36 protein-coding genes and 2 pseudogenes (2 of these 38 cut by a window edge) are annotated in these 57,671 nt (G+C 70.7%); 20 read left to right on the top strand and 18 right to left on the bottom strand.

Annotation, left to right across the window (positions count from 1 at the left end):
* On the top strand, positions 1 to 342 hold the 3' portion of the coding sequence (locus tag C8D87_RS25395; RefSeq protein WP_233440052.1) for a DNA alkylation repair protein. It extends 330 nt beyond the left edge of the window; the window shows 342 of its 672 coding nt (coding positions 331-672); its start codon lies off the left edge, out of view; its stop codon occupies positions 340 to 342.
* Here the strand turns inward: C8D87_RS25395 and C8D87_RS25400 are convergent.
* On the bottom strand, positions 308 to 628 hold the full coding sequence (locus tag C8D87_RS25400) for a hypothetical protein (RefSeq protein WP_109639917.1): 321 nt from the start codon (positions 626 to 628) through the stop codon (positions 308 to 310). The genes C8D87_RS25395 and C8D87_RS25400 overlap by 35 nt on opposite strands.
* Positions 629 to 819: 191 nt before the next feature.
* Here C8D87_RS25400 and C8D87_RS25405 point away from each other — a divergent pair, with 191 nt between their 5' ends.
* Positions 820 to 2,073 carry a PucR family transcriptional regulator gene (locus C8D87_RS25405; RefSeq protein WP_112228631.1) on the top strand — a complete coding sequence of 418 codons (1,254 nt, stop codon included), beginning with the start codon at positions 820 to 822 and terminating at the stop codon, positions 2,071 to 2,073.
* Position 2,074: 1 nt separating this feature from the next.
* Here the strand turns inward: C8D87_RS25405 and C8D87_RS25410 are convergent, their stop codons facing one another.
* Both C8D87_RS25410 and C8D87_RS47085 read right to left on the bottom strand, forming a co-directional pair.
* Complete coding sequence (locus C8D87_RS25410; RefSeq protein WP_109639915.1) at positions 2,075 to 2,731, bottom strand: polysaccharide lyase family 7 protein; 657 nt, start codon at positions 2,729 to 2,731, stop codon at positions 2,075 to 2,077.
* A gap of 151 nt (positions 2,732 to 2,882) precedes the next feature.
* Positions 2,883 to 3,755 carry a peptidase inhibitor family I36 protein gene (locus C8D87_RS47085; protein ID WP_233440051.1) on the bottom strand — a complete coding sequence of 291 codons (873 nt, stop codon included), beginning with the start codon at positions 3,753 to 3,755 and terminating at the stop codon, positions 2,883 to 2,885.
* 368 nt (positions 3,756 to 4,123) lie between these two features.
* Between C8D87_RS47085 and rph the strand changes: the two genes are divergently transcribed.
* On the top strand, positions 4,124 to 6,649 hold the full coding sequence (gene rph, locus C8D87_RS25420) for a rifamycin-inactivating phosphotransferase (RefSeq protein ID WP_112228632.1): 2,526 nt from the start codon (positions 4,124 to 4,126) through the stop codon (positions 6,647 to 6,649).
* Between the two features lie 61 nt (positions 6,650 to 6,710).
* On the opposite strand, the pseudogene C8D87_RS25425 reads toward rph, so the two are convergent.
* Both C8D87_RS25425 and C8D87_RS25430 read right to left on the bottom strand, forming a co-directional pair.
* Positions 6,711 to 7,313 (bottom strand): annotated as a pseudogene (locus C8D87_RS25425) (phosphatase PAP2 family protein); the annotation flags it as partial.
* A gap of 3 nt (positions 7,314 to 7,316) precedes the next feature.
* Positions 7,317 to 8,498, bottom strand: coding sequence for a hypothetical protein (locus C8D87_RS25430; RefSeq protein ID WP_112228633.1), 1,182 nt, complete (start codon positions 8,496 to 8,498; stop codon positions 7,317 to 7,319).
* Between the two features lie 138 nt (positions 8,499 to 8,636).
* Between C8D87_RS25430 and C8D87_RS25435 the strand changes: the two are divergent.
* Positions 8,637 to 8,912: pseudogene (locus C8D87_RS25435) on the top strand (TetR/AcrR family transcriptional regulator); the annotation flags it as partial.
* 201 nt (positions 8,913 to 9,113) lie between these two features.
* On the opposite strand, the gene C8D87_RS25440 reads toward C8D87_RS25435, so the two are convergent.
* Genes C8D87_RS25440 through C8D87_RS25450 form a run of 3 tightly spaced genes read right to left on the bottom strand, consistent with a single transcriptional unit; the run spans position 9,114 to position 12,785 of the window.
* Positions 9,114 to 11,525 (bottom strand): hypothetical protein, encoded by a 2,412-nt coding sequence (locus tag C8D87_RS25440; RefSeq protein ID WP_146771864.1) that lies wholly within the window; start codon positions 11,523 to 11,525, stop codon positions 9,114 to 9,116.
* The gene (locus C8D87_RS25445) at positions 11,515 to 11,970 is read right to left on the bottom strand and encodes a hypothetical protein (protein ID WP_146231759.1); all 456 of its coding nucleotides are present in this window, start codon (positions 11,968 to 11,970) and stop codon (positions 11,515 to 11,517) included. The genes C8D87_RS25440 and C8D87_RS25445 overlap by 11 nt, the downstream gene beginning before the upstream one ends.
* Before the next feature lie 5 nt (positions 11,971 to 11,975).
* Complete coding sequence (locus C8D87_RS25450) at positions 11,976 to 12,785, bottom strand: hypothetical protein (RefSeq protein ID WP_112228635.1); 810 nt, start codon at positions 12,783 to 12,785, stop codon at positions 11,976 to 11,978.
* Between the two features lie 142 nt (positions 12,786 to 12,927).
* Here C8D87_RS25450 and C8D87_RS25455 point away from each other — a divergent pair, with 142 nt between their 5' ends.
* The 3 genes from C8D87_RS25455 to C8D87_RS25465 are packed head-to-tail and all read left to right on the top strand — an operon-like array spanning position 12,928 to position 16,285.
* The gene (locus C8D87_RS25455; RefSeq protein WP_233440071.1) at positions 12,928 to 13,611 is read left to right on the top strand and encodes an AfsR/SARP family transcriptional regulator; all 684 of its coding nucleotides are present in this window, start codon (positions 12,928 to 12,930) and stop codon (positions 13,609 to 13,611) included.
* Positions 13,608 to 14,768, top strand: a complete 1,161-nt coding sequence (locus tag C8D87_RS25460; protein ID WP_112228636.1) for a protein kinase domain-containing protein — start codon at positions 13,608 to 13,610, stop codon at positions 14,766 to 14,768. The genes C8D87_RS25455 and C8D87_RS25460 overlap by 4 nt, the downstream gene beginning before the upstream one ends.
* A gap of 29 nt (positions 14,769 to 14,797) precedes the next feature.
* A complete protein-coding gene (locus tag C8D87_RS25465) occupies positions 14,798 to 16,285 on the top strand; it encodes an AfsR/SARP family transcriptional regulator (RefSeq protein WP_146771865.1) in 1,488 nt (495 codons plus the stop codon).
* 2 nt (positions 16,286 to 16,287) lie between these two features.
* Here C8D87_RS25465 and C8D87_RS25470 read toward each other — a convergent pair whose 3' ends face one another.
* The gene (locus C8D87_RS25470) at positions 16,288 to 16,932 is read right to left on the bottom strand and encodes a winged helix-turn-helix domain-containing protein (RefSeq protein WP_112228638.1); all 645 of its coding nucleotides are present in this window, start codon (positions 16,930 to 16,932) and stop codon (positions 16,288 to 16,290) included.
* Positions 16,933 to 17,022: 90 nt separating this feature from the next.
* Here C8D87_RS25470 and C8D87_RS25475 point away from each other — a divergent pair, with 90 nt between their 5' ends.
* From C8D87_RS25475 to C8D87_RS25500, 6 genes are read left to right on the top strand one after another with little or no spacing between them, the layout of a single operon-like run.
* Positions 17,023 to 17,694, top strand: a complete 672-nt coding sequence (locus tag C8D87_RS25475) for a response regulator transcription factor (RefSeq protein WP_211337581.1) — start codon at positions 17,023 to 17,025, stop codon at positions 17,692 to 17,694.
* A complete protein-coding gene (locus C8D87_RS25480; protein ID WP_109639905.1) occupies positions 17,691 to 18,944 on the top strand; it encodes a sensor histidine kinase in 1,254 nt (417 codons plus the stop codon). Before C8D87_RS25475 ends, C8D87_RS25480 begins: the two co-directional genes overlap by 4 nt.
* Positions 18,945 to 18,994: 50 nt before the next feature.
* Positions 18,995 to 20,851, top strand: a complete 1,857-nt coding sequence (locus C8D87_RS25485) for a fibronectin type III domain-containing protein (RefSeq protein ID WP_112228639.1) — start codon at positions 18,995 to 18,997, stop codon at positions 20,849 to 20,851.
* 5 nt (positions 20,852 to 20,856) lie between these two features.
* Positions 20,857 to 21,807, top strand: a complete 951-nt coding sequence (locus C8D87_RS25490; RefSeq protein WP_109640084.1) for an AAA family ATPase — start codon at positions 20,857 to 20,859, stop codon at positions 21,805 to 21,807.
* A 3-nt stretch (positions 21,808 to 21,810) separates the two neighbouring features.
* Complete coding sequence (locus C8D87_RS25495) at positions 21,811 to 22,932, top strand: DUF58 domain-containing protein (RefSeq protein WP_109639903.1); 1,122 nt, start codon at positions 21,811 to 21,813, stop codon at positions 22,930 to 22,932.
* Positions 22,929 to 25,007: a transglutaminase family protein gene (locus C8D87_RS25500; protein WP_146771866.1), complete on the top strand. Its 2,079-nt coding sequence runs from the start codon at positions 22,929 to 22,931 to the stop codon at positions 25,005 to 25,007. The genes C8D87_RS25495 and C8D87_RS25500 overlap by 4 nt, the downstream gene beginning before the upstream one ends.
* On the opposite strand, the gene C8D87_RS25505 is transcribed toward C8D87_RS25500, so the two are convergent.
* The 6 genes from C8D87_RS25505 to C8D87_RS25530 all read right to left on the bottom strand — a co-directional run bounded on the left by C8D87_RS25505 (position 25,004) and on the right by C8D87_RS25530 (position 31,661).
* The gene (locus tag C8D87_RS25505) at positions 25,004 to 26,269 is read right to left on the bottom strand and encodes a serine/threonine-protein kinase (RefSeq protein WP_112228641.1); all 1,266 of its coding nucleotides are present in this window, start codon (positions 26,267 to 26,269) and stop codon (positions 25,004 to 25,006) included. The genes C8D87_RS25500 and C8D87_RS25505 overlap by 4 nt on opposite strands.
* Before the next feature lie 35 nt (positions 26,270 to 26,304).
* Positions 26,305 to 27,054 (bottom strand): RAD23 family protein, encoded by a 750-nt coding sequence (locus C8D87_RS25510; protein WP_112228642.1) that lies wholly within the window; start codon positions 27,052 to 27,054, stop codon positions 26,305 to 26,307.
* Positions 27,051 to 27,581 (bottom strand): SigE family RNA polymerase sigma factor, encoded by a 531-nt coding sequence (locus C8D87_RS25515; RefSeq protein ID WP_109639899.1) that lies wholly within the window; start codon positions 27,579 to 27,581, stop codon positions 27,051 to 27,053. The genes C8D87_RS25510 and C8D87_RS25515 overlap by 4 nt, the downstream gene beginning before the upstream one ends.
* 64 nt (positions 27,582 to 27,645) lie before the next feature.
* A complete protein-coding gene (locus C8D87_RS25520) occupies positions 27,646 to 30,339 on the bottom strand; it encodes an RICIN domain-containing protein (protein ID WP_112228643.1) in 2,694 nt (897 codons plus the stop codon).
* A gap of 107 nt (positions 30,340 to 30,446) precedes the next feature.
* On the bottom strand, positions 30,447 to 31,157 hold the full coding sequence (locus tag C8D87_RS25525; protein WP_215732476.1) for an excalibur calcium-binding domain-containing protein: 711 nt from the start codon (positions 31,155 to 31,157) through the stop codon (positions 30,447 to 30,449).
* Between the two features lie 21 nt (positions 31,158 to 31,178).
* Positions 31,179 to 31,661 (bottom strand): hypothetical protein, encoded by a 483-nt coding sequence (locus tag C8D87_RS25530; RefSeq protein ID WP_112228644.1) that lies wholly within the window; start codon positions 31,659 to 31,661, stop codon positions 31,179 to 31,181.
* A 209-nt stretch (positions 31,662 to 31,870) separates the two neighbouring features.
* On the opposite strand from C8D87_RS25530, the gene C8D87_RS25535 reads away from it, so the two are divergent.
* Positions 31,871 to 33,184 (top strand): salicylate synthase, encoded by a 1,314-nt coding sequence (locus C8D87_RS25535; protein ID WP_233440050.1) that lies wholly within the window; start codon positions 31,871 to 31,873, stop codon positions 33,182 to 33,184.
* 46 nt (positions 33,185 to 33,230) lie between these two features.
* Here the strand turns inward: C8D87_RS25535 and C8D87_RS25540 are convergent, their stop codons facing one another.
* The 3 genes from C8D87_RS25540 to C8D87_RS25550 are packed head-to-tail and all read right to left on the bottom strand — an operon-like array spanning position 33,231 to position 36,852.
* On the bottom strand, positions 33,231 to 34,253 hold the full coding sequence (locus tag C8D87_RS25540) for a FecCD family ABC transporter permease (protein ID WP_112228645.1): 1,023 nt from the start codon (positions 34,251 to 34,253) through the stop codon (positions 33,231 to 33,233).
* Positions 34,250 to 35,251: a FecCD family ABC transporter permease gene (locus tag C8D87_RS25545; protein ID WP_112228646.1), complete on the bottom strand. Its 1,002-nt coding sequence runs from the start codon at positions 35,249 to 35,251 to the stop codon at positions 34,250 to 34,252. Before C8D87_RS25545 ends, C8D87_RS25540 begins: the two co-directional genes overlap by 4 nt.
* Entirely contained in the window at positions 35,248 to 36,852 is a 1,605-nt protein-coding gene (locus tag C8D87_RS25550; protein WP_112228647.1) for a (2,3-dihydroxybenzoyl)adenylate synthase, read from the bottom strand. Before C8D87_RS25550 ends, C8D87_RS25545 begins: the two co-directional genes overlap by 4 nt.
* Before the next feature lie 67 nt (positions 36,853 to 36,919).
* On the opposite strand from C8D87_RS25550, the gene entS reads away from it, so the two are divergent.
* The 6 genes in view from entS to C8D87_RS25580 are tightly spaced (at most 52 nt apart) and all read left to right on the top strand, a layout consistent with a single transcriptional unit that may run on beyond the window.
* A complete protein-coding gene (entS, locus tag C8D87_RS25555; protein ID WP_112228648.1) occupies positions 36,920 to 38,182 on the top strand; it encodes an enterobactin transporter EntS in 1,263 nt (420 codons plus the stop codon).
* Positions 38,158 to 38,964, top strand: a complete 807-nt coding sequence (locus tag C8D87_RS25560; protein WP_233442278.1) for an alpha/beta fold hydrolase — start codon at positions 38,158 to 38,160, stop codon at positions 38,962 to 38,964. Before entS ends, C8D87_RS25560 begins: the two co-directional genes overlap by 25 nt.
* Before the next feature lie 52 nt (positions 38,965 to 39,016).
* The gene (locus C8D87_RS25565) at positions 39,017 to 39,223 is read left to right on the top strand and encodes an MbtH family protein (RefSeq protein ID WP_109639892.1); all 207 of its coding nucleotides are present in this window, start codon (positions 39,017 to 39,019) and stop codon (positions 39,221 to 39,223) included.
* A gap of 3 nt (positions 39,224 to 39,226) precedes the next feature.
* Positions 39,227 to 46,516, top strand: coding sequence for a non-ribosomal peptide synthetase (locus C8D87_RS25570; protein ID WP_112228649.1), 7,290 nt, complete (start codon positions 39,227 to 39,229; stop codon positions 46,514 to 46,516).
* Positions 46,513 to 50,823, top strand: a complete 4,311-nt coding sequence (locus C8D87_RS25575; RefSeq protein WP_233442279.1) for a non-ribosomal peptide synthetase — start codon at positions 46,513 to 46,515, stop codon at positions 50,821 to 50,823. The genes C8D87_RS25570 and C8D87_RS25575 overlap by 4 nt, the downstream gene beginning before the upstream one ends.
* Positions 50,816 to 57,671: the 5' portion of a non-ribosomal peptide synthetase gene (locus tag C8D87_RS25580; RefSeq protein WP_112228651.1), read on the top strand. The gene runs 407 nt beyond the window's last position; the window shows 6,856 of its 7,263 coding nt (coding positions 1-6,856); the start codon lies at positions 50,816 to 50,818; its stop codon lies beyond the right edge, outside the window. Before C8D87_RS25575 ends, C8D87_RS25580 begins: the two co-directional genes overlap by 8 nt.

Genomic DNA, 57,671 nt, shown 5'->3' on the forward strand with positions numbered 1-57,671 from the left:
GACCTGCGCGTCTCCTGGTTCTCCGACCCGGACCCGGTGGTCGCGAGCGCGGGCTGGGCGTTGACGACCGAGCGTGTGGCACGCAAACCGGAAGGCCTCGATCTCGAAGGGCTGCTCGACACGATCGAGGCGGAGATGAAGGGCGCGCCGGAACGCCTGCAGTGGGCGATGAACCACTGTCTGGCCCAGATCGGCATCGAACACCCAGCGCACCGGGCCCGCGCGATCGGCATCGGTGAGCGCCTCGAGGTCCTCAAGGACTACCCGACGCCGCCGAACTGCACATCGCCGTTCGCCCCGATCTGGATCAACGAGATGGTCCGTCGCCGGCAGGACGCGTAGCGAACGTCGAGTGCCCCGGCACCGGCGGCAGTTCGAGCAGCTGGCCGGCGACGTCGAGGAACTCACCACCGCACTGCCAGAGCGTGACGTCCGGGTCGACGACGAACGGGTCCGACGGGTCCACATCGTCCTCGCGGACGCGATAGGCCAGCGCCTCGATCTCGGAGTAGGCGAGCACCGTCTCGTTGGTCCCGCGCCACACACGCCGGAACATCACGGCGTTGACGCACGTCAGCCGGTCCTGCACGACGGTCCGCTGAAATCCGCGCCGCAGCAACAGCCTCATGCATTCCTGGACACTGCTCACGTTGTGCGCCAAGTCTCCTGCCCCTGCCGGTGTGAACTGCCAATTTTGGACGCACGCACAGGTACACCCGACCGGGCATCACTCGAACAGGTCAAACGTTTGGGTCAGCTGCACAACGCCGCGTGCCTCCGTTCGTGCAACACGCCCACGAAAGAAGACCGATTCGGGCGATGGCACGGGCCATCCGCATGCGCAAGCCTCTGCCGGTGGTCGACATCCCGGCACCTGACCCCCTCGCACCGCTGTACGAGCGCGCAGCGATGCAGATCCCCCGCATAGCCGAGCAGGTCCTGGAGGCGTTCTTCGCCAGATCCGCGGCCTACCGGCAACTCCCGCACCAGCTCGTCGACCGCGAGATCACCGAGGCGGTGACCCGAAACCTGCAGGTCTTCCTGCGCTCCTTGCGTGAGCAGCGGCCACCCGCGCCGGAAGAGCTGGCGGCCCAGATCGCCACCGCAGTCCGCAGAGCTCAGCAGGGCATTCCCCTCGACGTCGTGCTGAGCACCTACCACGTCGCCGCCCACGTCGGCTGGACCGCGATGGCCGGCGTCGCCGAGAAGGACGACATCGATGACCTGCTCGCGACCGTGCCCGCACTGCTGCAGTACCTGAGCTTCGCCGTGCCCGCCGTCGCCGCCTCGTACCTCACCGAACAGCAGGCCCTGCACGCCGAACGCCGCGAGGCGGGCCGCGCCCTGGTGGCCGCGCTGCTGACCGGTCGCGAGGCGGAACCGCTGGCCGAACGCATCGGCCTCGACCTGGCCAGCCACCACGTCGTCCTGGCCGTGCGGGTCGAACCGCCACCACTGAACGAGGGCGCCGACGGCCACGACGCACGGCTCGCCGCGCACGTGCTCGTCCGTCGCCTCCGCGCCGAACTGCCGAAGCACGCGCTCTCCGCACTCGACCACGACGGCGGCACCGTGCTGCTGCCCACCTCGGCGGAGACCGTGGACGCTGAACTGGCCGACGCCGCCGACCTGGTCCGCAGGCTGCACACCGCGGCGGGCCTCGGCCTGGTGGGCGGAATCGCCGCGGCCGAGAGCCGCGACGACATCCCCACCGCGGCCCGCCAGGCCGCCGACATCGCCGAGCTGGCCCAGCGACTGGGCCGCCCGTCCGGCGCGTACGTGCTCGACGACGTGCTGCTCGAGTACCAGCTCTGCCGTCCGGGCCCCGGCCGCAAACGCCTCGCCCGCGTGATGGACCGGCTGGCCGAGCATCCCGACCTGCTGCACACGCTGCGGGAGTTCATCAACAGCGACCACAACCGCCACCGCACGGCGGAAAAGCTGCACCTGCACCGCAACACGCTGAACTACCGCCTGCGCCGCGTCACCGAGCTGACCGGCTACAACCCGGCCGATCCCGGGGACATCCGGCTGCTCGCGGCGTCACTGATCGTCCACGACCTGCGGCCCTGACTCACTTCCGGTAGAAGTGCACGTTGCGCCACTGGTGTTCGGCACCGGCCGTCTTCAGCGTGCCGTACACCCCGTACTTGAAGTAGTGGTCGCCCTTGGGCCCGTTCGCGGTGTGGACGTGCTTTCCGTTGATGTAGATCGAATAGCTGCCGCCGGTGGCCGTGGCGTTGTGCGTGACGTTGATCCGCACCCACTTGCCGTAGATGTTGCTGACCAGGTCCTTGCCACCGCCCCTCAGCGTGCCGCCGTTGCGCGCGTAAGACCTGATCATCAACGTGGTGGCACCCTCGCCGTCGTTGCCGAAGATCTGCATGGCGCTCTCGTCGTCGGTGCCCGAGGTGACCTTGAGCTCGCCCTCGAACTGCCGCTGCCCGGTCCGGTAGTTGTCCTGGATCCTGGCCTCGACGCGGTTCGACCCGTTGTTGAAGAGCTTGAAGGTCTGCACCCCGCCCGCCCGGCGGTACGACCCTCCCGGTCCGGACGCGCTGGTGGTGCTGCTGGGGTAGCTCGTGATCTCGCCGCGGCTCTGGATCTGCAGGTTCCACGCGGGCTTGTACTCCTGCCACCCGCTGCCCACCGGCCCGGCCGAGGCCGCCGGCTGGATGACGGCGAAGGTGAGAAGTGTGGTGACGGCGGCTGCTGCGACTCGTCGTGCCATTTGCGCTCCTTGTGCACTGCGGGGATACACAGGCGGCGGCGAGGGAGATTCTGACGCGTGAGTCAACAATTGCCAAACCCGAGGGACGCTCACGGAAAAGCCGGAAGGCCACCCGACCGGTGATCGGGTGGCCTCGCGGGAGTGGATCAGATCAGTCGCCGTGCGGGTTCTGGATGGAGACGTGGACGTGGTCGTAGTGACCGCTGGTCACACCGGAGCCACCGTTGTAGGTGCGCCAGCCCTCGGACGCACGGGCGACGCTCCAGATCTTGCCCTGCCAGATCACGTACCGGACGTCGAGCTTGCTCGCGTACTTCTTCAGCCAGTTGGCGAGCTTCCAGCCCTGCTCCTTCTGCGCGGCGTTCGGGTGCTGCCCGATCGCGTTCGAGATCGTGCAGTCGAGAGCGTTGCCGGTGTTGTGGTTGCTGTCCGACGGCTCGTTGCTGCGGTAGTCGCCCACCCAGCAGTGCGTCTCGCCGGTCAGGCGGCGGATCTCGTCGTCCACGTGCTGCGTGCGCTTCGTGGCCTGAGGCGCGCGGGCCGTCGCGGACGGGTGCGGGTTGTCGTTCGGCGCACCGTAGGTGCCGCCGGTGCCGCCACCACCGCCGCCGCTGCCGCTGTCGTTGAGCTTGTGCGAGGCGTTCTCGTTCTTGAGGTCCGAGTTCAGGTTCGCCTTGGTGTTCGCGGCGATCGTCTGCTTGGAGCCCCCGTAACCGCTGTTGAAGTACACCGTGACGGGACTTCCGGTGCGGTTCCAGACCGAGGCGGCCTCGTTCTTCACACAAAGGCCCTTGCCGTTTCCGGCGCCCTTGAAGTCGTAGCAGCCGGGCTGCTCGTCACCGTAGTCGGAAACCGACGTGGTGAAGTCGGAAACCGACCCACCCTGATCACTGTTGTAGAACAGGCAGAATTCGCCCGACTCGCATTCACCGTTGCGGGCAGTGGCCGCGTTGGCCGTCGCCGCACCGAAGGACACGCTGATCAGCGCGCCCATCATCGCCACGAGAGTGAACTTCTTGAGCACTTTTGGTCCTTCTCTTCTTCGCAGGATCCGGCCCCCGCTGAAATTGCCGGAGCCCACTTTCACAGGGAAGCTTCTGTTTTCCGCTGGAAGCAGCATCTCGACGGCCGCTGACATCTCGCTGACACCAGAAGTCACCGGTCAGTCAGCGCCAGGCGACGGGTACGCCGAAGGCCTGAGCCGAAGAAGTGGATCACAGAGAAGGACACCGGAGAGGAAGGATGTCAACGTGCGAGGGGGCTCAGCCCGCTCCTCGCCACTTTCAACGTATAGCGCAGAGGGGGCCTTGCGGCAAGACCCCTGTCGTGCCGCACACTCTGCGGCCAAAGCCACAACCAGCGACATTGTTCGCGATCGGGGGAAGTGAACGGATGAGCAGCCATGTGCTCGATCTCCAGGAGATCGACCAGTCGCAGCTCGCAGTCGTGGGCGGCAAGGGCGCGCACCTGGGAGAGCTTTCGCGGATGGGCGAAATCCGTGTGCCGCCGGGCTTTTGCGTGACGACGGACGCCTTCCGGCGAATCGTGGGAGAGGCGCCGTCGATCGGCGCACAGCTGGATCAGCTGGCGCACCTGGGCCCGGACGACCGGGAGGCGATCCGCACGCGCAGCGCCGAGATCCGGCAGGCCGTCGAAGAGATCGTCATCCCCGACGACCTGGCCGCGGAGATCACCGGCGCACTCGCCCTGCTCGGCGAGCGCACCGCCTGTGCCGTCCGGTCGAGTGCGACGGCGGAGGACCTGCCGGGGGCATCGTTCGCGGGTCAGCAGGACACGTACCTGAACGTCGTGGGCCCGGCGGAGGTGCTGCGGCACGTCAGCCGGTGCTGGGCCTCACTGTTCACCGAGCGGGCCGTGACCTACCGCCTGCGCAACGGTTACGGTCAGCGCGAGGTGAGCATGGCCGTGGTCGTGCAGCAGATGGTGTTCCCGCACGCGGCCGGCGTGCTGTTCACCGCAGACCCCGTCACGTCGAACCGGAAGGTCACCTGTGTGGAGGCCGTCTTCGGTCTCGGCGAGGCACTGGTCTCCGGGCAGGTGAACCCGGACATCTACCGGGTTCGCGACGGCGAGATCACGAGCAAAGCGATCGCCACCGAGCAATCGGCGCTGACGGACGACCAGGTCGTGCGACTGGAGAAGCTGGGCCGGCGGATCGAGGCGCGTTTCGGCCGCCCTCAGGACATCGAGTGGTGCCTGGCCGGCGACGACTTCCACATCGTCCAGAGCCGCCCGATCACGACGTTGTTCCCCATCCCGGAGGCCGACGACGAGACCGATCGGGTCTACGTTTCCGTCGGCCACCAGCAGATGATGACCGACGCGATGAAGCCGCTCGGCCTTTCCGTGTGGCAGCTGACGACTCCCCGTCCCATGGCCGAGGCCGGCGGCCGCCTGTTCGTCGACGTCACGCAGATGCTCGCCGCACCGGCGAGCCGCGCCGGTCTTCTCGAGATCGCGGGAAAGTCCGATCCGCTGATGGGTGACGCCCTGCAGACCGTCCTCGATCGCGACGGCTTCGTCCCGTCGCTCCCGGAAGGCGTTCCCAGCCAGGAGATCCCCGGCGTCGTGCCGGCCACGATCGAAACCGATCCGGCCGTCGTCACCGAACTGATCGCGCACAGCGAGGAGTCCGTCGCCGCAGCCCGGCGCGACATCCGGGCCAAGTCCGGAACGCAGCTGCTCGACTTCATCCTGGCGGACTTCCAGGAGCTGCGGCGGATCCTGTTCGATCCGCGCAGCCACCAGGTGATCACGGCGGGGATGCAGGCCACGTGGTGGCTCAACGAAAAGCTGCACGACTGGCTGGGCGAGAAGAACGCGGCCGACACGCTCTCCCAGTCCGCGCCGCACAACGTCACGTCGGAGATGGGCTTGGCGCTGCTCGACGTCGCGGACGCGATCCGCCCGCACCCGGAAGTCGTCGCCTTCCTGCACGACACCAAAGATGAGTCCTTTTTGGACGACCTGGTCGAGGTTCCCGGCGGCCGGGAAGCACGTGACGCGATCCAGGTCTACCTCGACAGGTACGGCATGCGCTGCGTGGGCGAGATCGACATCACGAGGCCGCGCTGGAGCGAACACCCCGCCACGCTCCTGCCCCTGATCCTCACCAACGTCAGGAACTTCGAGCAGGGTGAGGGCGAACGCCGCTTCGAGCAGGGGCGGCAGGAGGCGTGGAAGAAGGAGCAGGAACTGCTGGAGCGCCTGCGTTCCCTGCCGGACGGCGAGCAGAAGGCGGGCGAGACCAAGCGGATGATCGACCGCCTCCGCACGTTCGTCGGCTACCGCGAGTACCCGAAGTACGGCATGGTCAGCCGCTACTTCGTCTACAAGCACGCCCTGCTCGAAGAGGCCGAGCGTCTGGTGCGCGCGGGTGTGCTCGGCGAGAAGGAGGACATCTTCTTCCTGAGGTTCCAGGAACTTCAGGAAGTCGTGCAGGCCAACAAGGTTGACGACGAGCTGATCCGTCAGCGCAAGGAGGCCTTCAGGTCGTACGAGACGCTGACGCCACCCCGAGTGCTCACGTCGGACGGCGAGGCCATCGCCGGCACGTACCGGCGCGACTCGCCGGCCGGTGCACTGGTCGGCCTCCCGGTGTCCGCCGGGATCGTCGAGGGGCGGGCCCGCGTCGTCCTGGACCTGGCGCAGGCCGATCTCGAACCGGGCGACATCCTGGTCACGGCGTACACGGACCCCAGCTGGTCACCCCTGTTCGTCGCGATCACGGGCCTGGTGACGGAGGTCGGTGGTCAGATGACCCACGGTGCGGTGGTGGCGAGGGAGTACGGCCTGCCGGCTGTTGTGGGCGTGGCGAACGCCACGCGCCTGATTCAGGACGGGCAACGGATCCGCGTGAACGGAACCGACGGACACATCGAGATCCTGCCCGGCTGAGTCCGATCGCGACCGCCACGAGTGCGACACCGGCCACCACGTCCAGAACGTAGTGGTGGCCGGTGACCAGCACGACGAACGACGTGAGAACGGGGTACAGCCAGGCCAGCCATCGAGCGCGATGGCGCAGTGCCGACCACACGGCACAGGCACACCACGTCGTCCACGCGACGTGCATGCTCGGCATGGCGGCCAACAGGTTCACGCCCGGACGCGGAACACGTGACGCGGCACCGCCGAGGATGTCGTACGTGGCCATGTAGTCCACGATGCCGGGCAGGGTGAACCGCGGTGGTGCCTGCGGATAGAGCCACACCAGCAGCACGTCCAGAAGCATCATCACGATCAGCACGTTCCGCAGGCCGTCGTACCGATCTCGCCGAGCGAGGTGGAGCCAGATCAGGACGGCCGGCACCGCGAGGACGCTGAGGCGGTAGAAGCAGCCGGTCAGCCAGATCGCCGGCGGGTGCGCGACGATCGCCTGGTTGAGCGGGCGTTCGATCGCGAGGTGCAGCACCTGCTCCAGGCGCTGCACCCGCAGCGAGTTGATCGTCGCGGCCGGCTCACCCCTGTCGACCGCCGCCCTGGCGAGCCCGAACGCGAGATAGCCCGCGACGAGCAGCAGAACTTCGGCGTACCACTTGGCACGCAAGGCCTTCCACACGGCTCAGAGCGCTCCGCCTGGCCTGTGTCCCGCGGTCAGGGCCTCGACCTGCTCCGCGGTGAACGGAGGGTCGAGCAGGTCGCCGCGCAGGGCGTGGCAACGGAACATGTCCGCGATGTAGTGCATGCGGTCCGGCAGGTCTGCCCAGTCGCGCGCGGCCGTGCCGAGCACGCTGTCCGCCGTCGGGTCGACGATCTCGAGCAGCGCCAGCAGTTCCGGGTCGGACAGCTCCGCGAGCAGCGGCGGGAACGTCGCGGGCAGGTCCTCGCCCAGATCGAGCAGCTCACCGCCCGGCAGCGCCAGGGTCATCAGGTGCTCGGTGACCGCCCGGCGCACCAGCACGCGCACCCGGTCGGCCAGCTGCTCGCTGGCGATGCGCACAGCGCTCCTCCTGCCGAGCACGGTCAGCAGCGTCCTGCGCAGCCATTTGACCACCCGGTTGCCCGGCAGGAGCAGGTCGAGCAGACGGCGTTCGAGCTCGCGGGGGTCGACCACCGGTGCCTCCAGCGCGGCGGCGATCTCCGGTTGCAACCGCGTCTGCTCGTGCAGGCCGACCTCGATGTTCGCGAGGAGCAGCAGTTCGGCCCGCTGCTTCGGGTCGCCGGTGGTCATCGCGCGGTGGTAGCGGGTGAAGGCCTGCCGCAGACAGCGCTGTCCCTCCGGCGGCTCACCGGCCCGCAGCGAGTCGCAGAACTCCGCGATCGTCCGTTCTTCGGCGCCTGGACCGGTGAACTCGGTGAGGAAACGGGCGAACTCACGCGCGATCTCCTCGAAGACCTTGAGGTTGCCCCGCGCCGACGCGGCACTCACATCGTCGAGCCGCGCGACCGTCACCACGGCCCGGCGCACCATCTCGTGCGGAACGGTCCGCCGCAGGGCTCGCGCCACCAGGTCGACCCCGGCGGCCACCTCGGGCGAGGACTTCAGCAGCCGCTCCACCGTGCGCGCCAGGTCCTCCTGCCGGATGGTCCGCCCCACCTGCTTGGACGCCCACACCGCAAAGGTGCACCAGTTCGCGGCCCCACCGGTGACAGCGGCCATCGCCCGCGACAACCGGTGGTAGCAGTGGGTGATCTGCAGGTTGCGGACGACGGGATCGGCGTGCGCCGCGATCCGGTCGACATCGGCCACCACCGGCGGCATGTCGTCGCTTCGCTCGTGCACGTGCGTACCGGCCTGACTCATTGACGCCGACCTTTCTCCCCAGGGGTGACATCAACTGAGTCGTCCCGAGAGCGGGGAACGTGACGCTCACACCCACAAAGTCGTAATGACTTCAGTTTTGTACTCGTTACGAACATGAAGGCGTTACGGCTATCGTCGATCACGACGCCCGGCAGGCGCGAGCGCAAGAAGGCAGCCACACGTGCGGCGTTGTCCGAGGCCGCGCTGAAGCTCTTCCTGGAGCGGGGCTACGACAAGGTGACGGTGGCGGAGATCGCCGAGGCCGCGGATACCGCGGTGGCGACGCTGTTCGCGCACTTCCCGGCGGGCAAGGAAGCGCTCATCCTCGACGACAGCGGCGAGCGCGAGGCCGCCCTGACCGCCGCGGTCCGCGAGCGCCCGGAAGGCAGCTCCGTCCTGGACGCGCTGCAAGAGCCGCACTGGACCCCGGCGTCCGCGGCGGGCAGCTCTGGGGTCCGCGGCAGTTCGGCCTGCGAGGCGAGCCTCACCTCGAAAAGCCGCAGGCGCACATGACCGATCCGGCGAGCGCCGCGGCGCTGTGGTCGAAGAGCCGCGAGCTGACCGGTGTCGACCCGGGCTGACGGCCGCACGGTGTCCCGTGCGGCCGTCCCGGGCCTAGCCCAGCAGTTCGGTCGGGTCGAGGGCGACGTCGAAGCCCAGCGCGACACCTCCACCCAGCGCGGCACCTCCCTTGCCCTTCACGTGCCACTTGCCGTCCTGGCCCTTCTCCACGCCGAACCCGCCACCGAAGCCGATGCCGGTCCACACCTCGGGCTGGACGGAAACCTCCGCCGGACCCACCTTCTTGCTGAGCTTGGGCAGTTCCACCGCGGCCCCGACCCGCGTCTCGGCGTCGATCGAGCCGCCGTTCGGACCGATCCCCCCGCTCACCTCCGCGCTGACACCGATCGGCACGTTGGCGCTCCCCGAGAGCTCGGCGGGCCCGAGCCGGGCGGTCGTCTCTGGCCCCGACGTCCGCAGCCCGGCGAAGCCCTTCGCGCCGAACTGGAGGCCCTTGGCAGCGTCCACGCCCCCAGTGGCCTCGAAGTCCGCGCCGACAGTGGCGCGCATGAAGGGTTGCCGTTCCCTGCCGTGGCGCTTCGCGTTCAGCGGTGACTCGATGAAGGTCACGTCCTTCCAGTTGGCGTGCCCCTTCCACCCACCGAAACTGCCCTTGTCCGGCGGAATGCGCACGAGGTCGCTGTTGGGCTCCTTCACCACCGCGCCAGGGCTGCGGTCCTTCAGCCAGCGGAGGGGAACGTCGCACGCGTTGCCGCACAACCAGTCGAAGCCGATCTCGGGAGTCGACTGGCTGGACCGGCCGTACGACGCCGGCGTGATCCGCAGGTTCGCAGCAGCTCCGGCAGCGAGGCCCCGCCGTTCACCACCAGGCTTCACCAGGGGGTTGGGCTTCACGAGGGGGTTGGGTGCGGCGGTGAAGCCAGGCCGCACGACGCCGCGCTGCCTTTGCGCGTTCCCGGCCTGCTGCTGCTCCAACCTCCGCACCTCGGCCTGCGCCGCCGCGGCCAGCTGCCCACGTCGCACGAGCGCGGCACCACCAGTCGCCGCCGCCCCCGGCGCCACCGCCAACCGGTTCGCCTTCTCCCGCGCGGCGTCGAGCTGGCGCTGCAGTCCTGTCCCCGGCGCACCACCACGCTGGGACTCGGCGTACGCAGCACGGCCCGGTGCGGTGCGGGCAAGGGCTTCAGCGGCCTGCCGTTGCGCACGCATCTGACGTTCGGTCAGAGCCTGACGCTCCGCACCCGCCTCAGCCAGCCGCAACGACTGCGACATCGGCCTGGGCGCGGGCTTCTGGTCACCGCGCCGCTGGGGTTCGACCCGCTGTTGAGCCGCACGCTTCGCTGCGCTTCCCGGCGCGCCACCACGCTGAGACTCCGCATACGCGGCGCGGCCCGGTGCAGTGCGCGCAAGATCCTGCGCGGCCCGCTGCTGAGCCTCACGCCTGGCCGCACTTCCCGGCGCCCCACCACGCTGCGACTCGGCGTAAGCGGCACGTCCGGGTGCGGTGCGCGCGAGGTCGTTCGCGGTCGGCGTACGTGGCTGGTTCGGCTTGGCCGGCCGGACCCCGGCCGGGATCCGGTCGGCGATGATTCGCTTGCCGGTTTGGGGGACGAGTTTGGGAGGCTTGGGTTTGACCGTGGGCTTTTGGCCGCTGGGGCGTTGGGACTCCGCGTAGGCCTGTCGGCCGGGCGCCGTGCGGGCCAGATCGTCGGGCATCGGCGGACGTGCCCGGTTCTGCTTGGGCGGCAACGATTTCGGCTTGTTGGGCGCGGTGAGCCTCGGCGAGGGCCCGGACTTGGGTCCGGCTTTGCCGGGCGTCCCCAGCTGAGGCGGCTTCGGGACGACCCTGGGCTTCGGGGCCTGCTTCAGCGGTGGCTTCGGCGTGGCGTTGGGTTTGGGGGCCGACTTCAGCGGCGGCTTCGACGGGGCGGTGCGTTTGGGGGTCGACTTCAGCGGCGGTTTCGCCACCGGCTTGGGCTTGGCCGTGTTGGGCTTCGGCACGACCCTGGGCTTCGGTGCCGGCTTCGGCTTCTGTGCCTGGGGCTTGGGTTTCACCGTGGGCTTGGAGCTGGCCGGAGCCTTGGGCCTGGGCTTCGCCACGGGCCTGGAGTTGGCCGGAGCCTTGGGTTTCGCCGCAGGCTTGGGCCTGGTCGCAGGCTTGGAGTTGGCCGGAGCCTTGGGCTTCGCCGCAGGCTTGGGCCTGGTCGCAGGCTTGGAGTTGGCCGGAGCCTTGGGCTTCGCCGCAGGCTTGGGCTTGGCCGCAGGCTTCGACTTCGCCGCGGGCTTGGGCTTGGCTGCGGGCTTCGACTTCGCCGCAGGCTTCGACTTCGGTTTCGGCTTGGGCGCGGGCTTCGGCTTGGCCTTCGGCGCGGCTTGGCGCGCCGCGGAAGGCTTCGACTTCGACGCGGCCTCCGCCTCCTGGGCACCGAGGGCACCCACCGCCAGCGTCAGCAGACCACCCGAAGCGGCGTACAGGGCTGCCCTGCGCATGCTCTTAGAATTCACGCTCGATCTCCCTCCGGCGCACCCTGCGCTGCTGCAGCTCGATTCCGAGAGAACGCCCCATCAGCCCGCCGAACAGGCCGGCCGCGAGGCCTCCCGCCAGTGCGGCCGGCAGCAGGTCGACGAACACCGCCGGGATCGCTCCCGTCACCAGGGCGACGGAGATGCCGGCGATGTTGCCCGCCTTCGCGCTGCTCATCGGCTCACGTCGCGGCGGCTCGTAGTCGTAGTCGTCGTAGTCCACATCCACGTCGACGACCTCGTCGGACTCGTCGGACTCGTCATCGTCGGCCTCGTCGTCATCGAACGAGGAGTCCACTTCGGACTGCCAGACCTCCTCCGGCAGAACGACGTAGTACGAGTCGTAGGACGGCTCGGTGTCGTCGGTGAACTCGTCCTCCGCCGTGGAGGATCCGTACTCGTCGAACGACAGTCGCTTCGTCGGCATGCCGCTCACCCGCTGTGCGCCGACGACGACACGGAGATGGTCACCTTCTTGCCGGACTTCTGCTTGCTGGTGTGCACCTTCAGCCGCTTCTCCATGTCCGGTGAGGTCTTCACCGTCAGCACGGGCTCGACCGGCTTGGGCTTCTTGGTCTTCTTCTCCTCGTTCTTCTGCTTCTGGATCTTCTTGATCTCGCCCTTCTTCTTGTCGTAGTCCTTCTTCGCCTCAGCCAGCGCCTTCTCGGACTGCTTGACCTTCTTCTTCGCCTCCGTCGCCTCGGACTTCGCCTTCTTCAGCGCTTCGTCGGTCGGTGAGGGCTTCTTGACGGGCTTCGCGGCCGGCACGTGCAGGGCGACCTCCGCCTTGCCCGCACCGCTCGCCTGCACGCTGGCGTGGGCGATGGCCGGCGCGGGCGGCTCCGCGTCCTCGACAGCGGCCACGACCTGTCGCTTCACGACCGGCACCACGGGCTTCGCGACGGGCTTCACCACGGGCTTCGCGACGGGCTGCGCAACCGGCTGTGCAACGGGCGGAGCGGCAGGCTGCGCAGCCACCGGTGCTGGCAGCTCCGGCGCGGGCGGCGCGGCCTCCGTCTGCAGAACCGGCAGCGGCTTCGGTGCCGGGGGCGGCGGCGGGGTGGGCTCCCCCGGCTTCGAGGGAGTGGCCGGCGCCGACTGCGCCGCCGGCCGCTGGTCCGGCTTCTTGTCCTCCGCCGCGAGCACGTTGACCGTCGACGCACCGATCGCGGCCGTCATCAGCCCCGCGACGCCGTACAGCGCCGCCCGCTTCAGGTTGCCGCCGTTTCCTGACTCTTCCATGACTCCTCGCTTCGCTAGACGCCTGGCGAGGACAGTCACACCGGCCGGTGCAGAACCAGTGCTCCGCCGGGCAACGGAAATGAACCGCGATTGGACACCCCCTTCCTACCGTCGGGTCCAAGAGGTGACGGAGGTGACGGAAATGCTGTTCCGCGTACTGGGGCCGCTCGAAGTCGTCCACGTGGACGGCAGCAGGGCCGACATCCCGGCCGGGGCGCCGGAACACGTCCTGACCGCGTTGTTGTTGCGCCCCAACACTTGGACGACCGTCGAGAGTCTCGCCGAGGCCGTGTGGCCCGACCGGATCTCGGCGTCTCCCGCCGGCGAGTTGTGGCCGCACGTGCACGAGCTGTGCAGGCGCACACCGCTGTTCGGCGAGACGTCGGCGCGGATCGAGAGCCTGCGCGGCAGGTACCGGCTCAACGTCGGCGAGGGCGAGCTGGACAGCGTGGTGTTCGAGCAGCTGGTCCACGACGGGCGCGCCGTGCTGCCCACCGATCCGGAGACGGCGGCCCGCTGCTTCCGCGCCGCGGCCGACCTGTGGCGGGGCAGGCCGTTCGCGTCGCTGAACACCTACCACAGCCGTGCGGAAGCGGACCGCCTGACGCGACTGCGGTGGGCAGCGCTGGACCACCTCGTGGACGCCATGATGGCGATGGACCACACCGCCGGCTCGGTGTCGTTGCTGCAGGCGCTCACCGCGGAGGATCCGAAACGGGAACGCACCTGGCTGCGCCTGGTCGAGGTGCTGACCCACGCCGGCCGGCCGCTCGAGGCCGCGGCGGCGTCCCGCAAGGCCGCCCGCGCAGCGGGGATGACGCGATGACCGGCGGAGACGACTTCGAGGTCATCGGCACGGGTCCCGTGGCCACCGTCTACGGCGGAATGTACCTGGCGCTGAAGGCGTATCCGCCGCTGGAAGAGCAGGTGCTCGACGCGTTCGAGCGCGAGCAGGCAGCGCTGGCCCCGTTGCTCGACGAGGCACCGATCCTGCCGGTCGACGAGGTGGTGCGGTTGGGAGACGGCAATCCGGCGTTGCAGATGGAGCTGTGCCCGGTGTCGCTCGCGGGACTCGTTGCGGCGAGCGGGAAACTGCTCGTGCCGGACGCGCTGGCGATCGGCCACGCGGTCGCCACGGCCGTCGCCGCTGCACACCGCGCCGGTGTCGTCCACGGTGGCCTGACACCGCACAACGTGCTGTTCCACCCGTCCGGCGCACCGGTGGTGGCGGACTTCGGCACGGCGTTGCGCCGCGCGTTCCCGCCGGCCGGAACCGAGTACACCGCACCGGAAACCCGGCGCGACGGCACGATGGACGAAGCCGCCGACCTGTACGGGATCGGTGGTGTGCTGCACCTGGCCCTGACGGGTTTCCCGCCGGGCGGGGACGCGCAGTGGCAGGACTGCCCGGCGGACCTGGTGAAACTGGTGCGGCGGCTGCTCGCCGAGGAGCCCGCGGACCGCCCGTCGACGGCCGACGTCGTGGTCAGGCAACTGACCGCAATGCAGGAGCCGCAGCCTGAGTCCGAACCAGAACCAGAACCAGAGCCCGAACCTGAAGTTGTAGAGCCCGCGAAGCGCACCCGGTTCCGCGCCCGGACGGTGATCGGGGTCGTCGCCACCGCCACCGCACTCGTCACCGTGCCGGTCTTCGTCCACCACCAGCAGGCCAACCCGCCGTCAGCGGCGCCCACGACCACAACGACAACGAGCTCGTCCGCACCCGCCGCGCTCACGCTGACCGACCCTGTCGACGGCGGGACGCACGTCGACCTGGCCTGGCAGGCCCCGGACGGCTTCACGTTCGCCGTCGTCGTGGCGGCCGAGAACAAGCAGCCGCAGGTGCTCATGGCCCGCAGCCGGTCGATGCGCGTCCCGGTGGAGGGTGTGGGCAGGTACTGCTTCCTCGTCCAGGCCACCGACGGCGCGCGGGTGCTGGAGAGCCCGCCCAAGCCGATCCGCGGAGCGACCTGCAAGGCCTGACGGTGTCATCAAATCCTCATAGTCGTCCTGTGACAGTACGAACCGTGCTGGCAGGAACGACTGGGGGTACGGAGATGCTGTTCCGCGTACTGGGGCCACTGGAGACGGGCGTGCGGGTCGCGCGCAAACCCGCCGCGCTGCTCGCCACGCTGCTGCTGAACGCGGGCGAGTGGGTGGACTGCAACCGGCTGACCGACGTGATCTGGCCGGATCAGGTCCCTCCGCGATCGGCGCTGTCGAACATCAAGAGCTACGTCTGGCAGCTCCGCCGTGACCTGCCGGACAGCGGGCCGCGAATCGAGGCACGGGCGGGCGCGTACCGGTTGTGCGTGGCACCTGGCGAGGTGGATGCCGAGTGTTTCCGGCGGCACACCGCTGCCGGCCGGTCCGCCATGGCACGAGGTGACGCTGCGGAAGCGGTGCGCCACCTGGAAACCGCGGCACGGCTGTGGCGTGGCAGGCCGTTCGCCGAGCTGCCGGACGACGTCGTGGCACCGGTGGTCGCGGAGCTCGAGGAGCTGCGCTGGGAGGTCCGCGAGACGCTGGCCGACGCGTTGACCGCCGTGCGGCGCCACCGCGAGGCGATCGCGCTGCTGCGCGAGCTGACCGCCGCGGACCCGCTGCGCGAAGGACCGTGGGTACGGCTGGTGCTGACCCTCGTCCGGGCGGGCCGCCGCAGCGAGGCGCTGGCGACGTACGAGGACGCGCGGCGCGTGCTCGCCGACGAGCTGGGGGTCGACCCCGGTCCGGCACTCGCCGAGGCTCACCGGCAGGCACTGGTGGAACCGGGAACCCGCCGCGTCCGCTGCGACCTGCCCAGGGCGGTGCCGGACTTCACCGGCCGCTCCCGCGAGGTGGCGAGGCTGACCGAGCTGGGCCGGTCCGCCACGACCACCGTGCCGGTGGTCGTGATCGACGGGACACCGGGCGTCGGCAAGACCGCGCTCGCGGTGCACGTCGCCCATCGGATCGCCGGGGAGTTCCCGGACGGCCAGCTGTTCGTCGACCTCCGCTCCCCCGACGGTGAGCCGCTCGACGCCGGCCTGCTGCTGGCACGGCTGCTGCGGGCCGCTGGAGTGCGCGACATTCCGGACGACGTCGTCGAACGAGCGGCGGCCTGGCGTGCCGAGCTGGCCGGCCGGCGCGTGCTGCTGGTCCTGGACGACGCGGCGAGCAGCGACCAGGTCCGCCCGCTGCTGCCCGGCAGTGCCGGCTGCATGGTCCTGATCACCACGCGCACCCCCGTGCTGCACCTGGACGCGATCACGCCGCTGACGCTGGCGCCACTGGCCGCGGCGCAGACCGCAGCCCTGTTCCGCTCCGGCGCCGAGGCGTCCACCGACGACGTCGTGCAGGAGGTGGTCCGCCGCACCGGAGGTGTGCCCACCGCGGTCCGCGCGGCCGCCGCGCTCTTCCGGACGCGTCCACAATGGACTCACCGGCAGTTCGCCGCCTGCCTGATGCGCGATCACTCCCACCACGGGACACCGGCGTTGCGCGAGCTCACGGCCGTCTGAGCTCAGCCGCAGCGGTAACCGACGCCACGCACGGTCTGCACGAGAGGAGGAGTGCCGAGTTTCTGCCGCAGCGCCGCGATCACGACGTCGAGCACGTTCGACGCAGGCCTCACCTCGGCGTCCCACGCCGCCGCGATCAGGTCGTCGCGGCGCACAGGTTGCCCGCCGGCGGCCACGAGGCGGGCCAGCACCGCGAACTCCTTGACGGTCAGGTTCAGCGCCCGGCCCGCACGGACGGCGGTGCGCCGGCCGAGGTCCAGTTCCAGGTCGCGGTGGCGCAGCACCGGCGGTGGCGCGACACCGGCCAGGCGGCACAGGCTGCGCACCCGTGCGATCAGCTCCGGCATGGCGAACGGTTTGACCAGGTAGTCGTCGCCGTAGGGCAGACCCTCGACCGAGTTGTCGATGCCGGTCAGGAACAGCACGGGCACCCCGCAGCCGTCCTGGCGGCGTTGCTTCACGTAGTGCAGCGCGTCCCCGGAGGGAAGGATGCGGTCGAAGATGACGCAGTCGTACGTGTTCACGAACAGCGCTTCGTCGGCCTCCGGCAGGTCGGTGGCGACGTCGACGGCGAAACCCGCGCCACGCAGCGAGGTTTCCACGGCAAAACGTGTGTCCTCGTCATCTTCGGTCACCAGCACGCGCACAGTGATCGACGCTAGCGGATCACCCGGCGTGGACGAGCAAGGCGTTAGGGTGCAGCAGGTCAACCATCTCCGTGATCACAAGAGGATTTGATGACACCGCGCGTGCTGCTCGTCGAGGACTACGAGGACACACGCATCGCTCTCGTGGTGGAGCTGGAGGCCGCGGGCTTCGACGTCGACGCCGCCGCGGAGATCGCCGGCGCGGACAGGTTCCTGAACAGCAACGACTACGACTGCGTCGTGTTCGACCGGCTGCTGCCCGACGGTGACTCGATCACGTACGTCCACCGCAGGCGCAAGGAGGGCTGGGCCACCCCCGTGCTGTTCCTGACCCAGCTGGACAGCGTCACCGACCGAGTGGCCGGATTCGACCACGGTGGTGACGACTACGTGGTCAAGCCGTGTGACATGGCCGTGGTGACCGCTCGCGTCCAGGCGATGTGCCGCCGGGCCGGGCGCGCTCGCCCGTCCGTGCTGCGCCACGCGGACCTCGAGGTCGACTGCGCGCGGCGGGAGACGCGCCGGCGCGGGGTGCTCCTCACGCTCAGCCACAAGGAGTTCGCCGTGCTCGAGCACCTGATCGCACGGGCGGGCACGACCGTGACCAGGTCGGAGCTGATCGAGCACTGCTGGGACACCAGCACGGACCCGATGTCCAACGTCGTCGACAAGGTCGTGAAACGGCTGCGCCAGAAGCTGCTCGAACCGGAGCTGATCCACACCGTGCGGGGCGTCGGTTTCCGGCTGGAGGCCCAGCGGTGACCACCGGTGCCGCGGCCCGCCTGCGCGGTCTGAGGTGGTTGCTCACCGGGTTGTTCACGGCGTTGAACGCGACCGGGGTGCTGCTGGTCGGGTGGCTGCTGCTCGACCTGGACGAGCAGAAGGGCGAGCAGGCGCTCGACGCCGACCTGCGCCGGGTTCCCCCGCTGGTGGTGCGGCACCTCGAGTTCAAGGGCGGCGACCTCGACACGCGCGGGCTCTTCGGCGACTCGATCACGGTCGAGTGCCCGCAGTTCGCGGTGCTGCCCGCCGGCGAAGGGCGGTTCGACCCGTATGTGAGCGGTATGTCCTGTGTGGACGTCGATCTGGCTGTGCTGAGCGAACTCGCCAACGACGCGGTGCGCGAGCGTGTGCCGCAGAGCGCTTATGTGCATGCGACGAACGGCAAGCTCGTCCGGGTCTACGCGCAACCGTTCATCAGCGCGGACGGGCCGTACGTCGGCGCAGTCGTCGCGCACATCGACGCGCAGCAGGAGAAGGACCGGCACGACCGGCGGGTGCTGCTCGTGGCGCTGGGCTGCGTGATCCTCATCGGCGCGCTCGGCGGCACCGGCCACTTCCTGTCCGGACTCGCGATCAGACCCGCGGCGATCGCGCTCGAGCAGCACGAGGAGATGCTCAACGGCATCGCGCACGACCTGAAACGTCCGGTCACCGGGCTGCGGGCGCTCGCGGACACCGCGATGCGCAATCCGGGCAGCATGGGCAAGGTGCTGCCGCGCATCATGCGGCTGGCCAAGCGGATGGGCGGGATCGTGAGCACCCAGCTGATGCACGCGAAGTTCGAGGCCGGCGTGCAGCAGCTCGCCATCCAGTCGGTGCAGCTCGACCAGCTCGTCTCCGCCGTTGTCGAGGACATCCCCGCCGACGGCGCCCGCATCACCTTCACGGCCGTGCCGACCAGGGTCGACGCCGACCCGGACCTGATCGGGCGCGCGGTCGAGAACCTGATCGGCAACGCCGTCCAGCACGGTCACCTGCCCGGCAGCGACCCGGTCGTGCACGTGAGCGTGGCCAACGGCAGGGTGGTGGTCGCCGACGAGGGACCCGGGCTTGACACGGTCGCTGCACAACGCGCGCTGCAGCGGTTCACCAGCAGCGGCGGATCAACGGGGCTGGGCCTCTACCTCGTGCAACGGATCGTGCACGCGCACGGCGGCACGCTCGGGATCTACCGGTCCGAGACCGGCGGAGCGATCTTCGAGATCGCGCTCCCCACCGGGCGGCGGTAAATGTACCGATCCCGAATGTTTTCTGTACCGGCGTCGTTACCCTTCGCTGTGTGAGTGAACGCAAGCACTCCCGCTGGCCGTTGCTGGGCCTGGTCATCGCCGCCGTCGCGACCGTGACGCTGGCGTTGACGGGTGCCGCGAAAAACGTTCCCGGCCTCGAGTTCATCCCGTCGGGCCACTGGATCGCGAACCCGGAACAAGGGCTCGTGGTCCGCGTGGACGGTGCGACCAAGAAGCCGGACACCCAGGTGTCCGTTCCCGGTGTCACCCCCGGCAGCCAGGTCGTGCAGGACGGCACCCACGGCTACGTGGTCGGCGACGACGACGTGACGATCTTCGGCAAGTCGACGCTCTCCGTGGAGGCGACAGTGCCGGCGCCCGTCAAGGGCGAGCGGTCGGTGCCGATCGAAACCGCGGGCGGGGCCTACTCGGTCTTCCGGCAGAGCGGCCAGATCGTGCGGCTCGGCCTGGAGCCGAAGGTCATGTCCGCGGGAGGCCCGGTCGGACCACCCGTCGCGACCGGTGACGGCACGGTGTGGTTGCACCGCACGGACTCCGGGGCGATCTGCACGGTCGTGCGCGACGCGACGAGCGTCAGCTGCACCGCCGCCGCGCCGGCCGGTCACGCCGGCGGCCTCACCGTCAGCGGCGGGAAGGTCGTGTTCGTGGACACCACCGCCGACACGATGAGCGTCGTCGAGGCGAAGGGGCTCGGTCCCGCGATCAAGCTCGGTGTCGACGCGCCGTCGGACGCCCGGATCGCCACCGCGGACGCCGCGGGCAAGGTGGCCCTGCTCGACCCGGCGGGGAACCGCATGCACCTCGTGGAAGTGCGCGTCAACGAGAAGGGCGCGCTCGCCGAGCAGCGCCCGCCCGCCGCGACCGTGCCGCTTCCGGCCGGCGAGTACGACGCTCCGGCGGTCAGCGGTGAGGCCGTCGTGCTGCTCGACCACAAGAGCAAGTCCGTGCGCACGTACGACAACGGCGGGCGCGAGAAGCACTCCACGCCGATTCCCCAGGAGAAGGGCAGGCCCGAGCTCGTTCGCGGCGAGGACGCGCGCGTGTACGTCGACGGCGGCGAGGGCAAGCACGTCGTAGTGGTGGACAAGGACGGTTCGCTCCAGCCGGTGCCCGTCATCGGCGCGAAGCCGGAGGAGCCGAAGCAGCCGGTGCAGCCTCCCGTGGTGCCCCCCGCGGTGCCCACTGTGCCGCCCACCGTGCCGTCCGCGGACAAGCCCGCCGACCGTCCGGTGCCGCCACCGACCACGAACAGGCCTGTGCCGCCGCCCGCGCGTGCCAACCCGCCGCAGCAGACACCGCCACCGATCCCGGTGACGCCGCCCGGCATGCCGCAGAACCTGGCCATCGCCATCACGACCAAGCAGGTCGACGCGACCGTGACGTGGGGGGCCGCGCCGGCCAACGGCGCACCGGTCACCGCCTACCACATCTCGTGGCAGAGCGAGGGCGGCCGTTCCGGCTCGGCCTCGGTGGCGGGCGGCACGCTGTCCTACGTCGTCAAGGGCATCTGGTCGGGCAAGGACCACCCGTTCACGGTCACCGTGGTCGCGCAGAACAGCGCGGGCCGGGGCGCACCGGCGACGGCACGCCAGGTGCCGCCGCCGAGCACCAAGAGCATCAGCCTGACCAAGGGCCCGCGCGCACCCGACTGCAAGGAGCCGAACTGCTACTACATGCACATCGTCATGACCGGTTTCGAACCCGGGACCAGGTACAGCGTGAATCCGCATTCGACGCGCGCCGGCTATTCCAACCCCGGTCACGGCATCACGACCAACGAGCAAGGTCGTGCGGAGTTCAACGCCTTCTACTACCACGGCGCCGGTGACACCGTCTGGGTCACGGCGGACGGCGTGGAATCGAATCGTCTGGAGTGGACCGAGTGAACCAGATGCGTGCGGCCGCGGTGTTCTCCGCGATTTCCAACAACGTCCAGCTGGTGGTCAGGGGCAAGCCGGACGTCGTGCGGCTGGCGATCGTCGCGCTGCTGGCCGAGGGACACCTGCTCGTCGAGGACGTGCCGGGACTGGGCAAGACCACGCTCGCGCGGTGCCTCGCGCGCAGCATCGGCGGCAGCTGGAGCCGGATCCAGTTCACCCCCGACCTGCTGCCCGGCGACATCACCGGAGTGACCGTCTACCACCAGAAGGACGAGAAGTTCACCTTCCACCCCGGCGCGGTCTTCGCGAACGTCGTCGTGGCGGACGAGATCAACCGCGGCACGCCGAAGACCCAGTCCGCGATGCTCGAGGTGATGTCGGAACGCCAGGTCACCGTCGACGGCGTGACGCACCAGGTGCCCTCGCCGTTCCTGGTGGTGGCGACCCAGAACCCGATCGAGATGGAGGGCACCTACCGGCTGCCGGAGGCGCAGCTCGACCGGTTCCTGCTGCGGCTGTCGGTCGGCTACCCGGAGATCGCCGATGAGGTGTCGATCATCATGAACAACTGCACCGGCATGAACGCCGACCGCCTGCAGCCCGTGGTCGAGATCGCCGCGCTGGTGGAGGCGATCAACGAGGTGCGCGGCCTGTTCGTCGACGGGGCGATCTGCGAGTACGCGGCCCGCATCTGCGCCGCGACGCGGATTCACGCGTCGGTGCGGTTCGGTGCGAGCCCGCGCGGCAGCATCGCCCTGGTGCGGGCGGCACAGGCGCTGGCGGCCACCGCGGGCCGCTCGTTCGTCACCGCGGACGACATCAAGTACGTCGCGGTGCCCGCTCTCGCGCACCGGCTCGTGCTGACCGCGGAGGCCGAGCTGAAGCAGCGGTCCACCGCGGACGTCGTGGCGGAGGTGCTGGCGACCACCCCGGCGCCGATGATGAGCGGCGCGGGTCACTAGGTCATGCGGCTGACCGGGCGAGGCACCGTCGTGCTGGTGGTGTCGCTGGGGCTGGGCGCGGCCGGGTTCTGGGGGCGCTACCCGCTGTTCCTGCTGCTGGCGCTCGCGGGACTGGTCGCGGTGGTTGCCGCGGTGGCCGTGACGTTCCGGCGCGTGGGCGTCGAGGTGACGCGCGAGGTGTACCCGGACCGGGTCGAGAGGGGCTCGCAGGCGCTGGGAAAGCTGAAGGTGCGCAACACTTCCGCGCGGTGGCAGCGCGGGTTCCTCGCCAGGGACACCGCCGGCGGCTTCCACCGCACGGTTCAGGTGCACGGCCTGGCACCGGGCACCTCGCGGCCGTACGACTACCACCTGCCGACGCCGGTGCGCGGCAGGATGCCGGTCGGCCCGCTCACGTTGCGCCGCACGGACCCGTTCGGCTTGGCGCACAACAGCGTGACCGTCGGCGACACGGTGACGCTGTGGGTGCACCCGCGCTCGTATCCCGCGTTGGCGCGGACCGGCGGATTCCCCCGCCACCACCACGAGGGCCGGTCGAACGAACACCTGCGCGGCTCACTCGACCTTCGCGAGCTGCGCGAGTACCAGCCGGGCGACGAGGTCCGCGACATCCACTGGAAGGCGACCGCGCGCACCGGCCGGTTGATGGTCAAGGAGTCCGCCGACCCGGACCAGCCCAGGCTCACCGTCGTGCTCGACACCCGCGCGTCCGCCATGCCGCCGTTCGCTTTCGAGGAGGCGGTGGACGTCGCGGCCTCGCTGCTGAGGTCCGCCGCGCTCGCCGGCCACCACGCCAGGCTGCTGACGTCGTGCGGCACGGACCTCGCCACGGCGGGTGGGCCGCTGGCGGCACGGCAGTTGCTCGACCAGCTCTGCCTGATGCGTCAGAGCGACGGGACGGGAGCCCTGTTGCCGGCCGTCCGGCATCAGGGCGGCAGCCTGGCCGTGGTGACGTCCGGGGCCGCGGACTCCTCTGAGCTGTCCGGGCAGCGTTCCCGGTACTCCGCGATCTTCCTGCTCGCTGTCGCGCCGGACGGGTACGCGGCTCACGTGCCGGGTGCGCGCGTGCTGACCGCTGCCGACGCCGCCGGAGTTGTGGGGCTGTGGAACGAGGTGCGGACGTGAAGAAACGACTGCCCGTCGCGCTCACCGTCCTCGCCGCCGCCGTGGCCGGGCTGTGTTTCGCGCCTGTTTTCGGTGCCGGCGCACTGCTCCCGGTCATCGCGGTGGTCGCCGTGGTCACCGGCGCCGCAGCACTGCTGTGCGAGTCGCTCGTCGCGTGGCGTCCGCTCGTCGTCACGCTCGCCGGGCTGCTGGCCGTCGTGGAAGTGCTGCTGTTCCCGACCACCGTCCTCGGGCTCCCCACCGGTACGACGCTCGCCCAGCTCGGCGAGGGCGTCACCGAGTCCTGGCAGCTCACCCTGCAGTCGACCTGGCCGGCCCGGCCCGACGCGAAGCTGGTGCTGTTCGTGCCGCTGCTCGTGCTGCTGGCGTCCGTCTTCGGCGTGGAAATCCTGCTGCGCCTGAAGAAACCGGCGCTCGCACTGGCGCCCAGCTTCCTCGTCGTAGCGCTGAGCCAGCTGTTCGGCGCACTCACCGGACCCGCCGCCGTGGTGGCGGCGCTCTCGTACGTCGCCGTCGCCGCAGGGCTGTTCGCGGTGAGCCGGCCGTCGGAAGAACACCAGTCCGCGCAAGCGTTCCTGCCCGCTCCACTGGTCGTCACCGCGGTCGTGGTCGTGATCGGCCTGCTCGTGCCGATGCCAGGCCCGGCCTACTCGCTCAAGCAGGAGCAGCTCGCGCCGGTGTCCGCCCGGATGACCAGTCCGCTCGACGACGTCGCCCAGCGGCGCGCCCATCCGGACGCTCCGGTGTTCAGCGTGCGGCCGGCGTGCGACGAGTGCGTGCCCGACCGGTGGCCGATCGTCGTGCTCGACACCTACGACGGCGTCACCTGGGCGGCCGGCAGCCGGTACCGCAGGCTCGGCACCGAGCTCGCACCTCCCGCCCTCGACGTCCCGGTGCGTCGCCGGGACGCGGTGATCAGCCTGCGCGAGGCGGGAACCAGGTGGCTGCCGAGCCAGACCTGGCCCGCCGCCGTGAGCGGAGCCGACCCGCTGGTGGAGGAAACCGAGGGCAGCCTGCTCGTTCAGAGTCCACTGAGGACGGACACGGTCTACGGGCTGAGCTGGTGGGAGCCGGAGATCAGCGGATCGCTCGACGGTTTCGCGATCGACCCCGGACTGGGTGGCCTGGACGGCGTCGGCACACCGCCACCCGGTGTCGCCGAGCTCGCCACCGGAGCCGTCAACGGCGTCCGGTCGAGCTTCACGTCGGCGCTGCAGCTCGAGCGGTTCCTGCGGGAGAACTACCGGCGGGTGGACGGCGCCGGCGGGCACAGCTGGCCGCAGCTGCGCCGGTTCCTGCTGGACACCAAGGAAGGCACGGGCGAACAGTTCGCCGGCGCGTACGTGGTGCTGGCGAGGATGCTCGGCATCCCGGCCAGGCTCGTCGTCGGTTATCGCACCCCGGAACGGAAGTCCGGCGGCGAGTACGTCGTCTACAACGACGACGTGCTGGCGTGGCCCGAGGTGGCGGTCGCCGGCGTCGGCTGGGTACCGCTGGACCCGGCCGGTGCGGCGAAGGGCGGTGGGGGCAAGAACAACGGCCTGACCGCCGCGACGCAGAACGCGCGGGAGAAGCTTCCGCCGGTCCCGCTGGACCCGCCGGTGGCTCCCGGCTCGTCGCGGCAGGCCGAGGCGGATGCGCAGGACCGGTCATTTCCCTTCGCTGCCACGCTGGTTCCGGTCGCGGTGCTCCTGCTCGGGTGGCTCGCCGGGGTACCGGTGACGAAGTGGGTCAGGGCCCGCAGGCGACGGCGCAGGGCGGGAACCGGTGCCGTGCACGGCGCGTGGCTCGAGGCGCGCGATCGGCTGCGCGAGCACGGAGTACCGCTCACGGTGGGCATGACCCCGTTGGAGATGGCGGCAGCCGCGGCCGGCGCGGGTCTGCCGGGTGCAGCGGACGGCGTGCGCAGGCTTGCGTCCACAGTGGACATCGCGATGTGGTCGGGCACGACGCCGGGTGAGCAGGTCCGTGACGACGCCTGGGCCGCCGTGCACGCGGTCCGGCGCGGTCTGCGGGCACGGGGTCTTGTTGCACGGCTGCGTGCCGCGGTCGACCCGCGGACGTTGAGGGCCTAGCGCTTGCAGGTGGCGTTCCGCACCGGCTTCGGCTTGCTCTCGTACACGTGGTTGCCGTCGGTGCCCTGAACCAGGAAGCAGTACTTGCGGGTCGGGTCCACCTCGACCTTCAGCGACCGGTTCTGCTGGACGCGCACGACCTTGGGCTTCTCGCCCTCCCCGGCGACCACCACCGCGAACTCCAGCTGTTCCGGGCTCTCCCACCGCAGGTCGACGTGACTGACGTTGTCGACGGGCTCGGCGAGCTGCAGCACCACCGCCTTCACCGAGGTCGGCGACGCCGACACGGGCCCCTCACCGCGCACCTGCGGGTCGCTGCGCATCAGCAGCACGCCCACCACCACAACGACGAGCAACCCGGCCGCGCCGGCGAACACCGGCACCGCGGGATGTTTCCTGGTGGTCGTGTCCGGCGCGGAGACGAACACGGGGGTGCCACCCGGCACCGGCGGGCGTTGTGGCGCGGCAGGCCGGTCGGCCGCGGAGAGCCGCCCGAGCCACGTTGCCACGTCACGCATGCTGCTGGGCCGGATCGCCGGATCCTTGGCGAGCAACGCCCTCACCAGCTCGGCCAGCTCGTCGGGCAGGTCGGCCCGGTCCGGCCGCGGCACGGTGGAGCCGAGCACGCGCAGCTTGCGGTCGTCCGGGTGCTCACCGAGCCGCGCGGGATGCGGCGACAGCCCCGACAACGCCAGGTGCAGAACCGCACCCAGGCCGTAGAGGTCGGAGCGTTCGTCCGCGGTGCCGTGCTCCAGGGTCTCGGGTGCGAGGAAGTCGACCCCGTCACCGCCCTCGTGCGGGAACACCAGGCGCAGCGTGACGCCGAAGTCCGCGAGCACGGGCTCACCCGACGGCCGGAACAGGACGTTGCCAGGCGTGACACCACCGTGGACGATCCCCGCCTCGTGCGCGACCGCCAGCGCCTCGGCGAGCGTCCTGCCGAGCGCGATGACGTCCGCGATCGGCAGCGGCCCTTCCTGCTCCACGACATCGGCCAGCGACTCCGTGCACAGCTCCATCCGCAGCGCGGTCCGGTCGCCGAAGTCCTCCAGCCCGTCCGCGACCAGCACCGCCGGGGCGTTCAGCCGCGCGACACGGGCGAGCTCGCGCTCGACCTCGGCGCGGGTGCGGCGGGGCAGCTTGGCGCGGAACACCTTGAGCGCCACCGCTTCACCGGTAGCGGCGCGGATGCCCGCGTAGACCGTCGCCCTCGGCCCGGTGCCACGCGGCACCAGGTCACCGAAACCATGATCAGCCCCCATCGCGGTCTCATCCTAGCGCCGCAGGGTGGTCGTGGTCAGCCGCGTTCGAAACCTCCCCACACGGCGTGGCTGCCCGCCATCACGCCGTACCGATCGTCCTTGGCGTCACGCGCACCGCGGGTCTGGTTGAACTGCACGGCGAAGGCGTGTTGCCCGGCAGGCACCGTGCGCCCCGGCTTGAGGTCCCAGCGGTAGACGAGCTCGCCGTCGGCCTCTCCCACGGTGATCGTGAAGTCGTCGGCGGGCATGGTTTGCCAATGGCCACTGCTCTGCACACCGCCCGTCTGCGCGATGCGAACCTGCACGGTGAGCGCGGTCAGCCGCTGCGTGGTGCCGATGACGAGAGTGTCCTGACTCCAGAAGGTGTGGCTGTTCGGATCAACGGTGCCCTTCGACGACAACGGTCCGTCGGTCGGCCTGCTGCCGGTGGAGTCCGGCACCTCCGGCACCCGCGTCGTTACCGGCGGGTCCGGCTGGTTCGCCGCGGGCGGGCGAACCACGGAACTCGTGGTGGGCGGTGCGGAGCTCGTGTTCGAGACGCCGGGCAGCATCGTGTCCGGGGGCGGCGGTGAGGTCCCGACCACGGCGACGGCCAGACCCGCGGCCGCCAGGATGCCGGCCGCGGTCGCACCGGCGAACGTCACCTTGGACCAGGACCTCGCCCGGCCGGACGACGGGCGAGTGGTCGTGGCCATGCCGCGCTCGACGCGGGCCAGCATCCGGGCGCGGTCCGGCCGATGAGCCTCGGCGGACTCCCGCAGCTGCCTGCTGATCTGCTCGTTCATCGGCTCGCCCTCCCCGCGATCGCGTTCCCGGCCGCTCTCGCACCGAGCACGCGTTCCAGCTCCGCCATCCCCTTCGAGGTCTGGCTCTTCACCGCGCCGACCGAGATTCCCAGCGCCAGTGCGGTTTCCTTTTCGGACAGGTCGAAGGCGTGCCGGAGGACGACGCACGCCCGCTTCCGGAACGGCAGCCGGTCCAGTGCGGCCCGGACGTCGACCACCGCGGCGACGTCCGGACCCTGCACCTGCTGCGGAGCGCGTGACCAGAACAGCGCTGTCCGGCGCCGTTCGCGGGTCGCGCTGCGGATCCTCTCCTTGGCCAGGTTGGCGACCACGCCGCGGGCGTAGGCCAGCGGCTGTTCCGCCTGGCGCATCCGGTCCCAGCGTTGCCACAGCGCGACCAGGGCGTCCGCGGCCAGGTCGTCGGCGGCCTCCGCCTCACCGATCAGCAGCCACGCGAACCGGGCCAGTTCGGCGTGGTGCCGCTCGAAGAAGTGGTGGAACTCCGCCGATCTGTCGTCGACGAGCATGTCTCTCGATCGCCCTCTCACCGCCGCGCCCCGCCGGGGCGGCAACTTACCTGCAGCCGGTGGCTCAGGACTGGTCGCCGTACAGCACCCCACGGCCGTTGGTACCCACGTAGACCCGTCCGAACAGCTCGGGATCCCCGGTGATCACACCGCCGACGGTCCCGCCGAACTGGTTGCGGTCGTCGTTGATCCTGGTCCACGAGGCGCCGCCGTCGATCGAGCGGAAGATCCCCGTGACGTCCTTCACCGTGCCGATGAGGTAGAGGGCGTGGTAGCGGGCGCCGGGAGCGGCCTTGCCGAATCCCACGGCACTGGCGCTCTGCACGCCGTTCAGCTTCGTGAAGGTCGTGCCGCCGTCCGTGGAGCGCAGCAGCCCGCCGCCGTGCGTGATCCACAGGTCACCCGCGTTGCCCGGTGCGGCCTTGAGGCTTCCGGTGGCGAGACCGGTGGCACGGGCGTTGAAGGTCCTGCCGCCGTCGGTGCTGGCGAACAGGGTGCCGCGGCTGAGCGCGTAGAAGGTGCCCGCGGTGGCGCGGTCGGCCACCACCGTCGTACCCGACGGCAGGCCGGAGGACGCCTTCCAGGTCTTGCCCAGGTCGGTGGAGACGTGGGGCAGCTGCCCCGACGCGGTCCACACGACGGTGCCGGCGTCGGCCGAGATCGCCACGGTGCCGCCGCCCGCGGCGTTCACCGGAGACCCGGTGAACGGTGCCCAGGTGACACCGCCGTCGGTGGAGTACGCGCCGCGCTGCTCGTCGCTGTAGCCGACGCGCACCACGACCTTCGGCTTGGCCTGGGCGAAGTCGATGCCGGTCGTGTTCCGGAAGAGAGGCCCGGACGACGCGCCGGCGGGCACCTTGGTCACGTCGTCGTGGCGGAAGCCGCCGATGTCACCGAGCGCGCTGATCAGCTTGCCGCCGGGTGGCGTGACGAGACCGAGCACCGCGGTCTCCTCCAGTCCCTTGACGGGGATGCTCCAGTGCGTGGGCCGCCCGCTGTCGGCCGCCGTCACGTCCTTGCTCGCCCACAGTCCCGCGCCGGTGCCGTAGAGGGCGTGACCGGAGTCGAAGGGGTCGATCGCCAGCGCGCCCATCCAGTGGCCGATGCCGGTGCCGACGTACGGTGCCCCGGAGGCATCACGCACGGACGTGGCCCCGAGCGCCTTCCAGGTGTTGCCGCCGTCGGTGGAGCGGAACAGCTCGTCCGACGGCCACCAGCGGTCGAGGGTCGTGACCATCACGGTGGCAGGACGCTGCGGGTCCACCGCGAGACCGGCGTAGCCGAATCCGGTGCCCGGCATGGGTGAGATGTCCTTCCAGGCACCGCTGGCAGGCGTGTACTTCCACACCGAACCGGCCTTCACGCCGTTCGGGCCGGGAACGTCGGTGTAGGTCAGGTACAGCGAGCCGTCCCCGGACAGCACGCCGTGGTGCGGCAGGTGCCCGGTGGGCTGGCCCGCGACGGCCTGCCAGGTGTCACCGCCGTCCGTGGAGCGGTACAGCGAGGTGGTCTTGTCGGCGACACCCACGTAGATCGTCTTGCTACCCGCGGGCCCGAAGGTCACGAAGGACAGGCCGACTCCGCTGCTGCCGCCGTCCTTGACGGGGAAGCTCGGAACCTGGCTCCACGTCGCGCCGAAGTCCGTGCTGCGCCACAACCCGTTCTTGCGGGTGCCCAGGTACACCGTGCCGTGGTTCGCGGGGTCGATCGCGAGCCGCTCGCCCATGGAGCGGCCGTCCTCGTTGCTGCCCAGCTTGAACGGCAGCTCGGTGCGCTGGAACGTGGCGCCCTGGTCGGTGGAACGCAGGATCGCGCCGTTGCCGGCCCACTCGTTGGTGTAGGTGCCGGTCGCGAGGTACAGGCGTCCCGGCTCGACCGGGTCGGTCGCGATGCTTTCGATGCCGAGCATGTTCCAGTCCGCGACCCAGTCGGTCAGCGGAACCCACTGGCCGCCGTCCCAGCGGTAGGCGCCACCCATGTCGGTGCGTGCGTACAGCAGACCCTTGCGGCTGGGGTTGAAGACGAAGCCGGTGACGAAGCCGCCGCCGGCGATCTGCACGTTGCGCCAGGAGTACCGGCCGGAGCCCGCCGCCACCGGAGACGACGTGGCCGGCGCGCTGGAGGTCTGGGTGGGCTTCTGCTGAGCGGCGACCACCGCGGGAGGCCTGGGCGCCGCGGGCTTGGTGGCCTTGGCGAGCTTCCACCGCTTGCCGGTGCCGTCCCCGTCGGCGGTCTGCACGACCGCCTGGCCGTCAGCGCCCTCGTTCACGCCGAGCACCATCCCGCTGCTGCGCGAGACGATCTTCACCTCGCCGTCGCCGGCCTCGCTGATCTTCCACTGCTGCGTGGGTGCACCGGTGTCCGACTGCTGTTCGACGTTGGCGGACGACGCGTCCCGCACGCCCAGCACCTTGGAGCTGTTGTGGTTGACCAGCTGGCGGTAGCCGTCGCCCACCGGCCTCACCCGCCACTGCTGGCTCGCCGAGTCGCCGGTGCGCTGCTCCTGCTGGATCCGGACGCCGTCCGCGCTCTCCGATCCGGCCACGTCCAGCGCGTTGCCGGTCTGCGCGGAGACGAACTCGTAGTAGGCGCCGGCGTCGACGGCCACCGCGTCCGAGTCGTTCAGCACCAGCCCGACGCAGGCGCCGGCGACCACCGAGGCGCTCAGCGCGACGGCGGCGATCACCGTCCCACGCCTGCCGGCGCGCTTGCGTGTCTGCGGGGCGACGCGACGGCCGCGGCGCACGGACTCACTCATTGCAGCACTCCTGGGGTCTGATCGTCTGCGGTGCTGCCCCGTGGTTGCCGCCGTCGCGCGAAAGGTTTCCGCCCGGTCAGGAATTTCTCAAACTCGAGGACTGGGCTCTATTCGCACGCGACGCCGTCCTTGTCGCGGTCGAGCGCCGGCCGGTAACCGGGCTGTCCGGCATAAAGCGGCGCCGCGCCGGCCGCCTTCGCCGCCGCGCAGTTGGCGTAGTACGCGGCCGCCGGCGGTGCGGGCTCGGGTTCCGGCTGCGGTTGCGGTTGTGGTTGCGGCACAACAGGTTGCGGCGCAGGCTTCACATCGAGCCCACCGCACGACGGACCCCAGAACCCGAGCGTGGCCTGCCTGGCGACCGCTTGCGCCTGCTGAATCGCCGCGTCCGCCGCGGCTTCCGCCCGAGCAGCGCCCTGACTCACCGCGAGAACCGCGTAGTCCGCGCCATCGACCAGCAGCAGTCGCGAGCCGACAGCGGTGACCGGCTTGCCCACCAACGTCTTCGTCGCGAACTCGACCGCCGACGCGGCCCAGCACTCACCGGGCTGGGCGAGTCCGGCGATCTGCACGTTGGTGCCGTTCGACAGGACCACAGTGCGCCCGTCCACGATCGACGCCACGGTCACCGGCGGCGGGGTCGTGGTCGTCGTCGTGCTGGTCGTGGTCGACGTGGTCGACGTCGCGGAGGTCGCAAGACCGGTTGGCTCCTGCGTGGTGCACGCGTTGATCGCGGACAACACCAGCAGGAACACGATCATGATCATCACGCCGCCACGGGCGTTCTTCGGCAGTTGTCGCCAGAGCTTGAGTGGGGCCATGGCCGTGCATCGCGACGCCTACTACGCAGTGTTACCTGCGTCACCCGGACGGTCTACTCGTGGGCGATGCAGATCGAGGGCGGCGCGCAACGCGTCAGCCTTCGCTTCGACCCTCTTCGGAACGATGGAGCGAAAGCTGTAGACCGCCAGCGGGCTGAGCCACTCCTCGTCGCCCGACTTGAGCAGCAGAACGATGTCGGCCTGCCCGAGGAAGACCAGGATGTCGCCAGGAGTGAGCCGGGTGTCGACAGCTTCCACGTCACCCCACGAGAAGTGGCGGGTGCATTCGAGCCGGCGCAGTTCGATTCCGTCGGGCGAGTACCTCACACCCATGATCAAGCTGCGGCACGCGCCGAAGCCGCCCAGCACCAACGCCGGCGTGCCGGTCACGACGCTGGAGACGACAGCCTCCCGGTCGGCGATCGCACCCGCGATCATCACGAAGCCGACCAGCATGAAGACCAGAGCCAGCAGCAGCAGAACGAAGCGCCACGGCGAGCTCATGCACCCACTGCCGTTCAACACAGACCTTCCCGCAGCATGGCCAGGTGGCGAACCCGACCATCTCACGTCCGCCGAGGTGTGATCCATCTGGCTCTGTCCGGTCATTCGGACCTGTAGAGGGTCTCCTTACTTAGGTTAGGATCACCTTGGTTTGGGCCTGCCCCCGGCCGACCATGCCGAGATCCGGCGCCGAAGACGAGGAGTTGGGTGTGACCGAGTACGACCGTGAAGAGATCGCGACAGGGTCGGCTGATCCGCTGGACCTGGTAACTCGGCTGGCGCGGTCCGGATTCGACGACTACGTCGTCTACGAGCGCGCAGGCACCTGGACGTTCGCCGGCGGCGCCCTGGCCACGGTGACGCTGGACGCTCAGCGGGTGCGGGTCGAGGCCGGCGGTGAGGTGACCGAGCGGTCCTGGTCGGGCTCGCCGGGTCAGGCGTTGCGCGAGGCGCTCGCGGAACTGCCGGTCACCGGCTGGCGCGCGTACGGCCGGGTCAACTTCGGCTTCGCCTCGCTGGTACCGGGTCTGGCCCTGCGCGGTGCCGCGGCGCCCGACGGCGAGGTGGTCCGGCTGATCGTGCCGCGGGTCGAGGTGACGCTGGACGAAGGCGCGGCCGTGGTGCGCGGTGTCGACACCGCCGAGCGGGCGCGCGTGCGTGACCTGCTGATCGCCGACGTCGAGCTGGACACCGGGCAGGCCTCCGCGGTCGACATCACGGCGGACAGCGCCAACTACCGCGAGCGGGTCGCGCAGGCGGTCAAGGAGATCCGGCAGGGCCAGTACCAGAAGGTCATCCTGTCGCGGTCGGTGCACATCCCCTTCCCCGTCGACATCGTGTCCACCTACGAGCTCGGCCGCCGGGGCAACACCCCGGCGCGGTCGTTCGTGCTGCGCCTGGACGGTGCCGAGGCCGCCGGCTTCAGCCCCGAGATCGTCGTGTCGGTCGACGACGCGGGCCACGTCGTCACGCAGCCGCTGGCGGGCACCCGCGCCTTCGGCCGGGGCGCCGAGATCGACGCGGCGGCGCGCTACGAGCTCGAGAACGACCCGAAGGAGATCTTCGAGCACGCGGTTTCGGTGCGCACGGCGCAGGAGGAGCTGCGCCGCATCTGCAAGCCGGAGACCGTGCACGTCGGCGACTTCATGGGGATCAAGGAGCGGGGTTCCGTGCAGCACCTCGCCTCGCTCGTCAACGGCGAGCTCAGCGAGGGCCGGTCGGCGTGGGACGCGCTGGAGGCGGTGTTCCCGGCGGTGACCGCGTCGGGCATCCCGAAGCGCGAGTCGCTGGACGCGATCGCCCGCATGGACGGCAGCCGCGGCCTCTACTCGGGCGCGGTCGTCGCGATCGACGCCAACGGCTCGCTGGACGCCGCACTCGTGCTGCGCGCGGTGTACCAGGAGGGCGACCACGCGTGGCTGCGCGCTGGAGCGGGCATCGTGGTCGACTCGACGCCGGACCGCGAGTTCGAGGAGACCTGCGAGAAGCTGGGCTCGGTCGCACCGTTCGTGGTGCCCGCCTGACCTGACGCGCAACGCCCCCGCACTGAAAAGCGGGGGCGTTGCCGTGTCACGACTTTCGCCACAGCAGCCAGGCGAGGTAGACACCGCCCAACGCACCGGTCGCGACACCGACGGGCAACGCGCCGCCGATCCGTTGCGCGGCGAAATCCGCTGCCAGCACGAGGAAAGCTCCCATCCAGGCCGCGGGCAGCAACCCGGCGCCGGACGACCGGATCAGCCGCTTCGCCAGTTGCGGCGCGACCAGCGCCACGAACGCGATCGGCCCGGCCGCCGCCGTCGCCACCGCACACGCGGCCGTGCCGGTGATGAGCAGGTACACGCGCGCGCCTTCGACCGGAACGCCGAGACCCTGCGCCACCTCGTCGCCCATCTCCAGCATCTCCAGCCACCGCACGCCGAACAACAGCGCGGGCACCAGCACCACGAGCGCGATCACGACCGGCCACAGCTGGGTCCAGCCGAGGTTGTTCAGGCTGCCGGTGAGCCACACCGTCGCGCGCGCCACGTCGGCGACACCCGCGTTGACGATCAGGTAGAAGTTGACCGCCTGCAGGATCGCGCTGACGCCGATCCCGGTCAGCACCAGCCGCATCCCGAGCACACCGCGCTGCCACGCCAGCAGGTACACGAGCAGCGCTGTCGCCAGGCCACCCATCAGCGCGCCCGCCGACACCGTGCCCGGACTGCCGCCGACGACCAGGATGACGAGCAGGCCGCCGGTCGCGGCACCGTAGTTGAAGCCGATGATGTCCGGGCTGCCCAACGGGTTGCGCGACAGGCTCTGGAACACCGCGCCGCTCATGCCGAGCGCCGCGCCGACCGCGATCGCGATCAGCGCGCGGGGCAGCCGCAGGTCGAGCACCGCGTAGTTGGTGATGCGGCTGCCGTTGCCGAGCAACGTGCGCACCACGTCGAGCGGCGCCACCGGAATCGCACCGGTGCCGAGCGCGATCACGCCGACGACCACGATCGCCGCGACGACACCGAGAGAGACGACGAGTGAACGCCGCCGCGCCTGCGAGCGAGGGTGCAGGTTCTGGACGACGGGAGCCGAGTCGAGCAGCGTCATGCGCGGACCGCCTTGTTGCGCCGCAACAGGATCAGGAACACCGGCCCGCCCAGCAACGCCGTCACCACACCCACGTCGATCTCCTCCCGCGCCATCACCCGCCCGAGCACGTCGGCCAGCAGCAACAGCGCCGGCGCGAACACCGCGCAGTACGCCACCACCCACCGCTCGTCAGGCCCGGTGATCACCCGGACCATGTGCGGCGCAACGAGACCGACGAACACCAACGGGCCCACGGCCGCAGTCGCCGCGCCGGCCAGCAACGTCACCGCGATCAGCGTCAGCAACTGGGTCCGGCCGAGATGCGCGCCCAGCGACCGCCCCATCTCCTCGCCGAGCGACAGCACGTTCAACGGCCGCGCCAGCAGGAGCGCCAGAACCAGCCCCACCACCAGGAACGGCGCAACGTCCGTCAGCGTGCCCAGGTCCGCGCGTTCCAACGCGCCCACGGTCCAGAACCGCATCTGGTCCAGCGCGTTCTGGTCCAGCAGGATCACCGCCTGGGTGAACCCGGTCAGCGCTGCCGACACCGCCGCACCCGCCAGCGCGAGCCGCACCGGTGACGCGCCCGTCCTGCCCGCGATCACGTACAGCACCGTGCCGGCCAGAGCGGCACCCGCGAACGCGAACCAGACGAACGCCCGCAGATCCGTCAGCCCCAGCACGCTGATCGACATTGCGGCGGCGGCGGAAGCGCCCGCGTTCACACCGAGCAGGCCGGGATCTGCCAAGGGGTTGCGGGTCAGCGCCTGCATCAGCGCGCCGGCCACGCCGAGCGCCGCACCGGCCGCGATGCCGATCAGCGTGCGCGGGATCCGCAGCTCCCACACGACGAACGCCGAGTCGGAGCCGTCCCGGGAGGCCAGCACGTCCAGCAGCGTCGACAACGGGATCGACCGAGAGCCCACCGCGAGCGACAGCAGCGCGACGAACCCGAGTGCGACCACGCCGAGCACCAGTCCCGCGCCGCGGGACACCGCAGGCGCCCTGACGCTCACCCGTTCTCACCGGTGAGCAACCGCACCAGCGCGACCTTGGAGACCTTGCCGACCTTCGTCTGCGGGAACTCCTCGAGCACCTCGAGCCGGTCCGGCAGCTTGTACGCGGCGACACCGCGTTCCCGCAGGAACGCCGTCACCTCGCGCAGGGTGGGGGCCTCACCCTTGACCACGATGAACGCGCACGTGCGTTCGCCCATCACCTCGTCCGGCATGCCGACGACGGCGGCGTCGTGCACGGCGGGATGCGCGAGCAGGTGGTTCTCCAGCTCCTCGGCGGGGATCTTCTCGCCACCGCGGTTGATCTGGTCCTTGCGCCTGCCCTCGACGATCAGGTGCCCGGACGGCAGCTGCCGCACCACGTCGCCGGACCGGTAGAAGCCGTCCGCGGTGAACGCGCGCGCGTTGTGCTCGGCGGCGCGGTAGTAGCCACGCAGCGTGTACGGACCACGGGTGAGCAGCTCGCCGCTCTCGCCGGGTGCGACCGGTTCGCCATCCTCGTCGACGATCAGCAGCTCGTCGGCCGGGCACAGCGGGGCGCCCTGGGTGGTGATCTTCAGCTCGTCGGTGTCGTCGAGCCGCGTGAAGTTGAGCAGGCCCTCGGCCATGCCGAACACCTGCTGCAAGTCGCAGCCCAGCGTCTCGCGCACGCGCGCCGCCGGCTCGGGGTTGAACTTCGCACCACCGACCTGGAGCAGTTCCAGAGTGGACAGATCGGCGTCCATGAAGTCGACGACGTCCATCCACAGCAACGCGATGGGCGGCACGACCGCGGTCACCGTCACGCGTTCGCGTTCGATCAGCTCGAACGCGGTGTCCGCGCTGGGATCCGGCGCCAGCACGACGGTGCCGCCGGTGGACATCGCGCCCAGCAGGCCGGGTGAGGCGAGCGCGAAGTTGTGCGCCGCGGGCAACGCCACCAGGTACACGGTGTCCGCGGTGAAGCCGGAGACCTCCGCACTCGCGCGCGCGTTGTAGAGGTAGTCGGTGTGCGTGCGTGGAATCAGCTTCGGCGTACCGGTCGTGCCGCCCGACAGCAGGAGCAGCGCCGGCGCGAACGGGTCCGCCGCGGGCAGCTCGACCGGGTCGGCCGCGGGCAGCGGGGCGAACTCGGCCGGGTCGCCGGCCACGAACACCTGACGGACCGAGGGCACCGCCTTGGTCACGGTCCTCGCGAGCTCGCGGTAGTCGTAGCCCGCGCCGTCGTCCTCTGCGACGAAGTACGCGACCGCCCCGCTCAGCTCGCAGAGCGGCACGATCTCGCTTTCGCGGTGCGCGGGCAGCGCGAGCACGGGCAGCACTTGAGCGCGCATCAGACCGAAGAACAGCGCGACGAACTCCGGCACGTTCGGCAGCTGCACCAGCACGCGGTCCTGGGGCACCAGACCGGCGGCGACGAGCCCGGCGGCGATCCGGTCCGCCCACGCGTCGAGCTCGGCCCACGTGAAACGGGTGCCGTCAGCGGCGACGAGCGCGGTCCGGTCCGGATGGCTTTGAGCGCCGTCACGCAACAGCACGTCCAGCGTCTGCCCGGCCCAGTACCCCTCCGCCCGGTACCTCTCGGCCAGTTCACCAGGCCAAGGCACGCAGCCGTCCAGCATCTCGACTCCCTGAAGTCACGGCGAGAAAGTTAGGTTAGGCTAGCCGACATATCGGAGGGATGGTGCCGTGCGCCTCGGTGAACTCGTCGTCGATGTCACACCACTGCGCGAGGACCCGGCATACCGCCTGGTGTTCGCCGCGCAGACGGTGACCGTGCTGACCACAGCGCTGACGAACGTCGCGATCAACGTGCACGTCTACCAGATCACCGGCTCGTCCGTACAGGTCGGCCTGGTGGGACTGGCGTTCGGAGCCGCACTGCTGGTCGGCCTGCTGGCCGGCGGGGTGCTCGCCGACCGCGGCGAGCGGCGCAGGATCATCGTCGGTTCGCGCGTGATCGTCGCGGCGATGCTCTTCGCTCTCGCGCTCAACGCGTCGATCCCGTCGCCGATGTTGTGGTTCGTCTACGTCGCCGCTGTGATCGTCGGCGCGGTCGCGGGCGTCGGCGGATCGGCGCTGATGGCCGCCATCCCGTCCACCGTGAGACCGGAGCACCTCGCGGCGGCGGGTGCGCTGCTGACGCTCGCGAGCCAGTTCGGCGCGATGCTCGGCCCGTCGGTCGCCGGTCTGATCGCATCCGGGCCCGGAGTGGCCGCGTGCTTCGCGATCGACGCGCTCGGCTATCTGGTGGGTGTCGCGCTGTTCCGGAAGCTGCCCGCGCTGCGGCCGGACGGCGTCGACGAGGAGAAGGAACACCCGCTGCGCTCCATCGCGGAGGGGTGGAAGTTCGTACGCAGCAACGAGATCGTGCGCGGCCTGCTGATCATCGACCTGTGGGCGATGGTCTTCGCGATGCCGTACGCGCTGTTCCCGCAGATGGCGGCCGAGGTGTTCGGCGGCGGTCCCGAAGCGGTGGGACTGCTGCACACCGCGCCCGCGGTAGGCGCGTTCATCGGCGGTCTGTTCAGCGGCTGGGTGAACACGTTCCGGCACAGCGGCCGCGCGCTGATCGCGGCCGTGCTGCTGTGGGGCCTCGCCATCACCGCGTTCGGCCTGTCCGGCCACCTGTGGCTCGGCCTCGCGTTCCTGGTGGTCGCGGGTGCGGCCGACACGACGTCCGAGATCCTGCGCCGCGCGCTGTTGCAGCACCACACGCCGGATCGCCTGCAGGGCAGGGTGAGCAGCCTGTGGCTCGCCCAGGCGACCAGCGGGCCCGCGGTCGGCGGCACGGAGGCCGGCCTGGCCGCGCGCTACCTCGGCCCGGCGATGGGAATCGTGGCCGGCGGTCTCGTGTGCGTCGCGGGTGTCGTCCTGGTCGCGCTGACGATGCCCGGCCTGCGCCGGGCGAACCTGCGAGGTGAGGCGTGTTCGCAGACCTCCCCGGCGTGAAACTCTCCTACGACGACACGGGTTCCGGCGAACCCGTGGTGCTCGTCATGGGCGCGGGCGCGACCGGCAGGGTGTGGCACCTGCACCAGGTGCCCGCCCTCGTCGAGGCCGGGTACCGCGTGATCACGTTCGACAACCGCGGAATCTCGCCGGCCGAACCCGGTTTCACCGTCGACGACCTGGTCGCCGACACGGCCGGGCTCATCGAGCACCTGGGTCTCGGCCGGTGCCGGCTCGTGGGCACCTCGATGGGCGCTCAAGTCGTGACGGAGCTGGCGCTGGCCCGGCCCGACCTCGTTTCGCAGGCCGTGCTGATGGCCACGCGCGGGCGGTCGGACGTGATGCGCGCGGCGATGGGCCTGGCGGAGAAGGAGATGCTCGACTCCGGCGTCGTGCTGCCGCCGCGTCAGGAAGCGATCGACCGCGCCCTGCGCAACCTCTCCCCGCACACGTTGAACGACGACGCGGCGGTCTCCGACTGGCTCGACGTCCTCGAGATGTCGCCGATCCTGTGGACACCGGGGCTGCGGGCACAGCTGGGCCTGGACTTCGCGCCGGGATCGAGCCGGCTGGCCGCCTACGCCGACATCCGGGTGCCGTGCCTGGTGATCGGTTTCGCCGACGATCTCCGCCTGCCGCCACACCTGTCCCGCGAGGTCGCGGACGCGATTCCCGGTGCCCGGTATGTGGAACTGGAGCGGTGCGGCCATTACGGCTATCTGGAGCGTCCAGACGTGGTCAACGCCGCAGTACTGGAGTTCTTCGCGGCTGGACACTGTTAGACACGCCTTACTAAGGTAAGCCTCAGTTAACCCCCCGAACTGGAGGCTTGCTGTGACGAACCCCTTCGACGACGACAACGGGCGTTTCCACGCACTGGTCAACGATGAGGGTCAGTTCTCACTCTGGCCGACGTTCGCCGAGGTCCCCGAGGGCTGGCGAGTCGTGTTCGGCGAGGACACCCGCGAGGCCTGCCTCGCGTACATCGAGGCGAACTGGACGGACATGCGTCCGTTGAGCCTCGTCCGCGGCGAGCGCTGAAGCGTGGCGTCGAACGTCGAGGACGTCCTACCGCTGACGCCTCTCCAGCAGGGCATGGTGTTCCACGCCCTGCTCGGCGAGGGCGTCGACGTCTACACCGTGCAAACCGTGCTGCACCTGTCCGGCGACGTGGACGCCGACCGGTTGCGCACGGCCGCCGACCGGCTGATGCGGCGCCACACGACCTTACGAGCCTCGTTCCGCACCCAGTCCTCCGGCCAGTTCGTGCAGGTCGTCTACCGATCGGTCGACCTGCCGTGGCACGAGGCCGACTGCGCGGACCCCGAGGCGTTGCGGCGTCTGCTGGAAGCGGACCGCACGGCGCCGTTCGACCTCGGCCGGCCACCGCTGGTGCGCTTCACGCTGGCGCGCACCGCAACCGGCCCGGTGCTGATCATCTCGGCGCACCACCTGCTGTGGGACGGCTGGTCCGCCCCTGTGCTGGTGCGCGAGCTGCTGACCCTGTACTCGGGCGGGGAGCTGCCGCCGGTGCGGCCGTTCCGCGACCATCTGAGCTGGCTGTCCAAACAGGACACTCAGGCCGCCTCGCGCGCGTGGGCGGACGCGCTCGCGGGACTGGACGGCCCCACGCTCGTCGCCACCGGCGAGGCGCCCTCCGGGTTGCCCACCTTCGTCGACACCACCCTGCCCGCCTCGACGACGGCAGCGCTCACCCGCACCGCGCGTGACCGCGGCCTCACCGTGAACTCCGTCGTGCAGGCGGCGTGGGCTCTCGTGCTGGGCGAGCAGACCGGCCGTGACGACGTCGTCTTCGGTGCCACGGTCTCCGGCCGCCACCCCGACGTGGCCGGCGTCGAGTCCATCGTCGGCATGCTGATCAACACCGTGCCGGCCCGCATTCGCCTCTCCCCCAGCGAAACCCTCGCCGAACTGGCCACGCGCGTGCAGGCCGAACAGGCCGCCCTGCTCGACCACCAGCACCTCGGCCTCGCCGACATCCAGCGTGCGGCGGACCAGTCGACGCTGTTCGACACGCTCCTGGTCTTCGAGAGCTATCCCGGTACGGACTTCGAGGACTCGCTGCTGACCGCGATCGAGTCGCACGACGCCTCCCACTACCCGCTGGCCCTGCTGGTCGTCCCCGGCGAGTCGCTGTCGCTGCGCCTCGCCCACGACCCGGCCCGCTTCACCGCGGCCGACCGCGTCGCAGCGCGTCTGCTGGACGTCCTGGAGCGGTTCGCCGCCACGCCCGACCTGCTCGTCGCCCACCTGGAACCGTTGTCTCCCGCGGAGTTCCACGCCACGATCACGGTCCCGAACTCGACCGCGCACCCCGTGCCGGACACGACCCTGGTGGAGCTGTTCTCGCAGCAGGCGGCCCGTACTCCGGACGCCACCGCCGTCGTCTTCGAGGACTCCTCGCTGACCTACGCCGAACTGGACGCACGGGCGGACGAGCTGGCGGGACAACTCGCCGCCAGGGGCGTCCGTCCCGGCTCGATCGTCGGTGTGCACCTCGACCGCTCGCTCGAACTGATCGTCGCACTGCTCGGCGCACAACGCGCGGGTGCGGCCTATCTGCCGCTCGACCCGTCCTACCCGGCCGACCGCCTCGCGATGATGATCGAGGACGCCCGGCCGGTCGTGGTGCTCGAACCGGGCCTGCTCGACGGTCCCACCGCCGAAATCGTGACGCCCGCGCCGGGTGACTCGGCCTACGTGATCTACACGTCCGGCTCCACCGGCCGCCCCAAGGGTGTCGTGGTGTCGCACCGCGCGATCGTGAACCAGCTGCTGTGGATGCGCGCCGAGTACGGGATCACCCCGGACGACCGGGTGCTGCAGAAGACCCCGTCGAGCTTCGACGCGTCGGTGTGGGAGCTGTTCCTGCCGCTCGTCAGCGGCGCCACCCTCGTCGTCGCGAAACCGCAGGGGCACAAGGATCCTTCCTACCTCGCGGAGCTGATCGAGCGGGAACGGGTCACGACGGCACAGTTCGTGCCCTCCGCGTTGCGGGTGTTCCTGGACGCCGGCGCGCCGCCGGCATCCCTGCGCCGGATCGTCTGCGGGGGTGAAGCGCTGCCGTCCGACCTGGCCGGCGCGGCGCCCCACGTCCACAACGTCTACGGCCCCACCGAAACCACCGTGCAGGTGACTCGCTGGGACGCGAGCGAAGGAGCGGGGACGGCCACGGTGCCCATCGGCCGTCCGGTCTGGAACACCCAGGTCCACGTGCTCGACCGGTACCTGCGGCCGGTGCCGCCCGGTGTGCCGGGCGAGCTGTACGTCGGCGGCGCCCAGCTGGCCGACGGCTACCTCGACCGGCCCGGCCTCACCGCAGCGCGGTTCGTCGCCAGCCCGTTCGTTGCGGGACAACGGCTTTACCGCACCGGCGACGTGGTGCGCTGGAACGGCGTGGCCCTGGAGTACCTCGGCCGGTCGGACGACCAGGTCAAGGTTCGCGGCTTCCGCATCGAGCTGGGTGAGGTCGAGGCGGCCCTGACGGCGCTGCCGGGGGTTCGCGCGGCGGCGGCTCGGGTGTTCGCCGAACGCCAGCAGCTCATCGGTTACGTGACCGGCGACGGACTCGATCCCGCCGCGGCGCGGCGTGCGTTGCTGGACCGGCTGCCGGAGCAGCTGGTGCCGTCGGCGATCATCGTGCTGGACGAGATGCCGTTGACGCCGAACGGGAAGCTCGACCGCAGTGCGCTGCCGTCACCTGAAGTCGCGGAGTCCGCCGGTGAGGCGGCGCGTGATCCGCGCGAGCAGGTGCTGGCGGGGCTCTTCGCCGACGTGCTCGGCGTCGAGCGGGTCGGCAGGGACGACGACTTCTTCGCGCTGGGCGGGCACTCGCTGCTCGCGACCAGGCTGGTGAGCCGGATCCGCCGCACGCTGAACGCCGACCTGCGGATCCGTGCGGTGTTCGACGCACCCACGGTCGCCCGGCTGGCGCGGTTGCTGGACGGTGGCAACACGCGGCCCGAGCTGGTGGCACGGGAACGGCCCGCGGTCGTGCCGATGTCCGCCTCGCAGCGCAGCCTGTGGTTCCTGCATCGGCTGGAGGGCCCGGACGCCACGTACAACCTCCCGTTCGCGGCGCGGCTGACGGGACGGCTCGACGCCGACGCCCTGGACGCCGCACTCACTGACGTCGCGGCTCGGCACGAGTCGCTGCGAACGTTGCTGTCCGACGAAGGCCAGCACGTGCGGGAAGCCCCTGCCATCAAGGCGATCAGGCGCGCCGGTGCCGACGAGAAGGAGTTCGTCGAAGCGGCGGCGAACCGGCCGTTCCGGCTCGACGAGGTAATCCCGTTCCGCGCCGAACTGCTCACCATCGGCCCCGCCGAACACGTCCTCGCCCTGGTCGTGCACCACTCCGCGGCCGACGAGTGGTCGGCCCGTCCGCTGTTCCGGGACCTGGCCACCGCCTACGCGGCGCGACGGGAAGGCGAAGCTCCGCAGTGGGCGCCCCTCCCGGTTCAGTACGCCGATTTCGCACTGTGGCAGCAGGAACTCGCCACCGACCACGAGCGTGCCCACTGGGCGAAGAAGCTGGAAGGTCTGCCCGAGGAGATCGCACTCCCGGCCGACCGCCCACGTCCGCGCGAGACGACCCGCAAGGCGGGCAGCGTCACCGTCGAGTTCCCGGAAGGGCTCGCCGGCCGCCTGCGCGCGCTGGGCCGCAAGCTCGGCGTCACCGAGCTGATGATCGGCCAGGCCGCCACCGCCGTCCTGCTCGCGGCGATGGGCGCAGGTGACGACATCCCGCTGGGCACCCCGGTCGCCGGCCGCACCGACGCCGCCCTCGACGACGTCGTCGGCTACTTCGTCAACACGCTCGTGCTGCGCACCGACCTGTCCGGCAACCCGGCGTTCCGCGAGCTGCTGGCACGGGTGCGCGACGCCGACCTCGACGCGTTCTCGCACCAGGACCTGCCGTTCGAGCAGGTCGTCGACGCGCTCGGCCCGCCGCGGTCGCCGGGCAGGCACCCGCTCTTCCAGGTCATGGTGTCGCGCCGGGACGACGGCGCGGCCGACCTCTCCCTCGCGGACCTCGTCGTCGAGCCGATCGCCACCGGGGTCACCGGGGCGAAGTTCGACCTGGCGTTCCACTTCGGGGACGACGACTGCCTGATCACCTACTCGGCCGACCGGTTCGACCAGTCCACTGTGGACCAGTTGGCGCGCAGGCTGGTCCAGGTGCTGACGACCCTCGTCGCCAAGCCGGAGCAGCGGATCAACACCGTCGACCTGCTCGACGACACCGAACGCGCGGTGCTCGACAGGTTCAACGACACGGCCGAGGAACGGCGGGTGACCACCCTCACCGCGCTGGTCGAGGAGCAGGTGGCCCGCACTCCGCAGGCCGTGGCCGTCGAGTTCCACGAGCGGTCGCTGACCTACGCCGAGCTCAACGCCAGGGCCAACCACCTCGCCCGCAGGCTCCAGGAAGCCGGCGTCGGGCCGGAGCGCACGGTCGGCATGCACTGGGAGCGGTCGCTCGAGCTCGTCGTCGGGTTGCTCGCCGTCGAGAAGGCCGGTGGCGCGTTCGTGCCGCTGGAGCCCTCGTGGCCGGCGCAGCGGATCGCCGAGGTGGCCACCAGCGCGAAGCTCGCCGCCGTGCTGAGCGGGCCGGAGCACGACGAACCGGTGCGCGGCCTGGGCATCCCCGTGCTGCACGTCGACCTCGACGCAGAGGATCCGGTGAACCTCGGCGTGGAGATCGAGCCGGAGAGTCTCGCGTACGTGATCTACACGTCCGGGTCCACCGGCACGCCCAAGGGCGCGATGATCAGGCACCGGGCCATCACGCACCGGCTGCTGTGGCAGCGGGAACTGCTCGGCTTCGGGCCGGGTGACGGCGGGTTGTTCAAGGCGCCGCTCGGGTTCGACATCTCCATCAACGAGGTGTTCCTGCCGCTCACCACCGGCGCCAAGCTCGTCATCGCCGAACCCGGCGGTGAGCGTGACATCGACTACCTGCTCGGGATCATCGAGCGGCACGACGTCACCTACACCTACCTGCCGTCGTCGATCCTCGACCTGCTGATCGCCCTGCCGGACTTCCAGCGGCGCGGGCGGTCGCTGCGCCACGTCTGGTGCGGCGGCGAGGTGCTCACGCCGGAGCTGTTCGCCCGGTTCCGCGCGGTCAGCGACGCGGTGATGTACCACGGTTACGGTCCGGCCGAGGCGACGATCGGCGTCAGCCACGTCGTGTACCGCGAGCCGAGCGCCGTGCGTGGTGCGGTGTCGATCGGCCGCCCGAACGGCAACACGCGGCTGCACGTGCTCGACACGAACCTGCGGCGGGTGCCCGTCGGTGTGCCCGGCGAGCTGTACGCGGGTGGCGTGTACCTGGGCCGCGGTTACATCAACGACCCGCGCCGCACGGCCGCGGCGTTTGTCGCGGATCCGTTCGGGCCGCCCGGTTCCCGCCTGTACCGCACCGGTGACCTCGCGCGCTGGTGCCCGGACGGCACGCTGGAGTTCCTCGGCCGTGCCGACAACCAGATCAAGATCCGCGGCATGCGGGTCGAGCTGGAGGAGATCGAGGCCGTTCTCGAACAGCACGAGGGCGTGCGCCGGGCGGTGGTGCTGCTGCGCGACAAGCGTCTCGTGGGGTACTACATCGGGTCCGAAGTGGACGGTCTGGTCGACTGGCTGCGCACCCGGCTGCCGGACCACATGGTGCCGCAACGGTTCGTGTTCCTCGACGAGTTCCCGCTGATGCCCTCGGGCAAGGTGAACCGCAAGGCGCTGCCGGAACCTCCCGCGGAGACGACCACCGGCCGGGAGGCGGAGACGGCGGCGGAGAAGCTGCTGTGCGGTCTCATGGCCGACTTGCTGAAGATCGAACGGGTCAGCCCGGAGGACAACTTCTTCTCTCTCGGTGGCGACAGCATCCTGTCCATCCAGTTCGTGGGCAGGGCTCGCGCCGCCGGGCTGCGGATCTCGCCGCGCCAGGTCTTCGAGTTCCAGAACGCCGCAGCGCTCGCCCGTGTGGTCGGCGAACCGCCTGCCGCGCACGACGAGGAGCGCGCGAACGGTGTGGGCGAGGTACCGCTGACGCCGATCATCCGCTGGTGGGCGGCCTCCGGCGACGAGAAGACGGCTCAGTCCGCGTTGTTGCGCGTGCCTCCCGCCGAAGGGCCGGAACCGTTCGCCGATGCCGTGAACGCTTTGCTGTCACACCACGACATGCTGCGCGCCCGGTTCGCCGACGGCGTGCTCACCGTGCCCGCCTCCGCACCCGAGGGTGTGTTCAGCCACATGCGGGTGGACGGCGCCCTGGAACCGTTGGTGCACCAGGAGTTCGAGCGCGTCTCAGCCGAGCTGGACCCGGCAGCGGGCGCACTCCTGCGAACGGTGTGGTTCGACCTCGGACCAACGACGCCGGGCCGGCTGCTGCTCGTGATCCACCACCTCGCCGTGGACAGCGTGTCGTGGCGAGTCCTGGCAGGTGACCTGGAGCGGGCCTTCACCTCCCGGACCGAGGGCAACCCGGTCAAGCTCGACCCGGTGCCGACCTCGTTCCGCTGGTGGGCCAGGAACCTGCCCACGCCGTCCGAAACCGAGGCGCAGTGGTGGCAGCAGCAGGCCTTCGCCGCCACCGAGCCGGTGCGTCCTGGCCCGATCGCGGGGTCGCGCACCGACGAGATCGACGGCGACCTGGCGGCCGCGATGCTGCGTGAGGTGCCCGGTGCGTTCCGCGCGGGTGTGCAGGACGTGCTGCTGGCCGCGCTCGCGACCGCGCTGGGCAAGGCCGAGACCGTCGCGCTGGAAGGCCACGGCCGCGAGGAGCACCTCGTGCCCGGCGCCGACCTCTCCCGCACCATCGGCTGGTTCACCACGGTCTACCCGGTCGCGCTGACGCCAGCCGCCACACCGGGCGACACCCTCAAGCAGGTCAAGGAAAAGCTGCGCGCGGTGCCGAACAACGGCATCGGCCACGGACTCCTGCACGGGGAGACGGACCCGGTGATCGGCTTCAACTACCTCGGCCGCTTCGACCTCGCGACCGCGGAGGGCTTCTGGGTGCCCGCGAGCGAGCGGTTGCCGGAGCCCGGCACCCAGCACCGGCCGCTCGAGATCAACGTCGTCACCGAGGACCGGGCGGACGGTCCGGTCGTCAAGGCGACCTGGTCGTGGACCGGTGCCAGGACCAGGTCCGAAGTGGACCGGATCGCCCAGGCCTGGCGGACGGCGCTGGAGGCGCTCGTCGCCGAGACGCGCGGGGGTGAGGTGTCCGCGCTGACCCCGTCGGACGTGCCACTGGTGTCTTTGCAGCAGAAGCAGCTGGACAAGATCGCAGCGAAATGGCGGAAGAAGTGAGCGACCCCATCGAGGACGTGCTGCCGCTGTCGCCGTTGCAGCAGGGCATGCTGTTCCACGCCCTGTTCGACGAGTCGGCGGACGACGTCTACACCGCGCAGTTCGTCCTCGGCCTCAGCGGTGACGTCGACGCCGGCCGGCTGCACGAGGCGGCGCAGGCGTTGCTGGACCGGCACGCCAACCTCCGGGTCGCACTGGTGCACGAGGACGTGGACGAGCCCGTCCAGGTCGTCCTGCGCGACGTCGAGCTGCCGTGGGCCGAGCACGAGCTCACGACCGCCGAGCTCGCCGAGTTCCTCGAGCGCGACCGGGCCACCAGGTTCACGCTCGACGAGCCGCCGCTGCTGCGGATGACGCTCGTCGAGCTGGCCGAGCGGGACTTCCGCCTGGTGATCAGCAACCACCACGTGCTGCTCGACGGCTGGTCGCTGCCGCTGCTGGTGCGGGAGCTCCTCGAGCTGTACCGGGGCGCCACGCCGCCCGCGCCGCGGCCGTACCGCGACTACCTGGCGTGGCTCGCCGCGCAGGACCGCGACACGTCCGTCACCGCGTGGCTCGACGCGATCGGCGACGTCGAGGGCCCGACGCTGCTCGCCCCGGCGGCGCCGAAGGTTCCCGTCCGGCCGGGCAAGGTGCGGCTGGAGCTGCCGGAGGACCTGACCGCGCGGATCTACGCCCGCGCCCGTGAGCACAGCCTCACCGTCAACACCGTCGTCCAGGGCCTGTGGGGACTGCTGCTCGCGCGGGCGACGAACCGCAGGGACGTCGTGTTCGGCGCGACGGTGTCCGGCCGGCCGGCCGACCTGCCCGGTGTCGACAGCATGATCGGTCTGTTCATCAACACCGTGCCGGTGCGCGTGCGCACCCGAGGCACGGTGCTCGACGTGCTGAGGTCCGTGCAGGACGAGCAGGGCGCGTTGATGGAGCACCAGCACATCGGCCTGACCGAGGTCCAGCGCGCCGTCGGGCAGGGCGACCTGTTCGACACGCTGGTGGTGTTCGAGAGCTACCCGGTCGACACCGACGCCGTGGCCGAACAGGAACGCGCCGCGGGCATCACGATCAGCCAGGTCGAGGTCGACGACTCCACGCACTACCCGCTCACCCTCGCCGTCGGCGCCGAGGAACGGCTCACGGTCGTCTTCGAGTACCGGCCGGGTGTTTTCGACGAGACGTGGGCACACACGCTCGCCGAGCGGTTCCGGCGCGCCGCCGAGGTGTTCGCCGACCAGCCGGACATCGACGTGCGGCACGTGGAGCTGTTGAGCGACAACGAGATCGCCGCTCTCCGCGAGTGGGGCACCGGCAAGGTGCTCGACACCTGCGGCACTCTCGCGGAGGTGCTGGCCGAGCAGGCCCGCCGCACGCCGGACGCGGTCGCGATCGTCGCGGGTGAGCGCAGGCTGACGTTCCGCGAGTGGAACGAGCTCGCGAACCGGGTGGCCCGCAGGCTCATCGAGGCGGGTGCCGGGCCGGAGAAGATCGTCGCGCTGCTCCTGCCTCCGGGTCCGGACGTGCTGGTGGCGCTCGCGGCGGCGTTCAAGGCGGGCGCCGCGTACCTGCCGCTCGACCCGGAGTGGCCGGCCGAGCGCGTCGACTTCATGCTGCGCGACGCCGAACCCGCGATCGTGCTGACCAGCCTGCCCGACGTCACCGACGTGCCGGGTGACGACCTGGAGCCGATCGCCCGGCCGGAGCACCCCGCGTACGTGATCTACACCTCCGGGTCCACCGGCACGCCCAAGGCGGTCGTGGTGCCGCACCGGGCGATCGCGAACCTGCTGGTCAGTCACCGCACCGATCTCTTCGACCCCGCTCGGGCGCGCGTCGGCCGCCCGCTGCGGGTCGCGCACGCGTGGCCGATGGCGTTCGACGCCTCGTGGCAGCCGATGCTGTGGATGTTCGCCGGGCACGAGCTGCACCTGGTGCCCGCCGACACCCGGCGCGACGCCGACCTGCTGCGGAAGTTCCTGGCGGACCACGAGATCGAGTTCGTCGAGCTGTCGCCGTCGCTGCTCGCGCAGGTCGCGTCGGAACCGGGCTGGCGCGGTGCGCTGAAGGTGCTCGGTGTCGGCGGCGAGGCGGTTCCGCTGCCGTTGTGGCGGTCGCTGCGCGCGGAGCCGGACCTCGCGATCTACAACCTCTACGGGCCGACGGAATGCACCGTCGACTCGGCGGCGTGCGACTTCGACCGCACCGAGAACCCGTGCATCGGCTCACCGGTCGGCAACGCGCACGCCTACGTCCTCGACCGCGACCTGCGGCCGTGCCCGCCGGGCGTCGAGGGCGAGCTGTACATCGCGGGCGAGGGCCTTGCCCGCGGCTACCTCAAACGTCCTGGCACGACCGCCGAGCGGTTCGTCGCCGACCCGTTCGGCGCGCCCGGCACCCGCATGTACCGCACCGGTGACGTGGCGCGGTGGAACGGCGAGGGCCTGATCGAGCTGCTCGGCCGCGTCGACGACCAGGTGAAGATCCGCGGGTTCCGCATCGAACCCGGTGAGATCGAAGCGGTGCTGCTGCGCGACGAACGCGTCCAGCGCGCCGTCGTCATCGCCCGCGAGGACGTGCCGGGGGTGAAGCAGCTCGTGGCGTACGTCGTGGCGAGCGGCACCGACGGGCTGCGCGAGCAGGTGGCCGCGGGTCTGCCGGAGCACATGGTGCCGGCGGCGATCGTGCGCGTCGACTCGTTCCCATTGACCCGCAACGACAAGCTCGACGTGAAGGCACTGCCCGCGCCGGACTGGACGGCGGCGGCGTCCCGGCCGCCCGTCACCGAGCGGGAGAAGCAGATCGCGGAGCTCTTCGCCGAGGTCCTCGGCCTGCCCGTGGTCGGGGCCGACGACAGCTTCTTCGCCCTGGGCGGCGATTCCATCGTGTCGATGCGGCTGGTGAGCAAGGCACGTGGTGCCGGACTCTCGTTCAGCCCGCGTGACGTGTTCGAGCAGCGGACCGTGGCCGCGCTGGCGGCTGTCGTCCGCGACGCCGTCCACTCCGGACAGTCGGACGGCGTCGGCGAGGTGCCGCTGACGCCGATGCTGCACTGGCTGCGCGACAACGGCCCGTACGACCGGCTCAGCCAGGCCCGTCTGCTCTGCACGCCCGCTGAACTGACCGAGCCGCGGCTGGTGGAGCTGGTGGGGGCGCTGCTCGACCGGCACGACGTGCTGCGCGCACGGTTCGACGGCGGTTTCACCGTTCCGCCGCGTGGTTCGGTGCAGCCTGTCGTGCGCCGGATCGACGCGACCTCCTCGTCCTACCAGGACATCGCACGGCTGCTGCCGGCGGTGATGGAGGAGGAGCTGGCCGAGCTGCGCCCCGCGACCGGTGACATGGCGCGGTTCGTGTGGTTCGACACCGGCGACCGTCAGGGCCGGCTGCTCGTGCTGCTGCACCACCTCGTCGTCGACGGCGCTTCGTGGGGTGTGCTGGTGCCCGAGCTCGCCGGTCTGTGGAACGGCGAGGGGCTGCCACCGCTCGGCACGTCGTTCCGCGAGTGGGCCACCGGACTTCAGGAGGCCGCACGGGCGAAAACGCCGGAACTGCCGCTGTGGCGCCAGATGCTCTCCGGCCCGGATCCGTTGCTCGGCACGCGCAGGCTCGACCCGGCGGTCGACACCCGCGCCACGATTCGCGCAACGCGCACGTTCCTCGACGAGGAGACCACCGAAGCGTTGCTGACGAGGGTGCCCGCGCGGCACGGCGTCACCGTCGACGACGTCCTGCTGTCCGGCCTGGCGCACGCGGTCTCCCGTTGGCGGGACACGTCCGACACGTCCCTGCTGCTGGCGCTGGAAGGCCACGGGCGTGAGGAACAGGTCGTGCCCGGCGCCGACCTGTCCGGCACGGTCGGCTGGTTCACCAGCGTCTACCCGGTGCGCGTCGATCCCGGCGATCTCGCCTCGGACGTCCACAAGGGACTGCGGCAGGTCAGCGAGCAGCTCGCGGTGCCGGACAAGGGCATCGGCCACGGCCTGCTGCGCTACCTCAACCCGGACACGGCGGCCGAGCTGGCACGGCTCCCGGAGCCTCAGCTGGAGTTCAACTACCTCGGCAGGCTGACCATCGGCGAACGCGAAGGCGAGCCGTGGACCGGCGCGCCCGAGGTGGGCGCGATGGGTGGCGGGGCCGACGACGCCGCACCCGCCCCGTACTGCCTGGTGCTCAACGTGCTGGTGCGCGGGTCGGTCCTGGAGGCCGACTGGCAGTGGCCGGCCGCGCTCTTCACCGAGGACCGCATCCGCGAGCTGTCGCGTGAGTGGTTCGCCGCGTTGACGCTGATCTCGAAGGAGACCCCTGGTGAGTGACCTTGCCGCCCGCAAGCGCGAGCTGATGCGCCGCAGGCTGGCCGAGGCCGGTCTCGCGAACACGGCGCAGATTCCCAAGCGTGACAGCGACGACGACCTCCCGTTGTCGTACGCGCAGTCGCGGATGTGGTTCCTGCAGCAGATCGCGCCGAACAGCCCCGCCTACAACGTGTGTCTCGCGATCGACCTGCGCGGCCCGCTCGACACGGCGGCGCTGCACCGGTCGTTCCAGCGGCTGGTGGAACGCCACGAGATCCTGCGCACCCGCTACACCGAGGGCGCCGACGGCGAACCCCGCCAGGTCGTGGACAAGTTCGCCGTGGTGACCATGCCGGACTCCGATCTGCGCGGACTCGACCCCGTCGAGCGGGACGGCGCCGTCGCGCGGATCGCCCGCGAGGAATCCGGGCACGTCTTCGACCTGCGGCGCGAGCACCCGTTGCGGCTGCGGCTGCTGCGGCGCGGCGAGGACGACAACGTGCTGGTGCTGACCGTGCACCACATCGTGTGGGACGGCTTCACGTTCAACACGCTCTCCCGCGACCTCTCGGCGCTGTACCGCGAGGACACGACGGGCCGTCCGGCCGAGCTCGACCCGTTGCCCATCCAGTACGCGGACTTCGCGGTGTGGCAGCGCAAGACGCTCGACTCCAAGCTCGACCGCGAGATCGAACACTGGCGGCGCGCGCTGGACCCGATGCCGGAGAACCTGCCGCTGCCGACGGACCTGCCCAGGCCCGCCGTGCGGTCGGACCGGGGCGACCGGATCTTCCGCACGTTCGATCCGAGCGTGACCGAACTGGTCAGCGAGTTCGCGCAGACCCGTGGCGTCACGCCGTTCATGGTGGTGTTCGCGGCCTACGCGGCACTGCTCGGCCGGTACACCGGCGCGACCGACGTGCCGATCGGCTCGGCGTCGATGAACCGGGACGCGGGCGAGGTCGAGAAGCTGATCGGCAACTTCGGCAACACGCTGGTGCTGCGCGCCGACCTGACCGGCGACCCGTCGTTCGCCGAGCTGGTGCAGCGCGTGCAGAAGGTGTGCACCGACGGCTACGCGCACCAGGACCTGCCGTTCGACCTGCTCGTCGAACGCCTGCGGCCGCCGCGGGTGCCCGGACGCTCGGTGCTGTTCGACGTGATGCTGCTGTTCCTGGTGCAGGGTCTGCAGGGCTTCGACCTGCCGGGTGTGCAGGCCGGCTGGGAGACCGTGCACAACGACACGACCCAGTTCGACCTGGCGCTGGAGGCGTTCGTCACCGGCGGGCAGATGCGCGTCGAGGCCACGTTCTCCACCGAGCTGTTCACCCACGCGACCGTCGGCAGGTTCCTGGCACACCTGGAGAACCTGCTCACGACGGCGCTCGCCGACCCGTCGGCCAGGTTGAGCGCTCTGGACTTCCTCGCAGAGGACGAACGGTCGCAGCTGCTCGGCGCCGAGGCCGAGGTGCCGGACACGACGCTGGTGGAGCTGTTCTCGCAGCAGGCCGCCCGCACCCCCGACGCCACCGCCGTCGTCTTCGAGGGCTCCTCGCTGACGTACGCCGAACTGGACGCGCGGGTCTCCGAGCTGGCCGGACGCCTGGCCGCTCAGGGGGTTCGGCCCGGTTCGATCGTCGGTGTGCACCTGGACCGCTCACTGGACCTGATCATCGCGCTGCTCGGCGCGCAGCGGGCCGGTGCCGCTTACCTGCCGCTGGATCCGTCGTACCCGGCCGACCGGCTGGCCATGATGATCGAAGACGCCCAGCCTGTCGTGGTGCTCGAACCGGGTCTGCTCGACGGTCCCGCCGCCGAAGTCGTGGCGCCCGCACCGGGTGACGCGGCCTACGTGATCTACACCTCCGGGTCCACCGGCCGTCCCAAGGGCGTCGTGGTGTCGCACCGCGCGATCGTGAACCGGTTGCAGTGGATGCAGGACGAGTACCGGCTCACCGCCGACGACCGGGTGCTGCAGAAGACGCCTTCGTCGTTCGACGTCTCGGTGTGGGAGTTCTTCTGGCCGCTCGTCACCGGCGCCACCCTCGTGGTCGCGAAACCGGAAGGCCACAAGGACCCCGCCTATCTCGCGGAGCTCATCGACCGCGAGAACGTCACGACCGTCCACTTCGTACCTTCGATGCTGCGCGCGTTCGTCGAGTCCGGCGCCCGGCCCCAGTCCCTCAAGCGCGTGATCTGCAGCGGCGAGGCGCTGCCGTCCGACCTCGGACGCGCACTGCCCCACGTGCACAACCTCTACGGCCCAACCGAAGCAGCCGTCGACGTCACCTACTGGCCGGCCTCCGCCGGGGTCGGCACCGGCACCGTGCCGATCGGCCTGCCGGTCTGGAACACCCAGACCTACGTGCTCGACCGGTTCCTCAAGCCGGTCGCGCCCGGTGTCGCGGGCGAGCTGTACCTCGGTGGCGTGCAGCTGGCCGAGGGGTACCTCAACCGGCCTGGCCTGACCGCCTCACGGTTCGTCGCCAGCCCGTTCGGCGCGGGACTACGGCTCTACCGCACCGGTGACCTCGTCAGGTGGACCGGGCACGCCCTGGAGTACCTGGGCCGCACCGACGACCAGGTCAAGATCCGCGGCTTCCGCGTCGAGCTGGGCGAGATCGAGGCGGCGCTGACGGCGTTGCCGGAGGTCGTGAGCGCGGGCGTGGTGACGCGGACCGAACGCCAGCAGCTCGTCGGCTACGTCGTGCTGCGCGAGGGTGCGGACGTGACGGCGATCCGGCCCAAGCTCGCCGCCGCGATGCCCGAGCACCTGGTGCCGTCGGTGATCGTCGAGATCGACCAGCTCCCGTTGTCGCCCAGCGGGAAGCTCGACCGCAGGGCACTGCCGGAGCCCGAGCTCACCGCCGTGTCCGAAGAGCCGGCCACGCCGAGTGAGCAGGCGGTCGCCGCGCTCTTCGCCGAGCTGCTCGGCGTCGAGCGGGTCGGCAGGCACGACGACTTCTTCGCGCTAGGCGGGCACTCGCTGCTCGCCACCCGGCTCGTCGGCCGGCTGCGTTCCGACCTCGGCGCGGAGATCGCGATCGGTGAGGTCTTCGAGGCGCCGACGGTCGCGGGACTCGCGGCACTGCTGGACTCCCACGGCCGCAGGCGGCCCGCGCTCACCCCGATGCCGAGGCCGCGGCGGATCCCCCTGTCGTCGGCACAGCAGCGGTTGTGGTTCCTGTACCGGCTGGAAGGGCCGAGCGCGACCTACAACGTGCCGTTCGCGGTGCGCATCGACGGCCGGCTGGACACCGACGCGCTCAACCTCGCACTCGCGGACGTCGTACGGCGGCACGAGGTGCTGCGCACCATCTACCCCGAGTTCGAGGGCAAGCCGTACCAGCAGGTGCTGGACGTCCTGCCGTCGCTGAAGTTCGGAGAGGGTGCACCTCGCGAAGCGGCCGCACGGGCGTTCGAGCTCGACCGCGAACCGCCGTTCGAGGCCACGCTGTACCGGGCCGGCGACAACGCGCACGTGCTTTCGCTGCTGACACACCACATCGCGAGCGACGGCTGGTCTGCCGAGCGCCTCGTCGCGGACTTGACGACGGCCTACCACGAGCGGTCGCGCGGCCGTACGCCCACGTGGACGCCGCTGCCCGTGCAGTACGCGGACTACGCGCTGTGGCAACGGGAACTGCTCGGCAACGACGCGGACCAGAAGAGCCTCGCCGCCGGTCAACTCGCCTACTGGACGCGGCAGCTCGCCGAACTGCCGGAGGAGATCAGCCTTCCCGCGGACCGGCCGCGTCCCGCCGAGGCGACGTACGCGGGTGACGCCGTGGCGTTCCGCATCGACGCGCGGACCCATCGCGCTCTGGCGAACCTCGCCCAGCAGTCCGGCGGCACGGTGTTCATGGCCGTGCAGGCGGCGGTCGCGGCACTGCTCGGCCTGGTCGGCGCCGGCGACGACATCCCGCTCGGCGTGCCGGTCGCGGGCAGGACGGACGCCGCGCTCGACGGTCTCGTCGGGTTCTTCGTCAACAACCTGGTGCTGCGCACCGACCTCAGCGGCGACCCGACGTTCCGGCAGGTGCTGGACCGGGTGCGGCGCACGGACCTGGAGGCGTACGCGCACCAGGATCTGCCGTTCGAACGTGTCGTGGAGGCGCTCAACCCGGCGCGGCAGTTCGGCAGGCACCCGCTGTTCCAGGTGATGCTCGCGTTCCAGCGGGCGTCCGGCGGGCCCGTCCCTTTCGGTGCGGCGTCGCTGCGCGAGGAGCACGTCGACTTCTACACCGCGCGGCTCGACCTGTCGTTCCACCTGTTCGAGCACTCCGGCGACGGAGGACTCGACGGCTGGCTGGTCTACAGCGAGGACAGGTTCGACAGGTCCACTGTGGACGACCTGGTGGCGCGGTTCACCCGTCTGCTCGACCAGCTCGTCGCCCATCCCGACCAGGCGCTGTCGAGGGCTTCCGTGCTCACGTCCGATGAGCGGGAGGCGCTGCTCGGACGCACCACCGACCACCGGGTGCCGGACACGACGCTGGTGGACCTGTTCTCTCAGCAGGTCGCCCGTACGCCGGACGCGACCGCGGTGGTGTTCGAGGGGTCGTCGCTGACCTATGCCGAGCTGGATGCCCGCGTTTCCGAACTGGCTGGACGTCTGGCAGCACGGGGTGTTCGCCCCGGTTCGATCGTGGGTGTGCGGCTGGACCGTTCGCTGGAGCTGATCGTCGCGCTGCACGCCGTGCAACGGGCGGGCGCGGCTTATCTGCCGCTCGACCCGTCGTACCCGGCCGATCGTCTCGCGATGATGGTCGAGGACGCCCAGCCCGTGGTGGTGCTGGAGCCGGGGCTGTTGGACGGCCCGAGTGCTGAAGTGGTGGCGCCCAGGCCGGGTGACGCGGCGTATGTGATCTACACGTCCGGTTCAACCGGGCGTCCCAAGGGCGTGGTGGTGTCGCACCGCGCGATCGTGAACCGGTTGCTGTGGATGCAGGACGAGTACGGCCTGACCGCTGAGGATCGCGTTCTGCAGAAGACGCCCTCGTCGTTCGACGTCTCGGTGTGGGAGTTCTTCTGGCCGCTCATCACCGGCGCCACCCTCGTGGTGGCCAAGCCGGAAGGCCACAAGGACCCCGCCTACCTCGCCGAGCTCATCGACCGCGAGAACATCACGACCGTCCACTTCGTACCGTCGATGCTGCGCGCGTTCGTCGAGTCCGGAGCACGGCCGGAGTCGTTGAAGCGGGTCATCTGCAGTGGCGAGGCGTTGCCGTCCGGCCTCGGACGCGCACTGCCCCACGTGCACAACCTCTACGGCCCAACCGAAGCAGCCGTCGACGTCACGTACTGGGACACGGCGGAAGGTGTCGGCGACGGCACCGTGCCGATCGGCCGGCCCGTCTGGAACACGCAGGTCTACGTGCTCGACCGGCACCTGCGCCTGGTCCCGCCCGGCGTGCCGGGAGAGCTCTACCTCGCGGGCGTCCAGCTCGCCGAGGGCTACCTGAACCGGCCGGGCCTCACCGCCTCGCGGTTCGTCGCCAGCCCGTTCGGCACCGGCGAACGGCTGTACCGCACCGGCGACCTGGTGAAGTGGACCGGGCATGCTTTGGAGTACCTGGGCCGCACCGACGACCAGGTCAAGATCCGCGGCTTCCGCGTCGAGCTGGGCGAGATCGAGGTGGCGGCCGCGAAGGTCGCCGGCGTGCGGCAGGCCGCCGTGGTCGTGCGGGACGACCGGCTCGTCGGCTACGTCGTCGGTGACGCGACGCCGGACGCCATCCGTGCCGAACTGGCCCGCGAGCTGCCCGACCACATGGTCCCGGCCGCGCTGGTGCCGCTGACCGAGCTGCCGCTCACGCCGAGCGGCAAGCTCGACCGCAACGCGTTGCCCGCGCCGGACTTCGCCGCGCTCGCCGGGAACGCCAAACCCGCCGACGAGCGGGAAGCCGTGCTGTGCGCGCTGTTCGCCGAGGTGCTCGGACTGCCGGAGGTCGGCGCACAGGACAGCTTCTTCACGCTCGGTGGCGACAGCATCCTGTCCGTTCAGCTCGTCAGCCGGGCTCGCAAGGCAGGGGTGGTGATCACCCCGAGGCAGGTGTTCGAGCACCGCACCCCGGCCGCGCTGGCCACGCTGATCTCGGCACCCGCACTCGCGATCTCCGACGAGCCGGTGGGCCGGGTCGAGCCGACGCCGATCATGCGCTGGACCCGTGGCGGTCTCGCACAGGCGATGCTGCTGGTCGCGCCGGACGGCCTGACGCACGACGGGCTGGTGCGGACCGTGCAGGCCGTGCTGGACCGTCACGACGTTCTGCGTTCCCGGTGGGACGGCACGACCCTGGAGGTGCCCGCGAACTCGTTCGACGCGGCCGAGGTCGTCCGCCGTGCCACGAACGACCTGGACACCGAGCTGACCGCGGCACGCGAACGCCTCACCGCCGACCGGATGATCCAGGTCGTGCGGTTCGAGGACCGCGTGCTGATCGTCGCCGACCACCTGGTGGTCGACGGGGTGTCGTGGCGGATCCTGATGGACGACCTCGCCGAGGCGTGGGCGGGCCGGGAGCTCACACGCACCGGCACGTCGTTCCGGCGCTGGTCGCAGCTGCTCGCCGAACAGCAGCGCGGCGGCGAGACCGGCCTGTGGCGCGATGTGCTCGACGGCGCGGACACCGTGCTGCCACTGGGTGGCGAACAGCTCGTCACCGAGTTCACCGTGCCGCTGCCCGACTCCACGGGCGTCCGGGAGCTGCTGCTGGCGGCGCTCGCACGGGCGTTGGAGACCTGGCGCGGCCGCAGTGGTGACGTCGTGGTGGCGGTCGAGGGCCACGGCCGGGAGGAGCAGATCTCGCCCGGCTGCGACCTGTCCGCGACGGTCGGCTGGTTCACGACGATCCACCCGGTGCGGC

This window comes from Lentzea atacamensis, assembly GCF_003269295.1.
In the GTDB taxonomy this organism is placed as follows: Bacteria; Actinomycetota; Actinomycetes; order Mycobacteriales; family Pseudonocardiaceae; genus Lentzea; species Lentzea atacamensis.

What these genes read in the sequence shown, in the direction of transcription:
- C8D87_RS25525 (WP_215732476.1), bottom strand. Translation starts at nt 31,157, where the DNA reads ATGGCCCCACTCAAGCTCTGGCGACAACTGCCGAAGAACGCCCGTGGC.
- C8D87_RS25515 (WP_109639899.1), bottom strand. Translation starts at nt 27,581, where the DNA reads ATGCTCGTCGACGACAGATCGGCGGAGTTCCACCACTTCTTCGAGCGG.
- C8D87_RS25505 (WP_112228641.1), bottom strand. Translation starts at nt 26,269, where the DNA reads ATGGGGGCTGATCATGGTTTCGGTGACCTGGTGCCGCGTGGCACCGGG.
- C8D87_RS25400 (WP_109639917.1), bottom strand. Translation starts at nt 628, where the DNA reads ATGAGGCTGTTGCTGCGGCGCGGATTTCAGCGGACCGTCGTGCAGGAC.
- rph (WP_112228632.1), top strand. Translation starts at nt 4,124, where the DNA reads ATGAGCAGCCATGTGCTCGATCTCCAGGAGATCGACCAGTCGCAGCTC.
- C8D87_RS25550 (WP_112228647.1), bottom strand. Translation starts at nt 36,852, where the DNA reads ATGCTGGACGGCTGCGTGCCTTGGCCTGGTGAACTGGCCGAGAGGTAC.
- C8D87_RS25450 (WP_112228635.1), bottom strand. Translation starts at nt 12,785, where the DNA reads ATGGAAGAGTCAGGAAACGGCGGCAACCTGAAGCGGGCGGCGCTGTAC.
- C8D87_RS25495 (WP_109639903.1), top strand. Translation starts at nt 21,811, where the DNA reads ATGCGGCTGACCGGGCGAGGCACCGTCGTGCTGGTGGTGTCGCTGGGG.
- C8D87_RS25520 (WP_112228643.1), bottom strand. Translation starts at nt 30,339, where the DNA reads ATGAGTGAGTCCGTGCGCCGCGGCCGTCGCGTCGCCCCGCAGACACGC.
- C8D87_RS25490 (WP_109640084.1), top strand. Translation starts at nt 20,857, where the DNA reads ATGCGTGCGGCCGCGGTGTTCTCCGCGATTTCCAACAACGTCCAGCTG.
- C8D87_RS25445 (WP_146231759.1), bottom strand. Translation starts at nt 11,970, where the DNA reads ATGCCGACGAAGCGACTGTCGTTCGACGAGTACGGATCCTCCACGGCG.
- C8D87_RS25455 (WP_233440071.1), top strand. Translation starts at nt 12,928, where the DNA reads ATGCTGTTCCGCGTACTGGGGCCGCTCGAAGTCGTCCACGTGGACGGC.
- C8D87_RS25430 (WP_112228633.1), bottom strand. Translation starts at nt 8,498, where the DNA reads ATGAGTCAGGCCGGTACGCACGTGCACGAGCGAAGCGACGACATGCCG.
- C8D87_RS25510 (WP_112228642.1), bottom strand. Translation starts at nt 27,054, where the DNA reads ATGAACGAGCAGATCAGCAGGCAGCTGCGGGAGTCCGCCGAGGCTCAT.
- C8D87_RS25475 (WP_211337581.1), top strand. Translation starts at nt 17,023, where the DNA reads ATGACACCGCGCGTGCTGCTCGTCGAGGACTACGAGGACACACGCATC.
- C8D87_RS25540 (WP_112228645.1), bottom strand. Translation starts at nt 34,253, where the DNA reads ATGACGCTGCTCGACTCGGCTCCCGTCGTCCAGAACCTGCACCCTCGC.
- C8D87_RS25405 (WP_112228631.1), top strand. Translation starts at nt 820, where the DNA reads ATGGCACGGGCCATCCGCATGCGCAAGCCTCTGCCGGTGGTCGACATC.
- C8D87_RS25530 (WP_112228644.1), bottom strand. Translation starts at nt 31,661, where the DNA reads ATGAGCTCGCCGTGGCGCTTCGTTCTGCTGCTGCTGGCTCTGGTCTTC.
- C8D87_RS25460 (WP_112228636.1), top strand. Translation starts at nt 13,608, where the DNA reads ATGACCGGCGGAGACGACTTCGAGGTCATCGGCACGGGTCCCGTGGCC.
- C8D87_RS25410 (WP_109639915.1), bottom strand. Translation starts at nt 2,731, where the DNA reads ATGGCACGACGAGTCGCAGCAGCCGCCGTCACCACACTTCTCACCTTC.